37 protein-coding genes and 4 tRNA genes are annotated in these 46917 nt (G+C 69.3%); 20 read left to right on the top strand and 21 right to left on the bottom strand.

Going from position 1 to position 46917, the window contains the following annotated elements:
• The first annotated feature begins 588 nt into the window (after positions 1-588).
• Positions 589-744, top strand: coding sequence for a hypothetical protein (locus tag AB0H49_RS31915; RefSeq protein ID WP_357256460.1), 156 nt, complete (start codon positions 589-591; stop codon positions 742-744).
• 343 nt (positions 745-1087) lie between these two features.
• On the opposite strand, the gene AB0H49_RS31910 is transcribed toward AB0H49_RS31915, so the two are convergent.
• Complete coding sequence (locus AB0H49_RS31910; protein ID WP_357256458.1) at positions 1088-1669, bottom strand: hypothetical protein; 582 nt, start codon at positions 1667-1669, stop codon at positions 1088-1090.
• A gap of 249 nt (positions 1670-1918) precedes the next feature.
• A tRNA-Val gene (locus AB0H49_RS31905) sits at positions 1919-1990 on the bottom strand.
• A 400-nt stretch (positions 1991-2390) separates the two neighbouring features.
• On the opposite strand from AB0H49_RS31905, the gene AB0H49_RS31900 reads away from it, so the two are divergent.
• From AB0H49_RS31900 to AB0H49_RS31885, 4 genes are all read left to right on the top strand, one after another.
• Positions 2391-2463: transfer RNA gene (locus tag AB0H49_RS31900), tRNA-Gly, on the top strand.
• A 45-nt stretch (positions 2464-2508) separates the two neighbouring features.
• A tRNA-Cys gene (locus AB0H49_RS31895) sits at positions 2509-2579 on the top strand.
• Position 2580: 1 nt separating this feature from the next.
• Positions 2581-2655 (top strand) — tRNA-Val (locus AB0H49_RS31890).
• A gap of 720 nt (positions 2656-3375) precedes the next feature.
• Positions 3376-4521, top strand: coding sequence for a sigma factor-like helix-turn-helix DNA-binding protein (locus tag AB0H49_RS31885; protein ID WP_357256456.1), 1146 nt, complete (start codon positions 3376-3378; stop codon positions 4519-4521).
• 34 nt (positions 4522-4555) lie between these two features.
• Here AB0H49_RS31885 and AB0H49_RS31880 read toward each other — a convergent pair whose 3' ends face one another.
• On the bottom strand, positions 4556-5512 hold the full coding sequence (locus AB0H49_RS31880) for a hypothetical protein (RefSeq protein WP_354999629.1): 957 nt from the start codon (positions 5510-5512) through the stop codon (positions 4556-4558).
• A 370-nt stretch (positions 5513-5882) separates the two neighbouring features.
• Here AB0H49_RS31880 and AB0H49_RS31875 point away from each other — a divergent pair, with 370 nt between their 5' ends.
• On the top strand, positions 5883-7031 hold the full coding sequence (locus AB0H49_RS31875) for a hypothetical protein (protein WP_357256454.1): 1149 nt from the start codon (positions 5883-5885) through the stop codon (positions 7029-7031).
• Here AB0H49_RS31875 and AB0H49_RS31870 read toward each other — a convergent pair whose 3' ends face one another.
• The 4 genes from AB0H49_RS31870 to AB0H49_RS31855 form a co-directional block, all read right to left on the bottom strand.
• The gene (locus AB0H49_RS31870) at positions 7032-7937 is read right to left on the bottom strand and encodes a LysR family transcriptional regulator (protein ID WP_357256451.1); all 906 of its coding nucleotides are present in this window, start codon (positions 7935-7937) and stop codon (positions 7032-7034) included. It abuts the gene before it with no gap.
• Between the two features lie 70 nt (positions 7938-8007).
• Positions 8008-9582, bottom strand: coding sequence for an NAD(P)/FAD-dependent oxidoreductase (locus tag AB0H49_RS31865; RefSeq protein ID WP_357256450.1), 1575 nt, complete (start codon positions 9580-9582; stop codon positions 8008-8010).
• A 129-nt stretch (positions 9583-9711) separates the two neighbouring features.
• Positions 9712-9981, bottom strand: coding sequence for a cytochrome P450 (locus AB0H49_RS31860; protein ID WP_357256448.1), 270 nt, complete (start codon positions 9979-9981; stop codon positions 9712-9714).
• Between the two features lie 44 nt (positions 9982-10025).
• Positions 10026-11252 (bottom strand): cytochrome P450, encoded by a 1227-nt coding sequence (locus AB0H49_RS31855; protein ID WP_357256446.1) that lies wholly within the window; start codon positions 11250-11252, stop codon positions 10026-10028.
• Positions 11253-11614: 362 nt separating this feature from the next.
• Here AB0H49_RS31855 and AB0H49_RS31850 point away from each other — a divergent pair, with 362 nt between their 5' ends.
• Positions 11615-13087: a dynamin family protein gene (locus tag AB0H49_RS31850; protein ID WP_357256444.1), complete on the top strand. Its 1473-nt coding sequence runs from the start codon at positions 11615-11617 to the stop codon at positions 13085-13087.
• 58 nt (positions 13088-13145) lie between these two features.
• Here the strand turns inward: AB0H49_RS31850 and AB0H49_RS31845 are convergent, their stop codons facing one another.
• From AB0H49_RS31845 to AB0H49_RS31830, 4 genes are all read right to left on the bottom strand, one after another.
• Complete coding sequence (locus AB0H49_RS31845) at positions 13146-15341, bottom strand: Hsp70 family protein (RefSeq protein ID WP_357256442.1); 2196 nt, start codon at positions 15339-15341, stop codon at positions 13146-13148.
• A gap of 58 nt (positions 15342-15399) precedes the next feature.
• Complete coding sequence (locus AB0H49_RS31840; protein WP_357256440.1) at positions 15400-17274, bottom strand: dynamin family protein; 1875 nt, start codon at positions 17272-17274, stop codon at positions 15400-15402.
• 59 nt (positions 17275-17333) lie between these two features.
• Positions 17334-19268 (bottom strand): hypothetical protein, encoded by a 1935-nt coding sequence (locus AB0H49_RS31835; protein WP_357256438.1) that lies wholly within the window; start codon positions 19266-19268, stop codon positions 17334-17336.
• A gap of 182 nt (positions 19269-19450) precedes the next feature.
• On the bottom strand, positions 19451-20920 hold the full coding sequence (locus AB0H49_RS31830; RefSeq protein WP_354999868.1) for an NAD(P)/FAD-dependent oxidoreductase: 1470 nt from the start codon (positions 20918-20920) through the stop codon (positions 19451-19453).
• A gap of 271 nt (positions 20921-21191) precedes the next feature.
• Here AB0H49_RS31830 and AB0H49_RS31825 point away from each other — a divergent pair, with 271 nt between their 5' ends.
• Positions 21192-21722 carry a GNAT family N-acetyltransferase gene (locus tag AB0H49_RS31825; RefSeq protein ID WP_357256473.1) on the top strand — a complete coding sequence of 177 codons (531 nt, stop codon included), beginning with the start codon at positions 21192-21194 and terminating at the stop codon, positions 21720-21722.
• A gap of 12 nt (positions 21723-21734) precedes the next feature.
• Here the strand turns inward: AB0H49_RS31825 and AB0H49_RS31820 are convergent, their stop codons facing one another.
• Positions 21735-22487, bottom strand: coding sequence for an alpha/beta hydrolase (locus tag AB0H49_RS31820; protein ID WP_357256436.1), 753 nt, complete (start codon positions 22485-22487; stop codon positions 21735-21737).
• A gap of 102 nt (positions 22488-22589) precedes the next feature.
• Here AB0H49_RS31820 and AB0H49_RS31815 point away from each other — a divergent pair, with 102 nt between their 5' ends.
• The 3 genes from AB0H49_RS31815 to AB0H49_RS31805 all read left to right on the top strand — a co-directional run bounded on the left by AB0H49_RS31815 (position 22590) and on the right by AB0H49_RS31805 (position 24858).
• Positions 22590-23474 (top strand): ABC transporter ATP-binding protein, encoded by an 885-nt coding sequence (locus tag AB0H49_RS31815; RefSeq protein WP_357256435.1) that lies wholly within the window; start codon positions 22590-22592, stop codon positions 23472-23474.
• Between the two features lie 40 nt (positions 23475-23514).
• Positions 23515-24294, top strand: a complete 780-nt coding sequence (locus AB0H49_RS31810; protein ID WP_357256434.1) for an ABC transporter permease subunit — start codon at positions 23515-23517, stop codon at positions 24292-24294.
• A gap of 75 nt (positions 24295-24369) precedes the next feature.
• Entirely contained in the window at positions 24370-24858 is a 489-nt protein-coding gene (locus tag AB0H49_RS31805) for a winged helix DNA-binding protein (RefSeq protein WP_354999618.1), read from the top strand.
• Positions 24859-24867: 9 nt separating this feature from the next.
• Here the strand turns inward: AB0H49_RS31805 and AB0H49_RS31800 are convergent, their stop codons facing one another.
• Together AB0H49_RS31800 and zapE are read right to left on the bottom strand one after the other, a co-directional pair.
• Entirely contained in the window at positions 24868-25665 is a 798-nt protein-coding gene (locus AB0H49_RS31800) for a tyrosine-protein phosphatase (protein WP_357256433.1), read from the bottom strand.
• A 57-nt stretch (positions 25666-25722) separates the two neighbouring features.
• A complete protein-coding gene (gene zapE, locus AB0H49_RS31795; protein ID WP_357256432.1) occupies positions 25723-26742 on the bottom strand; it encodes a cell division protein ZapE in 1020 nt (339 codons plus the stop codon).
• Between the two features lie 35 nt (positions 26743-26777).
• Here zapE and AB0H49_RS31790 point away from each other — a divergent pair, with 35 nt between their 5' ends.
• The 4 genes from AB0H49_RS31790 to msrB all read left to right on the top strand — a co-directional run bounded on the left by AB0H49_RS31790 (position 26778) and on the right by msrB (position 31034).
• Positions 26778-27539, top strand: a complete 762-nt coding sequence (locus AB0H49_RS31790) for a pyrimidine reductase family protein (protein ID WP_354999615.1) — start codon at positions 26778-26780, stop codon at positions 27537-27539.
• Between the two features lie 32 nt (positions 27540-27571).
• Positions 27572-29128 carry an alpha/beta hydrolase gene (locus tag AB0H49_RS31785; RefSeq protein WP_357256431.1) on the top strand — a complete coding sequence of 519 codons (1557 nt, stop codon included), beginning with the start codon at positions 27572-27574 and terminating at the stop codon, positions 29126-29128.
• A gap of 62 nt (positions 29129-29190) precedes the next feature.
• Positions 29191-30594 carry a glycosyltransferase family 87 protein gene (locus tag AB0H49_RS31780; RefSeq protein WP_357256471.1) on the top strand — a complete coding sequence of 468 codons (1404 nt, stop codon included), beginning with the start codon at positions 29191-29193 and terminating at the stop codon, positions 30592-30594.
• The gene (gene msrB / locus AB0H49_RS31775; protein ID WP_067779651.1) at positions 30591-31034 is read left to right on the top strand and encodes a peptide-methionine (R)-S-oxide reductase MsrB; all 444 of its coding nucleotides are present in this window, start codon (positions 30591-30593) and stop codon (positions 31032-31034) included. Before AB0H49_RS31780 ends, msrB begins: the two co-directional genes overlap by 4 nt.
• An 84-nt stretch (positions 31035-31118) precedes the next feature.
• On the opposite strand, the gene hemQ is transcribed toward msrB, so the two are convergent.
• The 3 genes from hemQ to hemE all read right to left on the bottom strand — a co-directional run bounded on the left by hemQ (position 31119) and on the right by hemE (position 34717).
• Positions 31119-31814 (bottom strand): hydrogen peroxide-dependent heme synthase, encoded by a 696-nt coding sequence (gene hemQ / locus AB0H49_RS31770; RefSeq protein WP_357256430.1) that lies wholly within the window; start codon positions 31812-31814, stop codon positions 31119-31121.
• A 284-nt stretch (positions 31815-32098) separates the two neighbouring features.
• Positions 32099-33445, bottom strand: coding sequence for a protoporphyrinogen oxidase (locus AB0H49_RS31765; RefSeq protein WP_357256429.1), 1347 nt, complete (start codon positions 33443-33445; stop codon positions 32099-32101).
• Positions 33446-33652: 207 nt separating this feature from the next.
• A complete protein-coding gene (gene hemE / locus AB0H49_RS31760; protein ID WP_357256470.1) occupies positions 33653-34717 on the bottom strand; it encodes a uroporphyrinogen decarboxylase in 1065 nt (354 codons plus the stop codon).
• A gap of 108 nt (positions 34718-34825) precedes the next feature.
• On the opposite strand from hemE, the gene AB0H49_RS31755 reads away from it, so the two are divergent.
• Both AB0H49_RS31755 and AB0H49_RS31750 read left to right on the top strand, forming a co-directional pair.
• Positions 34826-35464, top strand: coding sequence for a DUF3000 domain-containing protein (locus AB0H49_RS31755; protein WP_354999611.1), 639 nt, complete (start codon positions 34826-34828; stop codon positions 35462-35464).
• Positions 35465-35486: 22 nt separating this feature from the next.
• On the top strand, positions 35487-36755 hold the full coding sequence (locus AB0H49_RS31750) for a ribonuclease D (protein ID WP_354999610.1): 1269 nt from the start codon (positions 35487-35489) through the stop codon (positions 36753-36755).
• A gap of 509 nt (positions 36756-37264) precedes the next feature.
• Here the strand turns inward: AB0H49_RS31750 and dxs are convergent.
• Positions 37265-39163 carry a 1-deoxy-D-xylulose-5-phosphate synthase gene (gene dxs, locus AB0H49_RS31745; protein ID WP_354999609.1) on the bottom strand — a complete coding sequence of 633 codons (1899 nt, stop codon included), beginning with the start codon at positions 39161-39163 and terminating at the stop codon, positions 37265-37267.
• 286 nt (positions 39164-39449) lie between these two features.
• On the opposite strand from dxs, the gene glsA reads away from it, so the two are divergent.
• The 3 genes from glsA to AB0H49_RS31730 all read left to right on the top strand — a co-directional run bounded on the left by glsA (position 39450) and on the right by AB0H49_RS31730 (position 42907).
• Positions 39450-41270: a glutaminase A gene (gene glsA, locus AB0H49_RS31740; protein WP_357256468.1), complete on the top strand. Its 1821-nt coding sequence runs from the start codon at positions 39450-39452 to the stop codon at positions 41268-41270.
• A 61-nt stretch (positions 41271-41331) separates the two neighbouring features.
• Entirely contained in the window at positions 41332-42015 is a 684-nt protein-coding gene (locus AB0H49_RS31735; RefSeq protein WP_357256428.1) for an SIMPL domain-containing protein, read from the top strand.
• Between the two features lie 88 nt (positions 42016-42103).
• Positions 42104-42907 (top strand): enoyl-CoA hydratase, encoded by an 804-nt coding sequence (locus tag AB0H49_RS31730; protein WP_357256427.1) that lies wholly within the window; start codon positions 42104-42106, stop codon positions 42905-42907.
• Between the two features lie 58 nt (positions 42908-42965).
• On the opposite strand, the gene AB0H49_RS31725 is transcribed toward AB0H49_RS31730, so the two are convergent.
• The 3 genes from AB0H49_RS31725 to AB0H49_RS31715 form a co-directional block, all read right to left on the bottom strand.
• A complete protein-coding gene (locus AB0H49_RS31725) occupies positions 42966-43334 on the bottom strand; it encodes a glyoxalase (RefSeq protein WP_357256426.1) in 369 nt (122 codons plus the stop codon).
• Positions 43335-43441: 107 nt separating this feature from the next.
• Positions 43442-44830, bottom strand: coding sequence for a TRAM domain-containing protein (locus AB0H49_RS31720; protein ID WP_357256425.1), 1389 nt, complete (start codon positions 44828-44830; stop codon positions 43442-43444).
• A gap of 34 nt (positions 44831-44864) precedes the next feature.
• Positions 44865-46856, bottom strand: a complete 1992-nt coding sequence (locus AB0H49_RS31715; RefSeq protein ID WP_354999604.1) for an APC family permease — start codon at positions 46854-46856, stop codon at positions 44865-44867.
• Positions 46857-46917: the final 61 nt, after the last annotated feature.

Below are 46917 nucleotides of genomic sequence, written 5' to 3'. Positions count from 1 at the left end.
ACCTACTTACGGGTTGTGCCCTAATTCCCCCAAACAGCATCAACACCCCCCCGGCGGCGCTGCGCGCCGCCGCCGCGCTGCGACACGCAGCGCGCTCCCTGAACCGCGGTCGCGCGGCGCGTCGGCGCGGCGGCGACGCGCACCAGCCCAGAGCACCACTGGTTCCGTTCAGCCGATGTCGGCAGGTACCTACTCGATTCGCTGTCACACGAGCTGCCGCACGAGCTTCGCTCGCTTGCCTCGGAATCTCCTGCCGCACTGGCCAGCCGCGCAATCGCGGACCAGTCTCCGCGGTGACCTCACCTCGGCGTGACAGTCGGCGCACACCGGCCCCGGAACGTACGAAGCTCGCCAGGTGGTGGTGACCGGTTCGGTTCCGTTGCCTGTGGGCAGGTTCGGGTGGTGACCTCACACCCGGTGCCCTGTCCGGTCGGGGTGGTCTGACTGATCCGAGGGCTATCACGACTGCGACGGGAATCAAGAGCGCCTACGGCGTCACTACGTGATTGCTTCGCAACTCTTGACACCCGCCACAGCCGTGATCGAGACGCCCTCAGCCAGCCCACCCGACCGGAAAGGACCCCTCCGATGTCCGAGCCCACCGCCCTCCAGTGCCTGCCCACCTGTACCGAGCCGGTCACCACCACCGTCCCCGGCATCCTTCCGACCGATCCTCCGAAACCGGCGTGCGCCGACTGCCACGCCGCCTTCTGGGAGGCCATGGCTACCAGCGACCGGTACTGACCCGAGGGGGCTTCGGCCCCCTCCTCCTTCTCGGTCCGGGCCATCCGTCAACGACGCCGGATAGCGGGTCGCCAACGACGCCGACTCCAGGCCCGGACCCCGGGCACCGGTCTGACGATTGAATTACTGCGCGACCTCCGGCCGCGTGGCCCTGCTGAATGGTGGCCTGCATTGTGTTCCCGCGCCCCTCACGCCTCAAGGGCGCCTACGGCGTCACTGCGTGATGGCTTCGCCACCCTTGACCCGCGAGCCTCTGCGCGCGAAGAGCAGGCCCTATGGGGCAGGCGGTGAAGCCAGCCCCGATTTGCGCAGCCCACCATGCAGCAGGGCCAATTCCGAATGGCTAGGGAACATCCCGGCGGCTTTTGAGCACCTCAGCCGTGGTGCCTCGAACCGTGAAGTCCACCGTGTACGACACGTTGTCTGGACCGTGGGCAGTCACTGTGTAGATCTGGTCTGCTTCACTGCGTCCGACGGATTTCGCCACGAGGTCACCTGCACTGACCGCATACTTCGCTGCAATCAGCCATAGACCATGGTTCTCGACCTCCGCATCAGTCAGTGCTGCGACACGACCGAACCGCACATTGTGCCCGAGGGCGCGCAGCTTCTCACCGAGCTTCTCCCACCCACGTTCAAGCACAAGAGTCGCCCCAGCACTGCCTACCGCGACAATCGTCTCTGTGCCGAAGGTCGCCATCGTTTCCAGGACGAACTCGTAGGTAGTCGCATCAGCGCCCCAACTGAAATGTCTGCGGGTCTGCTGAAGGTAGTACGGGTGCCGTTGAAAGTAACCCTTCAGGTCGGGGTCGTACTCGGTATGTACCGCTTCGATCTGCCCTCCGAGCCAGTCGACATCGATTGGCCCATTTGGAGTAATCACCATCTCGAATTCTTCGACCGGCCGATCGCCCAGACCCTCCATACGCCGATGGACAATCCGTACCTGCTCCGCAAACACACCCGACGGGTGGACGAGAGCAGCGTCTGGAGCAGCGTCCGGCGATCCGGCGTCCAACGACGAGGTTGGTGTATCGGCTGACATCTCGGCGTGCCCCCTACGTGCCCCTCAATCCGGATTCCTGCGGGCAACGCCGGTAAATCGCAGCATCACACATCCGGGCTTATATTCTGAAAAATCCCCCCGACCAGGTGATATGTCGGGGGGATTGAGTGGTCCCAGCTGGGATCGAACCAGCGACCTTCCGCGTGTGAGGCGGACGCTCTCCCGCTGAGCTATGAGACCGAACTCTCCGTTCGGGCGGCGACTGGAGTGGCCCTCCGAACGAGATGGAACATTAGCACGCTCTACCGGTCAGCCACCAAATCGCCACTTGGACAGCACCGATTCGTCGTGTTGCGGGTGAGTGGTCGTGTTGCGCGTGAGCCACGGCGCGGCCCCGCACCGAACCCCGGTCTTCACCCCCGAGCGACCGACCGAACGAGATGCCGAGCTCGCGGGTCGAGGGCGACTCCTCGGCCCACAAACCTCCCCAGTCCCCCACACCCCACCGGCCGCATCGGCCACATTCGCAACTTCGCCGTTTCCGGCCGTTCTACCAGCGGATTTGTACCTTTCGCCGGGCGTCGGCTAATGTTCTGTCTCGCACCGAGGAGGCCGGAACGAAAGCCCCCGAGATGCAAATGCGGATGTAGCGCAGCTGGTAGCGCATCACCTTGCCAAGGTGAGGGTCGCGGGTTCGAATCCCGTCATCCGCTCGAGAGGTAGGGCCAGGCAGTGTAAACAGCCTTCCCCCTTTGCGCGGTGGAGTGGCCGAGTGGTGAGGCAACGGCCTGCAAAGCCGTGCACACGGGTTCGATTCCCGTCTCCACCTCGCGCGATTAGCTCAGCGGGAGAGCGCTTCCCTGACACGGAAGAGGTCACTGGTTCAATCCCAGTATCGCGCACCACCGTCTCACAGATCGGACCCGGTTTCGACCGGGTCCGATTTTGTTTCTGCCCCCTGCGGCGCTACCTCGACGCGCCGAGTGGTCGGCGCCCAGCCGGGCCGCACTGACGAACCGAGGGCTCGCAGCTGCACTGCACCGCTAGGATTTCGCAGGGTGGATACTGTGTTCGAATCCGCGCCCTACCCGACTCGTTGCGGCCAATGCGGCTCCCCCTCCGAGGTAATGGTCATCGAAACTCTCGTAGGAAACGACCACGGGTGGGACATGGTGACAGATTGCTCGATGTGTGAAAACGTCTGGCACGAATGCGGTTACGAGCCTCCGCTGCCCGAAAGTGTTCGCGATGCCCTCCTGGCCGCGAATGGTCCGACCACCCTCACGGTCGAGGCAGGCAGCACATCCACGGCGGCAGTCATGAAAGCCCTTCGCGCCGCGCGGGCGCTATCTCTGTCGGAGGCGCGATCGCTGGCCGACACAGCCCTGGAGACCGGCCTGGAGGGGACCCTCGTCGAAATGCAGGTGATAGCGCGGCTACTTCGCAGGGCGGGGGCGAGCGTGAGCGTTCAGAGGCTCAGCGGCGACCTATGATTCGCGGCGGGGTGCCGCTGGTTGTGTGGGTAGCTCGGCCTCGTAGGGCCGGGATTGTCGGTGGTTCTCGTTAGGCTGCGGGTTGTGGCTGGTGAATTGGGGTTTGGCGGCGAGGGGGACGGGGGGTTGTTCGTGGACGACATTCGGGGGGAGGTGTCGTTCGGGCTCGAAGAGGTGAACGAGGGGGTGGCGGGGATGGTGGGGGTGTTCGCGGAGCGGCGGAAGCGGGATGCGGAGATTCTGGGGTATCGGCTGGGGATCGGCGGGGAGGGGCCGGAGACGTTGGCGCGGATCGGGGCGCGGTTCGATTTGGCGCGGGATCGGGTGCGGCAGTTGCACACTCGGGCGGTCGGGCAGATGTTGCGGGAGGCGGCGCTGAGCCGGGGGCAGGCGGAGGTGTTCGCCCAGCGGTATCCGGTGGACGGGCGGGATTCGGCGCTGGTGCGGGCACTGCTGGTGGAGACGTACGCGACCGACACGGATTTGGCGGCCAACGAGTTGTCGTATCTGAAGCTGCGGCTCGCGGGGCACGCTCCGGAGGACGCGAAGCGGATCGCGGGCTACGTCATGCAGCGGATCATGGCATGGCAGAAGAAGACGAATCGGCAGCTGGCGAAATTGCGCGACGCCGAACCCGCGGCCGCCACGGAGGTCGGTGAGTGGTCGGCGCGAATCGAGTGGCCTTCGCGCGCGCCCGCCGCACTGCCGACGAGTTCCGCGCGGACGGTCGACGGTGACGACGACGGTCGCGGACGGTTCTACCTGGACAAGGTGGGCCGCGACGTCGGCTTCGACTCCGCGCTTCAGGCCAGGCTGCTGCGCACGCTCAACGCGGCGGACCTGGTCGAGACGTTCCAGGAACATCCGGTGGCGGTGCCGTACGACATCGACGGTTCGGAACGCGTGCACTACCCGAGCGTCGGCGCACGTCTCACCGACGGACGGGTGGTGCTGATCGACGTGCAGCCGCTCGGCCACGTCGCCTTCCACGTCAACCGCGTCAAGTCCGCGGCCGCCCGAGCCCGCGCGCACGCCGAAGGGTGGGGGTGGTTCGTCTGGACGGGCAGCCGCCTCGGCCTACCGGAGCTGGCCCGCCACGCGGTGGACGCCCGTCACGAAAAAGAACTCACCGGACTCGTCGAACGCGGCCCGGTGCCGTGGCACGAAATACGGCGGCTGCACCACGAGACCGGCCTCGAACTCCTCGACTTCACCGCGCTGGTGCTGCGCAACGAATGGCGTTGGCACCGCGGCCCCTTCCGCCTGACCAGCGCCTGATCCGCTAATCCCAGCCCCGTATAGCAATCGAAACTCAGCGCACCACCATCGCCGCCGCGAGGAACGTCACGATCAGCAGCATCGCGCAGTAGGTGATCAGTTGCCAGTGGCTGACGGTTTGTTGCAGGCCGGCGATGGTGGTGCGCAGGCTGTTGTCCACGCGGTGGTGGTCGGCGAGCTTGCGGTTCACCTCGGCCAGGGCGTCGGCCTGTTCCTGGGCGTCGTGTTCGGCGCGCTCCAGGCGGGCGGTCAGCTTCATGACCTGTTTCTGCTTGTCTCTGACCGATTTCCGGGAGAGGGCGAGCGCGGTGCGCTGGTTCATCAGCTCCTGCCGCTGCCGAGCGATCACCGCGGCCTGTGTTCTCGTGTGATGCTCCCAGTCGGTCACGGTGGCCCATCCTCCCGTCATCTCGTCGCGAAAACCCCAAACGATCTCACCCGACACCCAGCCGCGCAAGAACTCGCGCAGTTCGAACGGCGCACGCTTGGGCATCGCGACCGCGCTGTGCTCGGCGTCGAGCATGCCCATGTCGGCGAGGTAATCGCAGGCGGGCGGGGCGAAGTCGGCGATGCCGAGCGCGGGCAGGTGAGCGACCCAGTACCCGGGCTGGCACAGCCACAGCACGCCGTCGCAACCCGCCTCGCGCAACCGGGCCGTGTGCTCCAGGGCGAGGGTCCGGTCCAGCGGCCCGCCACGCACTTCGATGGCGTAGGTCCGCTCGCCGATCCGCCACAGGATGTCGACGCGGATGCCGCCGATGCGCCGATCCACGTCGGCCTCGTCGGCGCCGAACGCGACCAGCCTGCCGCACAACCAATACTTGAGTCGCTGGAGATCCCATTGGGCGTGAGCGCATCCGGGACACCGGCAGCTGTACCGGGACCGATCACTCACCGCGGTACGGATCTCGTCCGGCACATCGGCGATGCCCAATTCGGCGAGCACCGCCCGACGCCCGCAAGCCTGCTCCACGCGCTGCGTCGTTCTCACGCGATCACTCCCCTGCCCAACACCGCACGGTCTCGCGACCTACTCCATAGATCAAGAGTGCGCCCATCTTTCTCCGCTCGCCAGCCCCCTTTACCCCGCGCTCGGGTGCGCCGCGTCCGCCGCGACGCCGCTCACCAGGCGTTGTGCGCTGCATCACAAGGGATTTCGCAGCGACATGCGCGAGAAACACCACAGAAAGTTTGGTCGATTGATACTTGTCGCCAATTCGGTGACGCGGCCGGGCGCGCCGGATCGCCCGCCCGCCGCCGCGACCGCGACGGCCGGTGCTCGCCCCGCACCCCCGAGGGGCTGCGGATAGAATCGCCGGGCCACGCACGCAGTTCGGGCATCGACGGGGAAGAAGGTACGCATGGAGCACGGCCAGCAGGGCGCCGAGTCGGTCGGCGCGGTCTTGTCGGGCATCGCGGAGCTCCTGCGCGAGGTGAGCGACAAGCTCGACAGCGTCGCCGCCCGGGTGGGCGACGACAACGGCGTCGAGGCGCGCCTGAAGAAGCTGGAGGCTTGGGCCTTCCGCACCGAACAGAGTGTTTCGTCGCTGGAAGCCCGGTTCGACGACGTGGCATCCGGCGCTGCCGTCGAACGCACCGCACCGCACGCGCGTGCCGAGCACCGCGCGCCCACGGCGCGAACCGACGCGACGCGGCCCGAGACGCTACGGCCCGATACTCCTCGCCTCGAGGCCACGCGCTCCGAGACGCTGCGGCCCGAGACCACACGCCCCGACACACTGCGCTCCGAAACCACACGCCCCGACACACTGCGCTCCGAAACCACGCGCCCCGACACACTGCGGCCCGAAACCACGCGCTCGGAAACGCTGCGCCCCGAAACCACACGCTCCGAGGCGCTGCGCCCTGACACCACACGCTCCGAACCGCTGCGCTCCGAAACCACCCGCACGGAAACACCGCGTCTCGACACGCCACGCGCCGAACGCCTACGACCCTCCGCGCCACCCCGCCAGGAGCCCGCACCCGAAGCGCCGCGCACCGACAGCTTGGAAGCGGCCGCCGTCGCGGCGCGGGTCGAGCAGCAGCCCGCCGCGTCGAATGGGTTACCGCGCAGAGAGTCCGTCTCCGTCCCGCCCGCGCTGCACGATTGGGTCGAACCGAACGTCTCGCGAGGCGCGCCCTACGACGCCGCGCCCGAACCGATCTCGAACGCGCACGCGGAGCCCGCGGAGATCGCGCCGCGGCCGGAAGCACCGCAGGAACGCCTGGACTACGGCAGCGTCGGCACGCCCGGCGTCGAGTCCGCACCGCGGCTGAACGGCCGCTTGGAGGCGCCCACGCTGACCAGCCGTCCCGAGACGAACCTGACCGCACCGCGCGCCGACCGCGAGGAACCGGCCGCCGCGCCCACCCAGCACCGCTCGGCCATCGAGGACAACTCGCACGTCGACAAGTTGCAGGCCATGCTCGACGAACTCAAGCGCAACCCGTCGGGCCCCTTCGGTAGACCGCTCAGCACACCCCCTGGCGATCTGCCCTCCCAGTAGTCACCCGCTGGCGCTCGGCACGAGCAACCCGCGAATCGATTCCCGCAACCACCGATGCCCGCTGTCGGCGGTGTTGCGCGGGTGCCACGCCATGCCGATCGTCACCTCGGGCAGCGGCAGCGGAATGTCGAAGGGGCGCAACCCCATGGCCCGCAGCGCGGCGGCGGCCAGCCGGGCTGGCGCCGGGCAGACGAATTCGCCGGAGCGCACCGCGAGCAGCGCGGTGCTGAGATCTGGAACGATCGCGACCACCCGGCGCGTGCGTCCGTGCAGCGCGAGGCGGTCGTCGATCGGGCCGCGGGCGCGACCCTGTCGTGAGACAGCGAGGTGGGCCGCTGCGGCGTAGGCGGCCACGGTGACCCGCTCGGTGATCAGCGGATGGTCGGGCGCGGCGACGCCGACGAGACGATCTCCCAGCACCCGCTGCACGGTGATCTCCGGATCGCTGCGTTCCAGGACGCCGACCGTGATGTCGGCGCGGCCGTCTCGCAGCGCCGACGACCCCTCGGTGCCGTCGGGCAGAAAATGCACGGTGACGCCGGGCGCCCGTTGCCGCACGGCGGCGAGCAGTGGGGCGGCGAGGTGGGCGCGGACGACGTCGTCGGCCTGCACGGTGAACCCGCGCCGCAGCCCGGCGGGGTCGGCCTCCGCGCGGGTGTCGAGCAGCGCGCGTCCGCGCTCGACCAACGCGGCGACCTCGTACCGCAATTCGAGGGCTCGCGGCGTCGGAACCAGGTTCCGCCCGGAGCGGACGAGCAACGGATCGTCCAACACGCGGCGCAGCCGCGCGAGCGTCCGGCTCATGGCGGGGGTCGAGGTGCCCAGGCGTTCGGCGGCTTTGGTGACGCTGTTCGTGTCGAGCAGCGCATCCAGAGCAACCAGCAGATTCAGGTCGAGGGCGTCCACTCGCGGATTATCACAGACACAATTCGGACGCGAGCGCGTTGCGCCGATGACAATCCGCGAGCACCGCGGCTCAGGCCTGTGATGGGTGCGGGTCGCGCCGCGGCTCCGGGTAGAACTCGGTCGGAGCCGGGGCCGTCTCGGTGGGCGCCGGGCCGGGCGGCGTCGGCGCCGCCGGAGTCTTCCCGCGCTCCGAGAGCCCGCGGTACGCGGCGGGTTTCACGGGCCGGAACCACTGGGCGAGCCGGGCGCTCAGCGGGAGCCGGAACTTCAGGTCGTCCAGCATCTCATCGATGTTGTGCAGGGCGAACGGAGTGATCGTGGTGCCGTGCGCGTGATGGCCGCCGGTGCCCGCCGCCATCCACCCCAGGCGGGCGTCGATCTGTTCGCCCATCTCCTCCTGCGACGGCAGCGTGAGACGGCCGCGCAGCAACGCGGCGATCCAGTGCGCGCCGACCTCGGCGCTGAGCGTGCCGAGCAGCGAGGAGTTGTAACCGGCGAAGGTCAGGTTCGGTACCTCGGTCGGCAGAATGTGCCGGTAGAGGCGGAAATTGCCGTCGTCGTCGGTGAGCCTGCGCTGAATGTACGGGGTCAGGAACGGCACCCGCTGCTGGAAGCCGGTGGCGCACACGACGATGTCGGCGGGAAGCACCTGCCCGTCGGACAGCCACGCGGCACAGCCGGCGGGCGTGCCGGACAGCTCGGTGACGCTGGTGTCGCGCAGCACGGTGATCCGGCCGTCGCGGACCTGCTCGAAGAATCCCTCGGTGGCGATGCTGGCGGTGCTCTGCGCGATCTCCTCGAACCGGCCCTCGGGCACCAGGTCGAGCTCGCGCAGGCCGAGCTTCTTGGTGGCGAGTTCCTGGATGACGTCGAAATCGGTGTCGCGGAAGCTGTGTCCTGCGCCGTGCAGGAAACGTTCGAAGCCGCGCGGGCTGTGGTAGCGGAAGTGCGCCTCGCCGAGCCGGGTGAGGAACAGCCGCTCGAAGTCCAGGCCGGTGCTGAGCTTGCGCGGCATCTTCCACAGCAAACGCCGAGCGACCACCGTGGTCTCGGCCGCGACGTGGCTGACCGCCTCGGCGATATCGCAGGCGGACTGACCGTATCCGACCACCACCACCGACTTCCCACGCGCCTGCTCGACGTCGAGGAATTCCGAGGAGTGATAGAGCTGCCCGCCGCGGGCGAGGAACGCCTCCGCGCCGCGGTAGTCGGGCATCGCGGGTTCGCTGAACACGCCGTTGGCGACGACGAGGTGATCGCACGAGGTGCGGTGCACACCCGTCTCGTCACGGATCTCCAGCAGCCAGCCGCTGTCCACCGGGTCGGCGGCCACCACCTCGGTGCCGAGGCGGAGGTTCTCGCGCAGCCCGAAGTGCTGCACGTATCCCTCCAGGTAAGCCTGCATTTGGGCGCCGTCGGGCACGCGCGGGTAGTCCTCGGGCATGGCGTAGTCCGAGAAACGGTAGGTGTGCTTGCTGTTCAGCGTGCGCAGCCCGGGATAACGCCGGGTCGCGCTCCACACACCACCGACATCGGGCGCCCGTTCGAATACCTCGACCGGAAAACCCGCTCGGTTCAACACCTTCGCGCAGGCTAGGCCTGCGATGCCCGCACCTACGACCGCGATGCGGTTACCGCTCGTCATGGCCACCGAGATTACCCGCCCGCGGCGCGGCGCAAAGCTGGCGGGCGCAGATTCCCCGGATCCAGGCGTACCTCCCCCTCCGCTCCGGCCGTGCGCGGGCTGACGACGGACTCCGTCCGGCGGCGTCGTCTACTGCGGTGTGACCACGATTCTGGCCTTGCCGCGCGGCACGGTGGTGATGTTCCGCACCCGTCCGCGCTCGGGGTGCGAGTCGGCCGGTGCCAGCGTGTGCCTGGTGAGGACCTCGCGCAAGACCGCCGTCCTGTCCATCAGCGCGAAGCCCGCGCCGATGCACCGGTGCGCGCCGCCGCCGAACGGCAGCCACGTGTTCGGCTCGCCCTCGCCGTCCAGAACCGGGCCGGGGCGGAAGGCGGTACCCTCGTCGACGCCGCTGTGCACACCCGCGGGGCCTGTGGATGCTTCGCCGAATCGCCCGGCGACATTCAGCGCAGCGCGGGCGACTTGGTCGTCTCCACCGGCAGATCCAGCACACCGCGGAACAGGACGCTCTCCCGCCACAGGATGTCGTCGGCGTCCACCGCGAGCCGCATATCCGGATAGCGCTCCAGCAGCCGCGAGATGGCGATCCGCGCCTCCAGCCTGGCCAGGCCCGCGCCGAGGCAGAAGTGGATGCCGTGTCCGAAGGCGAGGTGGCCGTTGGCGTTTCGCTCGGCGTCGAACGTATCCGGCGCCTCGAAGTGCTTCTCGTCGTGGTTGGCCGAACCCAGCGCGACCAGGACGAGTTCCCCGGCCGGGACCTCGGTCTCGCCGATGACGGTCGGCACCGTCGTGTAGCGCAGCGTCGCCATGTTCACCGGGCCCTCGAAGCGCAGCATCTCCTCGATCAGCGCGGGCACCCGCTCCGGATCCTCGTGCAGGGCCGCGTATTTCGCCGGATCGGCGAGCAGGGTGAGCATGGTGTTGCCGATCAGGTTGACCGTGGTCTCGTGGCCGGCGATGAGGATGAGGAAGGCCATCGAGATGATCTCGTCGTCGGTGAGCTTGTCGTCGGCTTCGCTGGCGCTCAGCAGATCGGAAAGCAGGTCCGCGCCCAGGCCCTCGGCGCGGCGGCGCGCGAGCAGTTCCTCGAAATACGCCACGATCGCGTCGGTGGCCACGCGCATCCGCGCCGGGTCGGACAGGGTGATGTCGGAGACCACCGCCGACCACTCCTTGAACTGCTCGCGATCGGCGGCGGGAACGCCGAGCATCTCGCAGATCACGGTGATGGGCAGCGGAAAGGCGAACTCGGCCATCAGATCCACCGGACCCTCGGCTCCGGCGAGGCGGTCGAGCAGTTCGTCGGTGATGGCGGTGACGCGCGGGGTGAGCGCCTCGATGCGGGCGGGGGCGAACGCGGGGGTGACCAGTTTGCGCAACCGGGCGTGGTGCGGCGGATCGGTGTTGAGCAGGTGGTAGCTGAGCCGGGCGTTGACGGCGCCGACGCCGCTCTCACCCGCGCCCTCCCTGCGGGCTTCCGCGCCGGTGTCGGTGTGCGGGTCCTTGCGGATCGTCGGATTGCGCAGCGCCTCGCGCGCCGCGTCGTAGTCGACGATCAGCCAAGCGCGCACACCGGTGCGCAGCTGGATCTGATGCACCGGGCCCTGCGCCCGGAGCTCCTCGTAGAAGGCATACGGTGTACGAAAGAATTCCGGTGGCAGCTGTCTCATGATCGAATGGCCTTCCCCAGTCGCGAGTTGTGTTGCGCCCCTTCGATAGTGGCACGGGTCACGGGGATCGGCCAGTATCGGCCGCGTCACCCGAGCAGTCGCGTCGATGCGGAGCTCGGACGGCCTGTTCGGCTCGACACATCACGCGCGACCCCGGGCGCTGAGGCGGCGGCCGCCTCGATGGCCGCCCCTCGGATGGATGCCTGCCTTCGCGGGATTCGTCCGTCGTCGTCCCCCGGTACGGCCGCGAAAGAGCCGATCGGCCTGCGCCGCCGATCCGGCGCGGCGATGATGACCACTATGGGCACGAAACTGCGGGGTAGCGCGGCTATGCAGCCCGAGCGGACGACCCGGGCGCCGCGATGAACGGCGAGGCGCCGATCGCGAGGGTGGACAGAATCATCGAGGAGGCCCACCGCGTCTACTTCGGTAACCGTGCCGTCACCGATCGCCTCGAGGCGGGTGCGCGACGACTGCGTGAACCGCTGCGAATCGCCTTGGCCGGAGCACTGAAGGCCGGAAAGTCGACGCTGCTCAACGCACTAGTCGGCCAAGACATCGCCCCCACCGACGCGACCGAATGTACGCGCGTCGTGACCTGGTACCGGCACGGCCCGACGCCGGCGGTCACCGCACGGCTCAGCGGCGGGCGGTCGGAGAACGTGCCGATACACCGGGCGGAAGGTGGTCTGACGTTCGACCTCGGCGGGCTCACGGCGGCGCAGGTGGATCGAATCGACGTCGACTGGCCGGTGCGCCGCCTCGAGCGCACGACGATCATCGACACGCCAGGGACCGAATCCCTCTCGACGGACGTATCCGTGCGCACGCTGCGGTTACTGGCTCCCGACGACGGCTCCGCCGGAGTCGACGCGGTGGTCTATCTGTTCCGCTCCCTCGACGATTCCGACCTCGCACTGATTCATCGAATCGGCGAGCATGTCGGCGGCAGCGCCGGTCCGCTCGGAATCATCGGTGTCGTCTCGCGGGCGGACGAACTCGGTGCGGGCCGCCCGGAGGCGATGCAGTCCGCCCGCGCGGCAGCCAGAGATTTCACTCGCGAGTTGGAGAGGACGGGCCTCTGCCAGGCTGCGGTCCCGGTCGCGGGTTTGCTCGCGTTCACCGCGAAGACCCTTCGACAGGCCGAGTTCGCAGCTCTGCGCCGGCTTGCCGAGGTCGCTCCGGCGGACATGGAATTGGCCATGCTCTCGACGGATCGGTTCCAGCGAGCCGGCGGTCTGCCGGTCGATTCCGTGACGCGACAGCACCTCGTCAGACGTCTGGGGCTGTACGGCATTCGCATGACGCTGACTCGATTGCGGGCCGGTACCAGCGATTCGTCGACCCTGGTCGACGAACTGATCGCCCGCAGTGGCATCGGCGAACTCGAGCGCGTGATCGATACTCAGTTCGGCCAGCGTGCCGACGAATTGAAGGCACATACCGCCCTGCTGATGCTGAAGCAGATAATCGACGCCAACCCGGCCGCGCAGGCGACACCGCTCGGCCGGGAAGTCGCACAGCTGCTCGCCAACGTGCACGGCTTTCATGAACTCCGTCTGCTCAGTCGACTCCGTTCGACCGAGACGGCGCTGTCCGAGGAGGAACTCGCCGACCTGCAACGCGTGATCGGCGGCCAGGGAACCGGACCCGCCGAACGCTTGGGAATCGAACCCTTCGCGGTCGCGGGTGTCGGCCAAGACGTCGCACTGGCGGAAATCAGACGATGGCGATCCCGTGGCGAACATCCGCTCGCGGATCAGTTCACGGCCAACGCTTGTATGGTGGCGGCACGCAGCGCCGAAGGCGTCCTCAGCGAGCTGCGTCGGCGTTGAGCGCTCGCCTGGTCGAGGAACCAGCGGCGAGGCCTATTCGCTGGCAGCGGCGCGACGATCAACCTGGATTCGCACCACTCCCGCCGGTACCCGTGCCCGTGCCGTTCGTCCCGCCCGCAGCGGTGCCAGTCGGAGCGGGCCCCGTACTCGGGCCAGTGCCGCCCGCGCCCGTGCCACTCGTCTCCCCCGTACCGGTACCGGTCGAGCCGGTGCCGTTCGACCCGCCGGTATCGGAGCCGCCGGTAGGAGCCGGGCCCGTACCACCGGCGCCCGTACCCGTCTCGCCCGTACCGGTACCGGTCGAACCAGTGCCGCTCGTCCCACCGGTACCTGCACCGCCACCGGCCGGAGCCTGACCCGCACCGCTTCCAGTCGAGCCGGTATCGCTCGTTCCACCCGAGCCAGAGCCGGTCGAACCGGCGCCGTTCGACCCGCCGGTACCTGGACCGCCACCGGCGGGAACCCTGCCCGTGCCCGAACCATTCGTCCCAGCTGTACCGGTACCAGCGCCAGTCGTCCCACCGCTATCCGAACCGCCGCCGACCGGAGCCCGGCCGGTGCCCGGTCCATTCGTCCCGGCTGTGCCGGTACCGGTCGAACCAGAGCCGTTCGTCCCGCCGGTATCCGGACCGCCAGCTGGAGATCGACCCGTGCCCGCACCATTCGTCCCAGCTGTACCGGCCGAACCGGTGCCATTCGTCCCACCGGTACTCGAACCGCCACCGGGCGCGGACTGACCCGCATCAGAGCCCTTGCCGCTATCGCTCGACCCACCGGTGCCCGCGGGACCGGTTCCTATGCCGGTGCCGTCCGGTCGTTCTGCGATCGGCCCGGCCGGCGGAATCAGCACCTGCTCGTTCACCGTGGGCTTCGGCCCGGTTGCCGACCCGCCGATCGCGACGCCTCCGACAATCGCCGCGGCGAGAGCGGCAACCGCCGCCGCGGCAAGAATTGCCCACTTACGACGACCGCCCGCCGCCGCACTGTGGTCCGCCGCCACCGAACTCGGGGGTGCGATGACCAACGGCGGCTTGCTCGCGACCATGCCCGCTGAAGGATCCGGCTCGAATTCTTGCCTCGGAGTATGGGGTTTCGCTTCCGGAGTGGATGGCACCGGCACCGATGCGATGGCATTCACCGAGGAACGGGCCAGCAGAGCAGCGCCCGTCGCCGAGGTGAGGAGAGGTTCGGGCTCCCCCATCACCGGCACGTGGAACTCCGCGGACAGCAACTCGGCCACGAGCGGGGTTGCCGCAGCACCACCGGCCAGCACGACCGCTCGCACCTCACGAGCGTCGATGTCATTGGCGCGCAGAGCCTCTCCGACAAGTCCGAGGGAGCCGGCGACCGGCTCTCTGATCAGTTCCTCCAGCTCTGGGCGGACGAGTCGCACATCTTGCCGCACGCGTCCCAGTTCCACCTCGACCACCGCCGCCGTTTCGGCGGAGAGCGTTTCCTTGGCCTGCCGACAGCGCGCACGCAATGCGCGCAACGGCGTCAGCAAAGCGGGATCCGCGAGATCCACGTTGGCGAGTTCTCCGTCCAGAACCCGAAGAACATGCCGCACGATGGCGTCATCGATGTGCGCACCGCCGAAATCCACGTTTCGGATGGTCCCGCCGATCTGCTCGGTACCGCGGGCAAGCGACACGCTGAGGCCGTTGCCGCCGAGGTCGTACACGACCACAATGCCGTCGCTGGGGAGCCCGCGGATCGACTCGACCTGAGCGAGGATCGATGCGACTTCGGGCACGAGTGCCACGCGGGTCATGTCCAGCCGGTCGAGCGCCTCGCGCAGCGCCTGCACTTCGTGCGTCTTCCAGTGGCTGGGATAGGTCGCCGCGATCGCGGGGGTCCCGGCGAACGCACCGGCCGAATACCGCGTCAGATACCGAACCGCGGCGGCGACGAGAACTTCCGGCCGATGGGGGGACCCGTCGGCGGCGATGAGATCGATCGGATCACCGATCCGGTCGACGAACCCGTTGACGGCGAGTCCATGGCCCACCGGACCTACGCCGTCGGCGAGCGGAGCGAGGGTCGGCGCCATGTCGTGCGACATGAGCAAAGTCGCCGCATGCCGGGTTGTTGCTGGACGCGAGGCGGCGCGCACGGAAGCCGCCGGCCGCACCGATCCCGCTTCGGCGGCGGTAGCGAAACAGGCGGTGCCGATCTTGACGCCAAGGCTTCCCGACATGTGTTCCTCTCGATGATTGGTCGCGTTCACCTGCGCATATGACTTTCGCTTCCGCATTCATCGACGGCCAGAGGCACAAGGTGCCGAATCAGCCCACACGCGGTGTGAGATGGATTCACCCAAGGTGTGCTGGCACCTGGCCGCCGCGATCGGCAATTCGCGATCGCGGAGCAGGCAATCGGGTGATCCCTTCGCGGATTTTGGTCAGCACTGCCAATTTCTTCTCGATCTCGGCCGCACGCTTTTCCCGCTCGGCGAACTCCATGCCGACCGCCTCTTGCGCCGCCTTCATCGAACTCTGCAGCGACGCCAAGGCCTGATCGGCGGATTCCTTGAAATGATCGCGTAGCTCCCGCTGCACATTCCGGAGCCGATCCCGGGAGAGCTTGTGCACCTGGAAGGACACGTCATCGATGTACTTGCGCAATGTGGCCTGCGCTTCGCCGCGGCGGCGCGCGATCCGGCCCGCACGGTCCTGCTGATATGCCTTCACACCGAGCACGACACCGGCCCCGATCGTGATCGGATTCATCATCGCCGCGCCGATCATCGTGGCGCCCATGCCGATCATCATCGCGCCGCTGTAGCCACCGCGAACCGCGGTCAAGCCCTTGTCCGCCAGCGAAGCCTTGGTATCGCTCAGCTCGCCGATCCGCAGGCCGGAGTCGACGAGATCGCCCGCGCAGACGGCATCGAGTGCCGGGAAATCGGTGCGGACGCCGTCCACGCCGAACGATGCCGCCACCCGCTCGGCCAGTACCTGAGCAGACTGGAACGCCCAGACGAAATTGTCGCTGACCGCGACGCTCACCTGCTCCTGCACCCAACCGGTCAGCAGCGGCCACTTCTTGTCCGGATCACCGTCCGCGAGCTCGGACTCGATGTGCTTGTTGATGATCCGCAGCCGTTCCCGCAGATCGTGGTCGATCTCGGAATTGAGGTCCGCGACACCGTCGTTCAGTACTTGCTGCCACGACTTCGCCGACTTGACCTGCTCGTCCGACCTCTCCTTCCGAGCCTTCAACTCGTCGGCGACGCACCGGCGGAACTCCGTATCGCGCAGCGACTTCATCTCCGCCTCGAACGGAACGGCCAGGTGGTGCGCGACGGACTCGAGATCCCGCGCCGTGCGGACGCGCCGCTTGGTTTCCACGTCGACGAGGACCTCGGTGCGCAGGAACCGAAGCAGTTCGGGACAGCCGGATTCGGCGTTCAGCTCCTTGTCACGGAGGCGCATCGCATGGCCGCGCAGTGCCGCCGAGACCGGGATGATTCGGCAGCTCACCCCACCGCCGGCGAGGTGGCGTCGGTTCGCGTCCGCGATCCGACGCCACTCGGGGTAGAGGTCGACCTTGGTCGCCGCGATGACCGCCGTGGGGCACAGGCCGAGCACCTGCCGCACGAACCGGAATTCGGGTGCGGTGAACTCCTGGCTGGCATCGCTGACGATGACGACCGCGTCGGCCAGCGCCACCTCGTTCAATACTCGTGCGACATGCCGCTGGCCGGGGCCGCCGACACCGGGGGTGTCGACGATAGCCAGACCGCCCGCCAGCATCGCGGAATCGACGCCGACCTCCGTGTGCAGCACCCGCCACCCTCGCGCTCGCGGAGAGGTCGCCAGATCGGTCTGTAGTTCACCCGGCGGCAACGGAACTGCGGCGGAAGTCGCGCCGCCGGGCTTCTCGACGACCAAGTGGGCGGCTGGTTCGTCCCTGTGCCGGACCACCGTGACCACCGAGGTGGCTCGACGGTCACCGGCCACGCAAACCTGTTTGCCGAGCAGGGCATTGATCAGTTGACTCTTGCCCTGCTGACGCAACCCGACGAAGGCGACCCGCACGGAAGCGTCGGCGGACCGGCGCCGCACGGCGTCGAGCGTGCCGAGCAGGTCTGCCCGATCGGCCGACCGCGCGAGGCGAGCCAGCTGCTCGATCAGAGCCGGGACGGCCGCGACCGCATCGCGGCCGTCCCGCTGCTGTACTGACATACCGGTGTCCTCCCGATCTGCGCGCCGGATCGCACCACCCGCCGGTGCTCGCTGGGCCATCAATCCCAGAAGCTGAGGGCGTCGCCGATATCACTGGCGACGGATCCGATGGCGTCGCCGGCATCGCTGACCGCATCACCGACGTCGTCGACCGCCTCTTCGGCCCACTCGGCCGCGTCGGTGGCCGCTCCATCGACCCAGTCGGCCGCGTCGGTGGCAGCGCCTTCGGCCCAGTCGACGGCGTCGGAACCCGCGTGGTAGACGTCCTCGAGTCCGCCGTCGTCGATGAAGTTGTAGGCGGACAGGCCCCAACCGACCGGAGACGCGCTTGCCACGGCACTGGTGATGCCATTGAGGTCACCCATGGTCTCGACGACGTCGTAGATCGCCTGACCGGCTCCGTCACCTAGGACTTCGTCTGCGGTGTCCAACGCGCCGCCGATGTTGTCGTTCAACATGTCGTAGCCGAGCGAGGACTCCTGCGCGGCTTCGATGACCCCGCCGTTCGGGTCGAGGAGATCCTCCGGTCCGAACGTCTGCTCCAGGTTGTCGATGATCTCGGTGCCGTACTGCTCGGCGTTCTGGGCGTAATCCAGGTACTCGCCACCCGGGATCTCGTCCACCGGCAGCTGATCCAACGGCAGCTCGTCCAACGGCAGCTCATCCAACGGCAACTGGTCCAACGGCAGCCCGTCCAACGGCAACTGGTCCAACGGAAGCCCGTCCAACGGAAGCCCGTCCAACGGAAGCTCATCCAACGGAAGCTCATCCAACGGCAGCTCATCCAACGGCAACTCGTCCAACGGCAACTGGTCGGGAACCGGAATGTCGTTCAGCCACGGCATATCTCCCAGATCGGGTGCGCCGCCGAGCCCGGTCGGGATGTCCCCCAGGCCGGGCACCTGGCCCAGCTGCGTCATCACATCCTGCAGATTCGTCATCATGTCCCCGAGGCCGGGCACCTCGCCCAGCTGAGTCATCACATCCTGCAGATTCGTCATGACGTCACCGAGGCCGGGAATCTGGGTCGGGTCGATACCCAGATCCCCGAGATCGTGCCCGCCGGGAAGCACCGAGCTCAGCGGGTCGACGACCTCCTCGGGAAGCACCGAGCCGAGCGATCCGGCGAGATCCTCCGCAGCATCGGCACCGAGAACGTCCACCACGCCCTCCGGCGCATCCCCATGCTCGAGATCAGGGACATCGACGACGCCTGTCCCGGGGTCGCCGATGTCCTCGGCCACCGGGCTGGAGGGCGATCCGCCGAGCCCGGGGATGTCGTTCAACTGTGTGAGGACGTCCTGGAGGCTGGCGTGAGCGTTCTCGAAACCGGGGGCCGACCCCAGCTGGGTCACGACGTCCTGAATACTCGTCATGACGTCACCGAGGCCTGGGGCCGCACTCGGGTCGATCACGGAAGCCTCGCCGAGCGGATCCGAATCGACGCTTCCGCCGTTCTCGATGTCGCTGATGTCGACGTAGAACGGGCCGTTCGGAAGATTGCTGACATCGACGGGCTCCGAGACGAGAGTTTCTTCGACACCCGAAGCGGATTCACTCGTATCCATGCCATCGGAATTGGAATCTGTGCCGTCCTCGGGGCTCTCGTAGTCCTCGGTCTGCGGCTCCCATCTGTTTCTGTCGGGATACTGCGCCTGATATTCGTAATCCTCGATATGCGGATCCGGCGCAGCGCCGAAGTCTTCCCCCATTCCCGACGGCTCCGCGGCAGGCGCGTCCTCGGTCCAGTCGGGCTCGTAGATGGCGTGCTCGACGACCGGCTCCGTCTCCGCCACCAACGGCGTTTCCGCGACGATCGGCTCCTCGACCGACACGCTCGCGGTCGTCTCGACCGGCGCTTCCTCGGCGACATAGGCACTTTCCGCCGTGGTAGCCGCAGCGGTGTATTCGGCTCCGCCGGAGGCGTTTTCCGTATCGACCGGAGTTTCTGCCGCGACTTCTGTCGCCGTGCCATATGTGTAGTCGTCTGCCATTCGATCTCCATGGATTTCGGTAGTGGAAACAGTGCTGAGCCGATCCGCGCCCGGATTTCGGACGCCAGAAGTTTGCTCGCGATCCATGGTGTGAACTTCGGCAGGCGGAAAACAGGCACCCGAGGGGGAAGAAACCACCACCCTTGGTTCGGCAAAGGTGGTGGTGTGCCGAAACTACCCCGCTAACCGATTCGGTCGCCGATCCGGACGACGGCGAACGATTCGGCGGGGTGGCGGCGCAACATTCTGCCGAACGCGCGCGCGGAGGCGGGCCACGGATTGGTCACCCGGCCGGCGCCGTGCTTGTACCAGCTCTGCTCCATCGCGGGCCAGACGGTATCGGCCATGGCTTTGGCCAACCAGAGCTGGTGGCCGCGCGCCGCCTCGGCGGTCACCTCGATCGCGGCGGCGCCGAGTTCGGCACGCCAACGCAGACAGCGCACGATGAAGTCGACCTGGCACTCCTTCATCGTGGGGTTGCTCCCCGCCGGATTGAACGTGTTCGGTCCGGCGATGAGGAAGGCGTTGGGATAACCCGGTACCGCCACACCGAGGAACGCGGACGCGCCGGTCGCCCACTGTTCGTGCAGCACCGCGCCGTCGCGGCCACGGATCGCGATCGGGACGAGGAACTCCGAGGCGCGAAAACCCGTCGCGTAGATCAAGACGTCGCAACGGCGCAGCGCTCCGTCGACAGTCTCGACGCCGTCGGCGGTCACCCGCTCGATCGCCTCGGTGACCAACTGCACGGTGGGGCAGTTGAGCAGCGTGTAGAACCGGCTGTCGAAGACGATGCGCTTGCCGCCGATGGGATAGCGGGGCGTGAGCTTGGCACGCAGCGCGGGATCGAGTACCTGCCTGCGTAGGTGCCTGCGCGCCGCCCATTCCACCGGCCGAGCCGACCAGCCGCGCCGCATGACCGGAGCGAGCACGCGGTCGGCGCCGTGATAGAGCATCCGGCGGTAGAGCTGGTGCGCGCCGGGAACCCGCAGTGCCGCACGGGAAACCGGGCCGAACTCCGGCCGCGGTTTCGGCAGCACCCAGTGCGGTGTCCGCTGGAAGACGAACACCCGGCGCGCCGTCGCCGCGAGATCCGGCAGCATCTGGGCGGCCGAGGAACCGGTGCCGATCACCGCCACGGTCCGGTCGCGTAAGTCCACACCGTGATCCCATTCGGCCGAGTGGAACGCGGGCCCGGCGAACTCCGCGCCGCCGGGCAGGTCCGGGATGTTCGGGCGGTGCAGCTGGCCGACCGCGAAGACGACCACTTCGGCCACCGAGCGGTGACCGCACGCGGTGCCGAGTCGCCAGGATCCGGTGTCGTCGAGGTAGGTCGCCTCGGTGATGGCGACACCGAGCCGGAGATGCCGTGCCAGGTCGTGTTCGTCGGCCACTCTGCGCAGATACGCCAGGATCTCCGGCTGACCGGGGTAACGCACGCGCCGGTCGCGGTAGGGCGCGCACGACAGGGAGTACAGGTGCGAGGGCACATCGCACGAGCAGCCCGGATAGGTGTTCTCGCGCCACACGCCGCCGACCTCGTGCCCCTTGTCGAAGATCAGGAAGTCCTCGATTCCGGCGCGCTTCAGCGCGACTCCCATCGCGATGCCGCCGAATCCGGCTCCGATCACCGCGACCGCGCAGTCCAGCATTCCGCTCAATCCTCCTCACTGTCGGATAGACTCATAGACAACATCTAGCTACCTTGAATCTTCGTCTCGCGAGTGGCGAAGGATTGCCGCGAATCCCGCTCGGCCTCACGGTAGGTCACGAAAAGGACTCAGCACACGGGCAGGAACGAACTACGACAGCAGCGTCTCCGAAGATCGGAGAGCACACATAGAGCTAATATTTGTCCGAAGGCCGAATGGATCGTCGTGCGCCGTTCCCCGCGGAACGTGCTCTACTGGACGCATGAGCAACATCCCAGTCACCGTCGACCGGGCCGGATTGTGGGACGCCGAAGCCCTCAGTGACGTTGCGGCCACGACCTTTCCGCTGGCCTGCCCGCCCGACGCGACCGCCGACGACATCGAGATCTACCTGACCGAGGTGCTGTCCGGCGAACGATTCGGCGAATACCTGACCGATCCCGCGCGTACGGTGCTGAAGGCGGTGGCGGGTGGGGAGATCGTCGGCTACGCGATGCTGCACGCGGGCGAGCCCGCGGACCCCGAGGTGGCGCGGGCCGTCGATCTGCGGCCGGTGATCGAGATCAGCAAGATGTACGTCCTGCCCGGTCACCACGGCACGGGGGTGTCGACGGCGCTCATGCGCGCTGCACTGGAGCGGGCCCGCGAGGAGGGCTACGCGGGCGTGTGGCTCGGCGTCAACCAGGAGAACCCTCGGGCCCAGCGCTTCTACGCCAAGCACGGTTTCCAGACGGTCGGCACGAAGACCTTCCCCGTCGGCAACCAGCTCCACCACGACTACGTGATGCGCTTGGTCTTCTGACGGCGACGAAACTCAGCGCACGAAATCGACCAGGGCGTCCTTGAAGCCGGGATTCATCACAGCAAGCATGTGATCGCCGGGAACGACAACGCAGCGACCGTCCGGCAACGCTGCGGCGAGGCGCTCGGGTTCGGCGGCCAAAGGATCCTCGGCGCCCGCGAGAACCAGCGCGGGAACGGTGATGTCGTCGAGCCTTCCGATCGGACGGTCGTCGAGACCGGTGACCATGGCGCGGATGGCGTCCCGATCGGCGCCGACCGCGTCGGCGAGGACGCGGAACAGGCGGGCCGCCCGTGACGCGGCCCCGCCGTCGCCGCTCATCGCCAGTCGAATCTCCTCGGGATCCACCACCCGCCGGTCGACGCCGCCGCAGTCGAGCACGCCCGAACCGATCCCGCCCACAGCTAGTTTCGCGACCCGCTCGTCGGCCGCGGCGACCATCAGCGAGATCACTCCGCCCATCGAATAGCCCACCTGCGCGACGTCCGCCAGGTCGAGCTCGTCGTAGAGCGCGCGCACGTCCCGCGCCATCGCCGACCACGAGTACCGCGCCGCGTCGTGCGGCTTCTCCGAGCGCCCGTGCCCGCGCGCGTCCAGCGAGACGACCCGGTGTCCGGCGGCTTGCAGCGCGGCCACCACGCCCATGCTCATCCAGTTGGCGTTGGTATCGGCGACAAATCCGTGCTGCAGCACCACCGTGCGACCTTCGCCGTCCCACACGCGGTAGTTCAGCTCCAGCCCGTCCCAGGTCTCGAACTTCGACATGTTCGGATCGTAGGCAGCGCCCGGCTGATGGTTGACAAGTTCTGTGTGTTCAGTCTTTACTGAACATATCGGTTATCGCCGAACCACCGTCGAAGGAGCACCATGTCCGCCGCGATCCTGGCCGAAGGCCTCACCAAGCGCTACGGCAAGCACGTCGCACTCACCAACCTGGACCTGGAGGTCGCCCAGGGCGAGGTCTTCGGCTTCCTCGGACCCAACGGCGCGGGCAAGTCCACCACCATCCGGATCCTGCTCGACCTGATCCGCCCGACCGCGGGCCGCGTCGAGGTGCTCGGCATGGATCCCCGCGTCGGCGGCGCCGAACTGCGCGCGCACATCGGCTACCTGCCCGGCGAGCTGGAGATCGAGGGCCGCAACACCGCGAGCGAGCTCCTCGGTTTCCTCGCCGACCAACGCGGCACCGTGGAACCCGGCCGCATCGCCGAGTTGGCCGACCTGCTCGACCTCGACCTGTCCAGGAAGGTCGGCGCGATGTCCAAGGGCAACAAGCAGAAGGTCGGCATCATCGCGGCGTTCATGCACCGCCCCCAGCTGCTGATCCTGGACGAACCCACCTCCGGCCTGGATCCACTTCTGCAGCAACGCTTTCTGACCCTGGTCAGCGAGGCCAAGGCGAACGGTCAGACGGTCTTCATGTCCTCGCACATCCTCAGCGAGGTGCAGCAGACCGCCGACCGCGCCGTGATCATGCGGGCGGGCAGGCTGCTCGGCACCGAGAACGTCGAGGATCTGCGCCGCCGCTCCCCGCGCTCGGTGGAACTGGTCTTCGACGAGGACGTGTTCGCCGACGATTTCGCGAATCTGCCCGGTATCCGCGACCTCTCGGTGGTCGACCGGACGGTGCGCTGCACCACCGAGGGCGAGGTCGACGAGTTGTTCAAGACGGCGGCCAAATACCGAATGGTCAGCGTGCTCTCCACCGAACCGGACCTGGAGCAGATCTTCTTCAGCCTCTACGGCCGCTGAACCCACCGACGAAAAATCTCACGCACAGGAGAACTCGAACATGACACGCTCGGTCTTCACCCAGACGCTGAAGGAGCAGCGGCGCGGCCTGATCGGCTGGTCGATCGGCCTGTCCATCGTCCCGATGATGTATCTGCCGTCCTACCAGTCGCTCCGGGACCAGGGCACGCTCGATATCGGGCAGAACGCGATGTACGACGCCATGGGTCTCAGCGGTTTCGCCAGCGCCACCGGCTATCTCAACTCCACGGTGTTCTCGCTCATGGGTCTGCTGCTCATGCTGATCTTCGCGATCACCTTCGCCACCCGGTCGGTGACGCAGGAGGAGAACGGCATGCTCGATCTGCTGCTCGCCCAGCCGATCGGCCGGAAAAGCCTGCTGGCGCAACGGTTCGCGGCGCTCACGGCGCAGACCGCGGTGGTCGCCACGGTGCTGACGCTGAGCGTCCTCGCGGGCGCGAACAGCGGTGGCTTGGACATCGCCACCGGGCACATCGTGGCCGCGAGCGCGGGGCTCGGCCTGCTGAGCCTGCTGATCGGGGCCATCACCCTGCTGCTCGGCGCGGCGACCGGAAAGCGCCCTCTGACATTGGGTTTCGCGGCGCTCGTGACGGTCGCGGGCTATCTGGCGAACAACCTCGGCGGGATGTTCGACGGGGGTGAGTGGCTGCGCCGGCTCTCACCGTTCTACTACGCCAACGGTGACTCGCCGCTGGTCAACGGCGCCAACCCCGTCCACCTGGCGGTGCTCGTCGCGCTGGCTGCGGTGGCCGTCGCGGTCGCGCTGGCCGCGTTCGAGCGCCGCGACCTCGCGGTGTGACCGCGGCGCACGGGGCGGGCCGACACGGCCTGCCCCGTTTTCCCGTTTCTCCGGAACGAAAGGGATACTCGACCGATGACCAGCACCGAACACGACCGACCCGCGCCAACGCCCGAACAGTTGGCGTTCGTCGAGGATTTCGCGCTCGTGCTCGAACGCATGGGTTTGGTCCGGATGACCGGTCGCGCGGCGGGCTGGCTGCTGGTGTGCGATCCGCCCGAGCAGACCTTCGCCCAGATCGCCGACGCGCTGCAGGCGTCCAAAGGCTCGATCTCCAACTCGCTCAAGCAGTTGACCACCATGCGCTGGGTCGACAAGAGCTCCAAACCCGGGGACCGCAAGGACTACTACTCCATCCGGCCCGGCATCATGCCGGAGCTGATCCGTTCGCAGGCCGGCCAGTACACCGACCTGACCGCGATGACCGCGCGCGGACTCGCGCTGTTCGAGGACCCGCAGAGCGAACAGGCCGCGCGCGTCCTCGACATTCACGAGTTCTTCGTCTGGCTGAGCAAGGAGATGCCCGCCCTGGTCGACCGGTGGTACGCCGAGCACCGGTCCTGAACCGAACGCTCAGGCCAGCATTTTGGCCCGCAGCGCCGCGATGTCGGCGTCGGTGAGGCCGAGACCGTCGCGCGCGTACGCGTCGAAGCCGCCGTAGGACTGGTTCACCTGATCGAAAGCGGCGTCCAGCCACTCGGATCGCACGCCGTTGAGCGGATCGTTCGGCCCCGCGTCGCGGTACTGGTTGGACAGCAGGTAGTCCTCGGTGACGGTGGCGCGATCGACGCCGAGCAGCGTCAGCAGCACCGCCGTGGCCCAGCCGGTGCGGTCCTTGCCCGCGGTGCAGTGGTAGAGCACGGCGCCGTCGCCGGTCTCGATGACGTCGCGCAGCACCGACGCGAAGGCCGCGTTGGCGCCCGGTGCGGTGACGAAGGCGCGGTACAGGTCGCCGCCGCCGGTGAGCGCGGTGACCAGAACCTGCGGCGGCGCCTGGCCGATGACATCGTTCCAGCGCTCGCCGGACCCCGCCGGGACGCGGTCGGGCGCGATCGCCCGCTCGTGGCCGGTGCGCAGATCCGCGACGACGCGAACTCGGCGCTCACCGAGCGCGGCCATATCGGCGGGCGTCGCGTTGTTGAGCTGCCCGGTGCGATAGACCAGACCGGTGCGCACGAGGCGGCCGTCGACGGTGCGGTAACCGCCCACGTCCCTGGCGTTCTGGACACCTTGCAGGCCGAGCGAACGGTCCAACACGGTGTCCGCGGCGACCACCGGGTCGGCCACGGCGACACCGACCACCGGGCCGAACGCGATGGCAAGGCCGGTCGCGGCGGCGAGCCAGACGCGCAGTGCGCGAACCGAAGTCACGTCGACGGGTTCCCTTCCTCGCGCCCGCCGAGTCGGCGGGCAGTTCGTACGGGCCGCTCAGGCCGCGGCGGCCTCGAAACGGGACAGCGCCAGCAGACGCGAGATGGCGCGCAGGTACTTCTTGCGGTACCCGCCGTCCAGCATCTCCTGGGAGAAGATCTCGTCCAGTTTCGCGCCCGAGACGGTGACGGGGACGCTGGCGTCGTACAGGCGGTCGGCGAGCACCACGATGCGCAGCGCGACGGCCTGGTCGGTCACGGGGTGTACCCCGGAGATGAACACCGCCGAGAGCCCGGAGATCAGCGCGCCGTACTTGGACGGGTGCAGCGTGCTCAGGTGCTTCAGCAGGGCGTCGAAGTCGTCGAGCGTGGAACCCGGTGTGGCCGAGGCGCGTTCGGCGAGCACGTCGGGCGAGGTCGGCTCCGGCGCGGGCGGCAGGTCGCGGTGCCGGTAGTCCGGTCCGTCGACGCGCACGGCCTCGAAGATCGCGCCCAGCTTCTTGATCTCGCGCATGAAATCCTGCGCGGCGAAACGTCCTTCGCCCAGTTGGCCGGGCAGGGTGTTGGAGGTGGCGGCGATGGACACGCCGCGGGCGGACAGCTCGGTCAGCAGGCGCGACACGAGCATGGTGTCGCCCGGATCGTCGAGCTCGAATTCGTCGATGCACAGGACGCTGTTGGCCGCGAGCCGCTCGACGGCGTTGTTGAAGCCGAGCGCGCCGACGAGGTTGGTCAGCTCGCCGAACGTACCGAACGATTTCGGCGCGGGCGCGCTGTGGAAGATCGAGGCGAGCAGGTGCGTCTTGCCGACGCCGAAGCCGCCGTCGAGGTACAGGCCCGCGCCGCTGACCTGCTTCTTCTTGCCGAACAGGCTCTTCTTGCCCGCGGTCTTGTGGATCTTGGCCACCTGCCCGGCGAAGTCATCGGCCTTGCGCACGGCGGCGGCCTGGCTGGGCTCTTTGGGGTCCGGGATGTAGGAGGCGAAACTGACCTCGTCGAACATGGGCGGAGGCACCATTTGGGCGACGAGCTGGTCCGCCGGAACCTCCGGATGGCGATCGACAAGGCGTTCTTGCATGGACGAAGCCTAAAGACGTGGTGTGATCTGACTTCATGCAGCGTATCCACAATGCGATCCAGCTCACAGAGCTGAGCCGCGAAGACCTCGCCATGCTCTACGCCTATCCCTTCGACCTCCAGGCCCCCTGGGTCCGCGCGAATTTCGTCGCCAGCATCGACGGCGCCGCGACCAGCGAGGACGCGACCGCGGGACTCGGCACCCCGGCCGACAAGACGGTGTTCATGCTCCTCCGCGAACTCGCCGACGTGGTCGTGGTCGGCGCGGGCACGGTCCGCGCGGAGAACTACGGCGGCGCGCGCACCAGCGCGACCCGCCGCAGGGAGCTCTACGACCGCGGGCTCGGCGGGCACCCGGACGGCGCGCCGCCGCCGATCGCGGTGGTCACCGCCAGCGCCGCCCTGGAACCGGGCTGCCGCCTGTTCACCGACACCGCGGTGCCGCCGCTGATCATCACCACCAGCATCGCGCCCGCCGACCGCAAGCTCGCGCTCGCCGAAGCAGGCGGCGTGGTGATCGAGGCGGGCGGCGTCGCGGTGACCCCGAAGGGTCTGCTCGCGGCGCTCGCCGAGCGCGGGCTCACCCGGGTGCTGTGCGAGGGCGGGCCGCACCTGTTCGGCGAACTGCTGGAAGCGGACGCGATCGACGAGCTGTGCCTGACCACCGCGCCGGTGCTGGTCGGCGGCACCGCTCGGCGAATCTCGCTGTCCGCGCACGAGTTCCGGATGCCGATGGAGCGCAGGCACATCGTGCTCGACACCGACGGCACGATGCTGACCCGATGGGCCCGTCGGTGAAACACGCGTCCGAACCTGGCAGGCTGTAGCGCATGCGCTGGACTCGAGCCGCCGTGCTGGCCTCGGCACTGTCGATGATGATCGCCGGATGCGGCGCGGGCCCGTCCGATCGTCCCGTCGTCGCCGTCGAGCATCCGGCCGTCGGCGGCGGAGAGACCTCGGCGTCGACCCCGCCCCCGCCGCCCAACGCCGAGGTGCCCAAGACCGACCTGAGCTGGCGCGAGTGCACCGCGCCGACCCTCGATCTGCTCGGCCTCGGCCCCGCGCCCGCCGGTCTGGTGCTGGACTGCGCGGAGTACTCCACGCCGATCGATGCCGCGGGCAGCGTGCTCGGCAGCTTCCGCACCGGCGCGATGCGGGCCCGGCTCCCCCAGACCCCGACCGACGTCGCACCGCTGGTCCTGACCTCGGGCACGGACCGCTCGTCCACCGCGACGCTCGCCGGTCTCGCTGTCGGTCCGGCGAGCGCAGTGCTCAGCGCGCGCCCGATCGTCGCGGTGGACCGGCGCGGCCTCGGCACCTCCCAGCCGATCGACTGCCTGCCACCCGACATCCGGCGCGGCCTCGCCGACAACGCCCAGTTCGGACCCGACGCGGCCGATCCGGTGCAGGCGGTGGCCGGGCTGAGCCGGGAGGCCACCATCTCCTGCCGCGATTTCCTGCAGCCCTACGAAGGCACCTTCGACGCGCCGCACGCGGCCGACGACATCGAACAGCTGCGCAGGCAGTGGCAGGTCGAGCACATCGACCTGCTCGGCACCGGCAACGGCGCGCGCGTCGCGCTCAGCTACGCGCGCAAGTTCGGCGATCACCTGGCCCGTTTGGCGCTCGACTCCCCCGAGGCCGTCGGCGCCGACTCTGTGACCGCCGAGGAGCAGCGCCTGCAAGGCGCGGAAGCGGCGCTCACCGCGTTCGCCCAGCGCTGCACCGGGCTGGGCTGCTCGCTCGGGCCCGACCCGCGCGCGGCGATCACCGACCTGGTCCGTAGGGCGGGCGAGGGCGGTCTCGGCGACATCTCCGCCAATGCGCTGCTCACCACGATCAGCGGCTTCCTCGGGTCGCCGCGCGCCGATCAGTCCAACCGGATCACCGAACTGGCCGACGCGCTCTCGGCGGCCGGGCGTGGCGACCGGGCCGCGCTCGGCAACCTGGTGCTGCGCGAATCGGCGGCAACCGCGAGCGACGGCCAGTTCGTCAACCGCTGCACCGACATTCAGCAACCGCCGACCCCCAGCAAGGCGTCCGAGCTGACGGCCGCGTGGGGTCAGAAGTATCCGGTGTTCGGCCGGAGCGCGGCGATCGCGCTGATGGCCTGCTCGGCGTGGCCGGTCGCGGGCGCGCCGCCGCTGCCGGAGAAATTCACCCTTCCGGTGCTGGTGTTCGGCGGCATCGCCGACCCGGTGGTGGGCAACGGCGGTCAGGCCTCGGTGACGGGCGCGCTTGGCGCCGCAGGCGCGCGGCACGCGTCGACGACCTGGCAGGGCTGGGGGCACCCGGTGTTCACCCACTCGGGCTGCGCGCAGCGAATGCTGCTGGACTATCTGAAAGAGGCGCGGCTGCCGCAGGACGGCAGCGCCTGTCCGGCCTGAACGCCCCGGTCATAGCCTGATTGCATGGCGTGTCTCGCCGCGCCGAGACATATCCCGGCAACCTGAGCGCCGCCCATCCGGTGTACCGTGCCCCAGTGTTACTTCGACAGCTCGAGCCTCGCACCGCTCGCACCACCGCCGAGGTGATCAAGTTCGCACTCTGGCCTCTCGCGGTCATGACGGTGCTGAACAGGGTATTCATCAAGGCTGTCAACGGGTTCATCACCGACGACTACAAGCCGGTCTACAACGCCTCGCTGGCCTTCCTCAACGGCCGCCCGGTCTACACCGCCAACTTCGACACGGTGGACCCGCACTACCTGTATCCGCCGGGCGGCACGCTGCTCATCGCGCCCCTCGCGCTGATCGATCCCGAGAAATCGCGCTGGTGCTTCATCCTGCTGAACGCCGCCGCCATTCTGCTCGCCTGGTATCTGCTGCTGCGACTGTTCAAGTACACGCTGAAGTCGGTGGCCGCGCCCGCGCTGCTGCTGGCCATGTTCATGTCCGAGACGGTCATCAACACGCTGGTCTTCACCAATGTGAACGGCTGCATCCTGCTGGCCGAGCTGCTCTTCCTGCACCTGTTGCTGGCTCGGCGCGATTTGTGGGCGGGCGCGATACTCGGATTGAGCATCACCGTGAAACCCGTGTTGGCGCCGCTGGTCTTGATCCCGGCGGCACGCGGACAGTGGAAGGTCTTCATCACCGCCATCGGCGTGCCCGTCGCACTCACCGCGATCGCCTGGCCGCTGCTGAAGGACCCCGAGCAGTTCTTCACCAGGACCCTCCCCTACCTCATGGAGACCAGGGACTACTTCAACAGCGCGATCGCGGGCAACGCCGCCTACTACGGCCTGCCGGACGCGCTGGCCTGGGGCATCCGCCTCACGATGGCCGGACTGGTGGCGATCTCGCTGTGGATTCTGTACCGCTGGTACCGCGACGACGAGCTGTTCTTCGTCACCACGTCTTCGGGTGTGCTGCTCACCGCCATGTTCCTGCTGCCCGGTCTCGGCCAGATGTACTACTCGATGATGCTGTTCCCGTTCCTGATGTCGGTGGTGCTGCGCAACTCGGTGCTGCGCAACTGGCCCGCCTGGCTGGCGATCTTCGGGTTCATGTCCTACGACAAGTGGCTGTCGGACCGCTGGCAGAGCTTCGGACGCAACCTCGAGTACCTGCGCATCACGTTCGGCTGGAGCCTGCTGCTCATCGTGGTGTTCTGCGTGCTCGGCGATCGCTATCTGGCCGCCCGCCGGGAAGGCCGTCTGCCGTTCGGCATCGATCCGGTGTGGATGCGGACCGCGCCCGACAGTCGCGACGGCGCCGAGGCGGACGTGGCGTCCGACGACGCGGGCGACTCCGTCGCGGCGCCCGCCGACCGGACGCAGGCCCAGGCTTCGCCCAGCTCACCCAACGGATCGGAGCCTGCCGAGGAGAAACGTATTAGCGTGGAGCAATGAGTTCCGACGCCGAAACGTCCCTGCCCGCGCCACGGCTCCAGCTGACGCCGCAGCAGTGGCGCGCCAAGCTGGACCCCGAGGAGTACGCGGTGCTACGCGAGGCCGCGACCGAACGTCCGTTCACCGGTGAGTACACCGACACCAAGACCGAGGGCGTATACAGCTGTCGCGCCTGCGACGCCGAATTGTTCCGCAGCACCGAGAAATTCGAATCGCACTGCGGGTGGCCGTCGTTCTTCGATCCGGCGAAATCCGACGCGGTGATCCTGCGTTCGGACAATTCGCTGGGCATGCACCGGGTCGAAGTGCTGTGCGCGAACTGCCACAGCCACCTCGGCCACGTGTTCGAGGGCGAAGGCTATCCGACGCCCACCGACCAGCGCTATTGCATCAACTCCATCGCTCTGCGGCTGCACCCCTCGGACAGCGCAGCCGGGTAGCCGACCGAACGCTCAGCGCAGAATACGGGTCCGCCGACGCGCCGTGCATGCCCCGAAATCTCGGGGCACGCACTGCGGCGTCTGTCAGGGCAGCGCCGCGATGAGCTTGTCGACCTCCACGCGCGGGCCGGTGAAGAACGGCACCTCTTCGCGGACGTGCAGGCGCGCCTCGGTGGCCCGCAGATCGCGCATGAGATCCACGATCCGGTGCAGTTCCGGCGCCTCGAAGGCGAGGATCCACTCGTAGTCGCCGAGCGCGAACGAGCTCACGGTGTTGGCGCGCACGTCCGGGTAGCCGCGGGCGGCCTTGCCGTGGTCGGCCAGCATCTTGCGACGCTCCTCGTCGGGCAGCAGGTACCACTCGTAGGAGCGCACGAACGGGTACACGCAGATGTAGTTGCCCGGGTCCTCACCGGCCAGGAACGCCGGGATGTGGCTCTTGTTGAACTCGGCGGGGCGGTGCAGCGCCACATTGCTCCACACCGGGTCGCTGGCCCGGCCGAGCTCGGTGGTCCTGCGGAAGTCCGCGTAGGCCGACTGCAGGTCCTCCACCCGCTCGGCGTGCGTCCAGATCATGAAGTCGGCGTCGGCGCGCATGCCCGCCACGTCGTAGATGCCGCGCACCACCACGTCGCGCTCGGCGAGCCCGTCGAAGAACGCGCGCGCCTCCTTGACGGCTGCCTCGCGATCCTCGCCAAGCACGCCCGGCTGCACCTGGAACACCGAGAACATCAGGTAGCGAATGGTGGAGTTGAGAGCTTGATAGTCGAGTCGCGCCATGGTTCCTATCGTGCCACTGCGGCCACCGCACCCCGGTGCTCGGGGCGGGCCTGTCGGTGCAGCGCATCGGGGTGCCCGCGCGGCGGAGCGGAATCTCGGAACGATTCCGCCGTCGGTGCCCGGGTTGGACCCCGCAGTTTCGCGATTGCGCACGACATCGGGACGACGCGCCACCGTCGGTGACGCAGCGCTCGGCGGGCCGAGTCGCGCCGTCGGGCGGCGCAGCACCGAACGGGAGTCGGATCGGTGTCGGCCCGTCGGCGCCGTCGCGGCGAGGGAGGTGATCAGGCGAGCGATTCGGCGATGCGGCGTGCGGCGTTCTCACCGGAGGCGACGCAGGCTGGGACGCCGACTCCGTGCAGGTAGGCCCCCGCCAGTGCGAGGCCGTCGAGATCGGCTGTGGTGGACTCGATTTCGGCGATGCGGTCGACGTGGCCGACGGCGTACTGGGCCAGACCGCCGGGCCAGCGTTGCACGATCGCTTCCTCCGGATCGGTCACGGCCCCGGTGACGGTGGCGAGGTCTTCGGTGGCGGCGGCGATCAGGTCGGCGTCCGACCAGGACAGCGGTGCGTCGTCGCCGAACTTGCCGAAGGAGGCGCGCACCAGCGCGGTCTTGCGCTCGGCCAGGTGCGGCCACTTGCGGCTGGACAGCGTGAAGGCCTTGGCGCGCAGGCGTTCTCCGGTCGCCACCAGAATGCCGGAGTTGTCGGGCAGCGCGGTGTCCCTCGGCAGCGACAGCGCGACGACGACCGAGGACGACAGCTCGATCCCGGCGGCCGCGTCCGCCGCCCCCGGCGCGACGTAGCGCAGCAGCTTGGCGGTGACCGGCGCCGGGGTGGCGAGCACCACGGCGTCCACGCGACCGAGCGGATCGAGTACCCAGCCGCCGGTGGCGCGGGCGAGCCGGGTGGCCGGTGTCGCGGTGACGAACCGGGCGGCCGCGGCCTCCGCCAGCGCGTCCAGCAGCACCCGATACCCGTCGCGGATGCCGCCGAACACCGGCTCGTTCGACGGTGGGGGCAGCGCGGCGGCCACCGCGTGGGTCAGGCTCGGCGCGCCCGCGTCCAGCGCGGCGGCCAGGCCGGGCAGGGCGGCGCGGACACCGATGGAGCGGGAGCTGCCCGCGTACACCCCGCCGAGCAGCGGGTCGACGCTGCGCTCGGCGACCTGCTTGCCGAACCGGTCGGCGACCAGGCTGTACACGTCCAGGTCGGCGTCCGGGTACCAGGTCAGTGCGCGCTCGGGTTCGGCGGCGACCCGCGCCAGCGTGTCGGCGTCGACCAGGCCGCGCAGGGACTCGGCGTCGGAAGGAATGCCCATGAGGGTGCGCGGCGGCAGCGGGTGCGCCGTACCACCGGCCCAGACCAGGGGACGCCGCCCGGCGGGTGTCACCAGCTGGTCGGTCAACCCGAGTTCGCCGAGCAACGCGGGCACTTCCGGCCTGCGTCCGACGAACGCCTCCGCCCCCAGATCCAGTGGCTCCCCGCCCATTTCACCGGTGTGCAGGATGCCGCCGAGTCGTTCTGCGCGATCCAGCACCACGATGTCGGCGTCCGCGCCGAGCCGCGTGCGCAGCCGGTACGCCGCAACGAGACCACTGATCCCACCGCCGACAATCGCGATCCTCATGTCTGCGACGGTATCCCGTTCGCCGATCTTTTCCGCCGCCGCCCCGCTGTCCGATTCGTCACTCCCGGCCCGACCACAGCCCAGCGCAAGCGGTCCGACGCCCCGCGCGCACGAACGCCGCTGCACCCGCACGGCCGATCGGCGCCGCGCCAACAGACCCGCTCGCCGCCGTGACCTCGGCGCGACGGCGCGACCGAAGCGGCGGTTCTAGAGCTCGTGGACGAGCTCGACCAGGGCGGTGAGGACGCCGGGGTCGGTCTCCGGCAGGACGCCGTGCCCGAGGTTGAAGATGTGGCCCGCCGCGCCCATCGTGATCGCCTGATCGGCTTCGCGGGCGATGCGCCTGGCCTCGACTTCGACGGCCTCGGGCCCGGCGAAGAGGATGGCCGGATCCAGGTTGCCCTGCAAGGCTTTTCCGGCGCCGACGCGGCGGACCGCCTCGGTCAGCGGGACCCGCCAGTCGACGCCGACCACGTCAGCGCCCGCCTCGCCCATCGCGCCAAGCAGCTCGCCGGTACCGACGCCGAAGTGGATGCGCGGCACGCCCGCGTCGGCGATCTCGGCGAACACCCGCTCGGAGTGCGGCAGCACGAAGGTCCGGTAGTCCGCCAGCGAGAGCGCGCCCGCCCAGGAGTCGAACAGCTGCACCGCGTCCACGCCCGCGGCCAGCTGCGCCTGCAGGAACACGATGGTGATGTCGGTGAGCGCGCCGAGCAGTTCGTGCCAGGTCTTGGGGTCGGCGTGCATCATCGCCTTGGTGCGCTCGTGGTGCTTGCTCGGCCCGCCTTCGACGAGGTACGAGGCCAGGGTGAACGGCGCGCCCGCGAAACCGATCAGCGGGGTCTGGCCCAGCGCGTCGGTGAGCAGGCGCACGCCCTCGGTGACCGCGTGCACCTCCTCGGGCCGCAGCCGGGGCAACGCGCGCACGTCGTCGTGGGTGCGCACCGGCGATGCGACGACGGGGCCGACGCCGGGCACGATGTCGAGGTCGATACCGGCCGCCTTGAGCGGAACGACGATGTCGGAGAACAAGATCGCCGCGTCGACGCCGTGCCTGCGGATCGGCTGCATGGTGATCTCGCACACCAGCTCCGGGTCGAAGCAGGACTCCAACATGCCGATGCCCGCGCGCAGTTCGCGGTACTCGGGCAGCGATCGTCCGGCCTGGCGCATGAACCACACCGGGCGCCGACTCGGGGTGGCGCCGGTGGCGGCGGCCAGGAACGGGGCGTCGGTCAACCGGCGGCGAGTGTAGGTGCTCATCACCGCTATCGTATGCGCGCCCGGCGGGCGGCCACGGACCGGCCGAACCGGGCCGTGACGGGGCGTCAGCGGCGCGCCTCCGCCCGCGCCGGGGGCACAAGGTCTACCGTCGCTTTTGTGACACCGCTCGACTTCCGCGACGGCGCCGCACCGACCGAAGGCCCCCAAGGCGAACCTGCTCCATTTCGCGCCGCGGTCGAGGCGATGGGCACCGCAACCGTGCATCCTCGGATCGAGCTCGCGCCCATCCGGCCGCCGCAACGCCTCGCGCCGTTCTCCTACGCCATCGGCGCCGAAGTCAAACATCCCGAGACCCCCGTGGTTCCGGTCGATTCCGAGGGTGACGCGTTCGGCAGGCTGATCCTGTTGCACGACCCGGACGGTGACGACGCCTGGCACGGGGTGTTCCGTCTGGTGGCCTACATCCAGGCCGATATCGACGCCGCGCTGGCCACCGACCCGCTGCTGCCCGAGGTGGCCTGGAGCTGGCTGGTCGACGCGCTCGAGTCGCGTTCCGAGCCGTTCACCGCGCTCGGCGGCACCGTCACCTCGACGAGTTCGGTGCGCTACGGCGACATCGCGGGCCCACCGCGCGCCCACCAACTGGAGCTGCGCGCCTCGTGGACCGCGCTGACCACGGAGATGCGTCCGCACGTCGAAGCGTTCTGCGAAGTGCTCGCCTATTCGGCGGGTCTGCCGCCCGCGGGGATCACCCATCTGCGCCCGCAGTCGTATACCAGCAACGACCACAACTGACCACAACGTAAAGTTCAGGTCTATGCCGGTAGGAGACCAGCCCGAAGACGGGCGCGCGGGAGACAGCACAGCGGAACCTCTGCTCGCCCCCGTCGATGGAGTGCCGCCGGTCCTTGCCACCGCGGACGAGGTCGCCGCGGCGGCCGCGAAGCTTGCGACGGGCACCGGTCCGCTCGCGGTCGACGCCGAACGCGCCTCGGGCTTCCGCTACTCCGCGCGCGCCTACCTGATCCAGCTGCGCCGCGCGGGCGCGGGCACCTTCCTGATCGACCCGATCCCGGTGACGGACGCGCTCACGCCGCTGGGCGAGGCGATCAACGACCTGGAGTGGGTGCTGCACTCGGCCGATCAGGATCTGCCGGGGCTCGCGGAACTGGGGCTGCGCCCCGCGCGACTGTTCGACACCGAGCTCGGCGGCAGGCTGGCCGGATACGAGCGGGTCGGATTGGCCGCGATGGTCGAGAAGCTGCTGGGACGGGCGCTGCGCAAAGGCCACGGCGCCGCCGACTGGTCGACCCGCCCGCTACCCGCCGAATGGCTCAACTACGCCGCGCTGGACGTGGAACTGCTGCTGGAGCTGCGCGCCAAGGTCGCCGCCGACCTGGAGGTGCAGGGCAAGACCGATTGGGCGGCACAGGAATTCGAGCACATCCGCACCACCGAACCGCCCGCGCCGAAGGCCGACCGTTGGCGGCGCACCTCCGGCATCCACACCCTGCGCCGCGCGCGTCAGCTCGCCGTCGTGCGCGAGCTGTGGACGACGCGGGACGCGCTGGCCCGCGCCCGTGACGTCGCGCCCGCCCGTATCCTGCCGGACTCTGCCATCGTCTCCGCCGCGACCGGCGACCCGCGCACCATCGCCCAGCTGCGCGCCCTCCCGGTGTTCGGCGGCCCGCGCCAGCGCCGGTATTCGCGGGAATGGCTCGGCGCCATCGATCGCGCCCGCGGACTGCCGGACAGCGAGCTGCCCCCGCTGACCCAACCATTCGACGGTCCGCCCCCGCCGAACCGCTGGGAGCGCCGCGACCCGATCGCCGCGGCCCGCCTGGCCCGCGCCCGCGCCGCGATGGGCGAGCTCTCGCTCGAGCACGCCATCCCGGTCGAGAACCTGCTCTCCCCCGACCTGGTCCGCAGACTGTGCTGGGACGGACTGCCGGAATACGATCGCGGCGACACCGCCGAACTCGCGGCCGCGGTCGACGGTTTCCTCAAGTCCGGCGGGGCCCGTCCTTGGCAACGTGAACTCGCCGTCCCCCGTCTCACCACCGCTCTGGCGCCGACACCCGCCTGACCGCGTGGTCGCGGCCCACCCTGACAGCGCGAGCCGATCGCCCTCGGCTCACCACCGCACACCAGCCACCACGCCCGCCTGACCGCGCGTGGTCGCGGCCCGCTCTGGCAGCGCGAGCCGATCGCCCTCGGCTCACCACCGCACACCAGCCACCACGCCCGCCTGCCCCTGCGTGATCACGGCCCACCCTGACAGCGCGCAACCGCCGCTCTGGCTCACCGTCGCACTCATACCTGCGGCTGCCCGACCTCGCGGGGTCGAACGTCCCACTCGACGGCCTTCTGCCTCGGTAGCGTCGAACTCGCCCTCCCCCGGCTCACCGTCTTGCTCACGCCTGCCGCAATGACGTCGCGGCCGACGGGCCGCGGGCTGTCCCACGATCCCTCGATGATCAGGATCCGAAAGCGACGCCCTCTCGGGCGGCGAGGGCGGCCGAGCGAGGATTTCGGGCCGACAACCCAGCGCGCCCCGCGCTCGGGATCCGAGGCGGGGCGCGCGAGATCGCGGGATCAGCTGGCGTCGAGCCAGCCGGTGATGCGCCGGGCGATGTCGATCGGGGTCAGGCCGAGTTCCTCGTGGACCTGGTTGCGCGAGGCGTGGTCCAGGAACTGCTGCGGGACGCCGAGGTCGCGAGTGGGGACGTCCAGACCGGAGGAGCGCAGGCGGGCCGAGACGGTGGAGCCGATGCCGCCGTGCAGGCCGCCGTCCTCGAGGGTGACCACCAGGCGGTAGTTCTCCGCGAGCTTCACCACGGTGTCGGAGACCGGCAGCACCCAGCGCGGATCGATCACGGTGACCGAGACACCCTCCGGTGCAAGCAGATCCGCGACCCGCAGCGCCGTCTCGGCGAACGAGCCGACCGCGACGACCAGCACGTCGCCGCGCTGCGCCTGCGCCGAGCCGCCCTCGGCGTCCGGCAGCCGCAGCACGTCCACGCCGTCGAGACGTTCGACCGCCGGGATGTCCTCGGTCACACTGCCCTTCGGGAAGCGCAGCGCGGTGGGCCCGTCGTCGACGGCCAGCGCCTCGCCCAGTTCTTCGCGGAGGGTGGCGGCGTCGCGCGGGGCGGCGACGCGGATGCCGGGGATGATGCCGAGCACCGACAGGTCCCACATGCCGTTGTGGCTGGCGCCGTCGGAACCGGTGATGCCCGCGCGGTCCAGCACCACGGTGACGGGCTGCTTCAGCAGCGCCACATCCATCAGCAGCTGATCGAAGGCGCGGTTGAGGAAGGTCGAGTAGATCGCGACCACGGGGTGCAGACCGCCGAGCGCGAGACCGGCCGCCGACGCCATGGCGTGCTGTTCGGCGATGCCGACGTCGAACATGCGGTCCGGGAACCGCTCGCCGAACGCGGCCAGACCGGTCGGGCCGGGCATCGCGGCGGTGATGGCGACGATGTCGTCGCGCTGTTCGGCGTGCGCGATCAGTTCCTCGGAGAAGACCGAGGTCCAGCCGACCGCCTTCGGACCGCCGACCGGACGACCGGTCAGCGGGTCGATGGGGTCGCAGGCGTGCATCTGGTCGGCGACGTGATTCTCGGCGGGCGCGTAGCCGCGCCCCTTCTGGGTGACCGCGTGCACCACCACCGGACCGCCGAAGTCCTTGGCGCGGCGCAGCGCCGCCTCCATGGCGGCGACGTCGTGGCCGTCCACCGGGCCGACGTACTTGAGCCCGAGATCGCTGAACAGCTCCTGCGGGCTCACCGCGTCCTTGATGCCCGCCTTCACCGCGTGCACCATCGAATAGGCCGATTCGCCCACCCGCGGAATGCTCTTGAGAATCCGCTTGCCCGCGTCCAGGGCCACCTCGTAGGCGGGCTGGGTGCGCAGCGCGGTGAGCCGCTCGGCGAGGCCGCCGATGGTCGGGGCGTACGAGCGGCCGTTGTCGTTGACGACGATCACCACCGAGCGGTCCGGTGCGGCGGCGATGTTGTTCAGCGCCTCCCAGCACATACCGCCGGTGAGCGCGCCGTCGCCGACGATCGCGACGACGTGCCTGCCCTGTCCGGTGAGCTGGAACGCCTTGGCCAGACCGTCGGCGTAGGACAGCGCCGCGGAGGCGTGCGAGGACTCCACCCAGTCGTGCGCGCTCTCCGCGCGGCTCGGGTAGCCCGACAGCCCGCCCTGCTTGCGCAGACCGTCGAACTGGTCCTTGCGGCCGGTGAGGATCTTGTGCACGTAGGCCTGGTGGCCGGTGTCGAAGATCAACGGGTCGGCGGGCGAATCGAAGACTCGATGCAGCGCGATGGTCAGTTCCACCACGCCGAGGTTCGGTCCCAGGTGACCGCCGGTGGCGGCGACCTTCTGCACCAGGAACTCGCGGATCTCCTCCGCCAGCTCCTTCAGCTCGGCCACGTTCAGCCGGCGCAAGTCTTCGGGCGTGTCGACCCGGGAAAGCACTCCCACCTGAACTCGCTCCCTCCGGATAGCGCTTCTGATCCGATCAGTCTACGGAGCGGTGACAGTGCCACTTTCCGACAACTGCCTGTCACCAGCCGACTTCGTCGCGACATGTGAGACTGGACACGCGCGAGCCGGACGAAAACGTCCGGCCGTGCGCTCTACGGTACCTGTCGGCCGCGCGGGGCTGGACGGAGTAGCCCCAAAGTTCGCGCAAGCCCGCGGCGAACGGCCATACAGTGGTCGGGTGGCCGAGCCCGAGCGAGTGGTTCCGCGAACGACCGATTCCGGTGTGGTGGCACGCATCGTCGCCGACGTGTACGCCGAGTGCCTAGCCGACCGGTCCGGCGAGCCGGCCGACTACATTCCCGAACTCGCGGCGGTGCAAGCGGATTCGTTCGGCCTGTGCGTGGCCACCGCCGACGGACGGGTGTACGGCGCCGGTGACGTGCACGTACCCTTCACGATCCAGTCGATCTCCAAGCCGTTCAGCTACGCGCTGGCGCTCGCCGATCGCGGGCCCGCCGCGGTGGCCGAGCGAATCGACGTGGAGCCCTCCGGCGAAGCGTTCAACGAGATCAGCCTGGACCCGGTGACCGCGCGTCCGCGCAATCCGATGATCAACGCGGGCGCCATCACCGCTTCCGCACTGATCGACGGTCGCGACGCCGCCGAGAGGTTCGAGCGGGTGCGCCGCTGCTACTCCCGTTTCGCCGGGCGCGAGCTGCACGTGAACGAGGCCGTCTACGCCTCCGAGGCACGCACCGGTTACCGCAACCGCGCCATCGGCTACCTGCTGCGCTCCTTCGGCGTCATCGACTCCGATCCGGACGAGGCGGTGGACCGCTACTTTCGGCAGTGCTCGATCGACGTCACCTGCCACGATCTCGCCGTGATGGCCGCGACACTGGCCAACAACGGCGTCAATCCGCTCACCAGGCAGCGGGCCCTGTCGAGCACGCTGACCGAACAGGTGCTGAGCGTGATGACGACCTGCGGCATGTACGACGCGGCGGGCGAGTGGGTGAGCACCGTCGGCATGCCCGCCAAGAGCGGGGTCGGCGGTGGCATCCTGGCGGTGCTGCCCGGGCAGATCGGGATCGCCGTCTACTCCCCGCGCCTGGACCGGCACGGCAACAGCGTGCGCGGTGTCGCGGCCTGCCGGGATCTGTCGCGGCGGCTGGAACTGCACTTCCTGCACGTCACCCGGTCGGCGCGCACGACGATCCGCGCCGACTACACGGTGGTGGAGGTGCCCTCCCGGATGCGGCGCAGCACCGAGGAGATCGCGGTGCTCGACGAGCACGGACACCGAGCCAGGGTCTACGAACTGCACGGCGATCTGCTGTTCGCGGGGGCCGAGGGCGCGGTGCGCGCGATCGAGAAGCGGGCCGGAGATCTGGACGCGCTGGTGATCGACCTGCGCCGGGTGGGTGAGGTCAGCGTGATCGCGGTGACCATGCTCGACGAGCTGCGACGCGAACTCGCCGCGACCGGGTGCCTGGTCGCGCTGGTGGACCCGGACGCCAAGCTGGGGCGTCTGGTGTCGAGCCTGGACCCCGCCGACCCGCGCGGCCGGGTCTTCATCGACCGCGACACCGCCACGGAGTGGTGCGAGGACATCGTGCTCGCCCGCCACCGTCCCGCCGACGAACCGGCGTGCACGTCGATCACGGTCGAGGAGCATCCCGCGCTCGCGGCGCTCGACCGCGAGGCGCGGGCGCGGCTGGCGGAGGATTTCGAGATGCGCACCGTCGCGCGTGGCGAGGTGATCGCCCACCGCGGCAGCAGCCGTTCCGGGCTGTATCTGATCTTGGAGGGCCGGGTCCGGCTCAGCTTCGAAGGCGCAGACGGACGCGCCCACCGGCTGGTCACCCTCTCGGCGGGGATGTCGTTCGGGGAGATCCCGATGCTGGTCGGCACGCCGTTCGTGAACGAGGCGCGGGCCGAGACAGCCGTCCGAGTCGCGGTGCTGAGTCCCGCCCGCTTCGACATGCTCGCCGAACGCGCGCCGGAGCTGAAGCTGGCGCTGCTGGAACGGCTGGCGGCGGGCGCGTACGCCCAGATGGACGCCGCCGTGCGGGCGATCGCGGTACGCGGCGGGGACTATTGAGCCGATTCATCCGTTGAGCCAGCGACGAGGACCGACACCGCCGAGCGAGGAGCGCAGCGACGTGAGCAAGAAGAAGTCCGACACCGGCACGGTCACCACCTTCGGGCAGGGCAGCGTGCGCGCGACCCCGGATCTGATGCGCGTCACCATTTCCCTCGAGACGAGGGCGAGCAAGGTCGCGCTGGCCTACGGGCAGGCGGGCGAGCGGGTCGCGGCGGTCAGCGCGGCGCTGCGCGCAAACGGCGTCGCCGACTCCGACATCGCCACGAGTGGGCTGTCGGTGCGCACCGAGACGGTGTGGACCGAGGGGCAGGGCAACCGCATCACGGGTTATCTCGCGACCGCCGACCTGACGGTGGCGCTGCGCGACATCGACGCCGAAGCGGGGGCCGAGACCGGGCCCGCGACGATCATCGCCGACGCGGTGGAGGCGGGCGGCGACGACGTCCGGCTCGGCGGGCTCACCCTCACCTTCGCCGATCAGGCGGGTTTGCTCGCGCGGGCCCGCGACGCGGCGTGGGACAACGCGCTGGCCAAGGCCGAGCAGTACGCCGCGCGGGCGGGCCGGGCGCTGGGCTCGGTGCTGGAGATCACCGAGAACGCCGCGTCCGCACCGCCTTTCGCGCCGCGGATGCGCGCCATGTCGGCGCCGGTGGGTGAGGTCGCGTTCGCCGCGGCGGTGCCGGTCGAGCTCGGCGAATCGGAGGTGTCGGCGAGCGTGCGCGCCACCTGGGAATTGGACTGAGGGAGCCGCGGATTCGCCGCGATCGGCGCGCGGGCGACCCTATAGTGAAGGCGCGCGGCGGACCGGGCGCCGCGGGTCAGGAGCCGCCATGTCCTTCGTGCTCGTCGACCGGCCGCGGCCGCATATCGCGCTGGTGACGCTGAACCGGCCGGACCGGATGAACGCCATGGCCTTCGATGTGATGATCCCGCTGCGCGAGGCGCTCGAGCAGGTGAGCGCCGACAACGACGTCCGCGTGGTGGTGCTGACCGGTGCAGGACAAGGCTTCTGTTCGGGCGCCGACCTCCAAGGCGCCGGGCGGGTGCCGAACACGGCGGGGCTCACTCCCACTACGGTCGCGCGTCGCTCGATGGACCTGCTCAACGACGTGATGATCACGCTGCGCCGGATGCACCAGCCGGTGATCGCCGCGGTCAACGGCGCGGCCATCGGCGGCGGGTTCTGCCTCGCGGTCGGCGCCGACATCCGCGTCGCCGGCGAGGACGCGTATTTCCGCGCCGCGGGCATCAACAACGGCCTCACCTCGACCGAGCTCGGCATGAGCTTCCTGCTGCCGCGCGCCATCGGCTCCGCGCGCGCCTTCGAGATCATGCTCTCCGGACGCGACGTCGACGCCGTCGAGGCCGAGCGGATCGGTCTGGTCTCGCGGACCGTGCCCACCGCGAAACTCCTCGACACCTGCTACGACCTCGCCGAACGCATCATCGGCTTCAGCCGGGTCGGCACCGAACTCACCAAGCGGATGCTGTGGAGCGGACTGGAGGCGAGCAGCTTCGAGTCACATATGCAGCAGGAGGGCCTCGCCCAGCTCTACGTCCGCCTCACCACCGACAACTTCGACGAGGCCATCCGCGCCCGCCGCGACCGCCGTCCACCCCATTACGAACACTGACCGGACGGAGCCTTGGGTCGGCCATGTCCGCCGCTGCCCGAGGGAACGAATTCGGAATTCAGTCCGCCAGGAACTCGAGCCGATTGCCGACGCCGTCCTCGGTGAAGAAGCGGCGGCGCCCCGGGATTTCGGCGGGATCGGCCCAGCGCACCGGATGACCCGCGCCCGCGACCGCCTCGGCCGTCGCGTCGATGTCGACGACGAATGCGGGATGTGCCTTGGCGGCCGGGCGGAAGTCGGCCTCTACGCCCACGTGCAGCTCGCCGTCTGGTCCACCGTAGCCGGGCACCCGGAACCAGCAGCCGCCGCGCGCCGCCAGCAGCGGCGGTTTCGGCAGCTCTGGCCAGCCGAGCACATCGGTGTAGAACGCGCGCTGCGCGTCCTCGGATCCCGGCGGACAGCTCACCTGCACGTGATGGATCACCACATCCCTCCCGCCGAGTCGATCAGTCCCCCACTGGCACAGGGACTCCCGGTGCCGACTCTACGCGACCCGCGGTCGTCCGGATCGCGCCGCTACTGCACCCCGGCCGGTCAGCGCTCCAGCAGCGCAAGGCATTCCACGTGGTGGGTCGCGGGGAAGGCGTCGAAGGCGCGCAGGTCGACGAGGCGGTAGCCGTGCGATCGATAGAGGCCCAGGTCGCGGGCGAACGCGGCCGGGTCGCAACCGACGTGGACGATGCGGGCGGGAGCGGCCGTGGCCACCGCCGCGACCACCTCCTTGCCCGCACCCGCGCGCGGCGGATCCAGTACCACGGCCCGTGGCGCGGCGCCGCCCACATGCTCGGTCAGCCAGCGTTCGACACGTTCCGCGCGCAGATCCACCCAGGGCAGGTCGTGCAATGCGGCCTGTCCGTCGGCCACGGCGGAACGCGCCGACTCCACCGCGAGCACCGAGCCCCGCGCGCCTACTCGATCCCCCAGGCGCGCCGCGAAAACCCCTGCACCGCTGTACAAATCCCAGGCCAGGTCACCGTGGTCGAGACCCGACCAGTCCGCTACCACGTCCGAATAACATTGCGCCGCAAGGCGATGCGCCTGCCAGAACCCGGTCGCCGCGATCTCCCAGCGCCGTCCGGCGACGTACTCCACGGCCCGCCCGGTGCCGTCGACCACCCATTCGTCGCGGGCGGCGTGTGTCGCGGCGCGGCGCGCCACCGCCTCGCGGCGCGCCTCCTCCGGATCCTCGACCCGCTCCTCCCCTCGGCCCGAGGGTCCCGCGGCACCGCGCGGCCGCTCCGAGCCCTGGTTCCCGCCGCGCCTCCCTCGCGGTCCGCCACCGTGCCGCCGCCCCCGCCGGGCGGTCACTTGCTCGGCGGGCGGCAGTTCCACCAGGTGCCGCACACCGTCCCCGTCCACCGCGACGACCAGATCCGCGCCCGGCGTCCAGATCCGGTCGGCGATGCCGTTCATCGCACCCGAAACCGGTTGCGGGCAGCGCAGATCCGCGATCACCTCGGTGCTGCGATAGCGGTGCACACCGGCCCGCCCCTCGGCGTCGACCGGCAGCCGGATCCTGGTACGCCAGCCGCCGCTCGCGTCGTCCGGATAACCGGCGATCGGTTCGACGACGATCTCGCGCTCGATCCCCGCGAGCCTGCGCAACTGTTCGGCGACCACCATCGCCTTCAGCTCCCGCTGCGCGGCGGGCGTCGCGTGTGAGAAATCGCAGCAGCCCGCGCCGCCCGGCCCCGACACCGGGCAGGTCGGCGGCACTCGGTCCGGCGAAGGCTCCAGAACCTGCACGGCGTCGGCACGGCAGAACGAACCGCCGCGGTCCTCGGTGACCGTGGCGCGCACCAGCTCACCGGGCAGCCCGTGCCGCACGAACACGACCCGGCCCTCGTGCCTGCCGACACAGAACCCGCCGTGTCCGGGCGGGCCCAGCCGCAGGTCGAAGGTCCTGCCGAACCAGTCGGTCATCGCGCGGACCCGCTCGCGCAGGGCTGCGGCGCGTTCATACCCGATCCTCGTAGCCGCGCCGTACCGCGCCGGGCGCGTTGATCTCGCCCGCCTGTCCGGCCCGCGTCGTCGACGAGCTCAGCTGCCACGGCACCGAGGTCACCATGACACCGGGCTCGAAGAGCAGCCTGCCCTTGAGCCGCAGCGCGCTCTGGTTGTGCAGCACCTGCTCCCACCAGTGGCCGACGACGTACTCGGGAATGAACACCGTCACCACGTCGCGCGGAGCGTCGCGGCGCACCCGCTTGACGTAGTCCAGCACCGGCTTGGTGATCTCGCGGTAGGGCGATTCGATCACCTTGAGCGGCACGGTGATATCGCTCTTCTCCCATTCCCGCACCAGCGCCCTGGTGTCGGCCTCGTCGACGTTCACCGTGATCGCCTCGAGCGTGTCGGGGCGGGTGGCGCGCGCGTAGGCCAGCGCGCGCCGTGTCGGCAGGTGCAGCCTGGAGACCAGCACGATCGAATGCGAACGGCTCGGCAGCACGCCGTCCCACTCGTGCTCGTCGAGTTCCCTGGCGACCGAGTCGTAGTGGCGGCGGATGCTCTTCATCACCACGAAGATGGAGACCATGGTCAGGATCGCGATCCAGGCGCCCGCGAAGAACTTGGTGATGAGCACGATGATCAGCACCGCGCCGGTGGCGCTGAGGCCGACCGCGTTGATCACCCGGGAACGCTGCATCCTGGCCCGCTGCGCCGGATCGGTCTCGGTGCGCAGCAGCCTCGTCCAGTGCCGCAGCATGCCGGTCTGGCTGAGCACGAACGAGACGAACACGCCGACGATGTAGAGCTGGATGAGCTTGGTGACCTCGGCCCCGAAGACGACGACGAACGCGATCGCCGCGCCGGACAGGAACAGGATGCCGTTGCTGAAGGCCAGCCGGTCACCGCGGGTGTGCAGCTGGCGCGGCAGGTAGCGGTCCTGCGCCAGAATCGAACCGAGTACCGGGAAGCCGTTGAAGGCCGTGTTGGCGGCCAGCACCAGGATCAGCGCGGTGACGATGGTGATGAAGAAGAACCCGATCGGGAAGCCTTGGAACACCGTGTCGGCGATCTGGGCGATCAGCGTCTTCTGGTGGTAGTCGTCGGGCGCGCCGATCAGGTTGTGGGTGTCGTGGGCGTACACGATGCCGATCTTCTGCGCCAGGATGATGATGCCCATCAGCAGCGTGATCGCGATGCTGCCCAGCAGCAGCAGCGTGGTCGCGGCATTGCGCGACTTGGGCTTGCGGAAGGCGGGCACGCCGTTGCTGATCGCCTCGACACCGGTCAGCGCGGCACAGCCAGAGGAGAAGGCGCGCGCGAGCAGGAAGGCGAAGGCCACGCCGTAGAGGTGCTCGTCCTCGGCGGCGAGGCCGAATCCGGACGACTCGGCCCGCAGTTCCTCCCCGAGCACCACGGTGCGGAACAGGCCCCAGCCGAGCATGACGAACATGCCGAAGATGAACGCGTAGGTCGGGATCGCGAACGCGGTGCCCGATTCCCGGACGCCGCGCAGGTTCATCGCGGTCAGCAGCGCGATGGCCACCACCGCGAACAGCACCTTGTGGGTGGCCACGAAGGGAATGGCCGAGCCGATGTTGGAGGCGGCCGAGGAGATCGACACCGCGACGGTGAGCACGTAGTCCACCAGCAGGGCGCTGCCGACCGTGAGTCCCGCAGTGGGGCCGAGGTTGGTGGTCGCGACCTCGTAGTCGCCGCCGCCGGACGGGTAGGCGTGCACGTTCTGGCGGTAGCTGGCCACCACCACAGCCATCACGAACGCGACGGCGAGACCTACCCAGGGCGTGTAGACGTAGGCCGAGATACCGGCCGCCGACAGCACGAGAAAGATCTCCTCCGGCGCGTACGCGACCGACGACATGGCGTCGGAGGCGAACACCGGAAGCGCGATTCGCTTGGGCAGCAGTGTGTGCCCCAGCGAATCGCTACGAAAGGGCCTGCCCAGCAGCATCCGCTTGGCTGCCGTCGTCAACTTGGACACTGAAGCGAGCATAGATCCCCCGGCCCTCGATCGCCCGCGGGGTATCGATGCGCGTCTGCGC

Source organism: Nocardia sp. NPDC050713, from assembly GCF_040654315.1.
Lineage (GTDB): Bacteria > Actinomycetota > Actinomycetes > Mycobacteriales > Mycobacteriaceae > Nocardia.
This window is presented reverse-complemented; position numbering and strand designations above follow the sequence as displayed.

Excerpts from the sequence above, each read along its gene's own strand:
- AB0H49_RS31915 (WP_357256460.1), top strand. The coding sequence starts at position 589 with ATGTCCGAGCCCACCGCCCTCCAGTGCCTGCCCACCTGTACCGAGCCG.
- AB0H49_RS31910 (WP_357256458.1), bottom strand. The coding sequence starts at position 1,669 with ATGGAGGGTCTGGGCGATCGGCCGGTCGAAGAATTCGAGATGGTGATT.
- AB0H49_RS31875 (WP_357256454.1), top strand. The coding sequence starts at position 5,883 with ATGGAGCACGGCCAGCAGGGCGCCGAGTCGGTCGGCGCGGTCTTGTCG.
- AB0H49_RS31865 (WP_357256450.1), bottom strand. The coding sequence starts at position 9,582 with ATGACGAGCGGTAACCGCATCGCGGTCGTAGGTGCGGGCATCGCAGGC.
- AB0H49_RS31855 (WP_357256446.1), bottom strand. The coding sequence starts at position 11,252 with ATGAGACAGCTGCCACCGGAATTCTTTCGTACACCGTATGCCTTCTAC.
- AB0H49_RS31850 (WP_357256444.1), top strand. The coding sequence starts at position 11,615 with ATGAACGGCGAGGCGCCGATCGCGAGGGTGGACAGAATCATCGAGGAG.
- AB0H49_RS31845 (WP_357256442.1), bottom strand. The coding sequence starts at position 15,341 with ATGCGGAAGCGAAAGTCATATGCGCAGGTGAACGCGACCAATCATCGA.
- AB0H49_RS31840 (WP_357256440.1), bottom strand. The coding sequence starts at position 17,274 with ATGTCAGTACAGCAGCGGGACGGCCGCGATGCGGTCGCGGCCGTCCCG.
- AB0H49_RS31835 (WP_357256438.1), bottom strand. The coding sequence starts at position 19,268 with ATGGCAGACGACTACACATATGGCACGGCGACAGAAGTCGCGGCAGAA.
- AB0H49_RS31830 (WP_354999868.1), bottom strand. The coding sequence starts at position 20,920 with ATGCTGGACTGCGCGGTCGCGGTGATCGGAGCCGGATTCGGCGGCATC.
- AB0H49_RS31820 (WP_357256436.1), bottom strand. The coding sequence starts at position 22,487 with ATGTCGAAGTTCGAGACCTGGGACGGGCTGGAGCTGAACTACCGCGTG.
- AB0H49_RS31815 (WP_357256435.1), top strand. The coding sequence starts at position 22,590 with ATGTCCGCCGCGATCCTGGCCGAAGGCCTCACCAAGCGCTACGGCAAG.
- AB0H49_RS31810 (WP_357256434.1), top strand. The coding sequence starts at position 23,515 with ATGACACGCTCGGTCTTCACCCAGACGCTGAAGGAGCAGCGGCGCGGC.
- AB0H49_RS31805 (WP_354999618.1), top strand. The coding sequence starts at position 24,370 with ATGACCAGCACCGAACACGACCGACCCGCGCCAACGCCCGAACAGTTG.
- zapE (WP_357256432.1), bottom strand. The coding sequence starts at position 26,742 with ATGCAAGAACGCCTTGTCGATCGCCATCCGGAGGTTCCGGCGGACCAG.
- AB0H49_RS31790 (WP_354999615.1), top strand. The coding sequence starts at position 26,778 with ATGCAGCGTATCCACAATGCGATCCAGCTCACAGAGCTGAGCCGCGAA.
- AB0H49_RS31785 (WP_357256431.1), top strand. The coding sequence starts at position 27,572 with ATGCGCTGGACTCGAGCCGCCGTGCTGGCCTCGGCACTGTCGATGATG.
- msrB (WP_067779651.1), top strand. The coding sequence starts at position 30,591 with ATGAGTTCCGACGCCGAAACGTCCCTGCCCGCGCCACGGCTCCAGCTG.
- hemQ (WP_357256430.1), bottom strand. The coding sequence starts at position 31,814 with ATGGCGCGACTCGACTATCAAGCTCTCAACTCCACCATTCGCTACCTG.
- AB0H49_RS31765 (WP_357256429.1), bottom strand. The coding sequence starts at position 33,445 with ATGAGGATCGCGATTGTCGGCGGTGGGATCAGTGGTCTCGTTGCGGCG.
- AB0H49_RS31750 (WP_354999610.1), top strand. The coding sequence starts at position 35,487 with ATGCCGGTAGGAGACCAGCCCGAAGACGGGCGCGCGGGAGACAGCACA.
- AB0H49_RS31730 (WP_357256427.1), top strand. The coding sequence starts at position 42,104 with ATGTCCTTCGTGCTCGTCGACCGGCCGCGGCCGCATATCGCGCTGGTG.
- AB0H49_RS31720 (WP_357256425.1), bottom strand. The coding sequence starts at position 44,830 with ATGACCGACTGGTTCGGCAGGACCTTCGACCTGCGGCTGGGCCCGCCC.